The following is a 56,224-nucleotide window of genomic DNA, read 5'->3' as shown; positions in this document are numbered from 1 at the left end:
AGGAGGCCACGCGGCAGCCAGCCGCGCCCTACCTCCAAGCCCGGCCCTTCAGGGCCGGGTCAAGTTGACGGCCTCTTTACCCGACCGGACCGAGACGACGTCGTGGCCCGGCGCGGCGATGACCTCTTCCAGCGCGAGGAGGTTGGCCGGCTGGTCGTCGACGAGCAGGATCTTCGGGGGCGCTCCAGTCGCCGGCCTGGTCGGCTCCGGCCGCTCCAAGGCCGCGAGTTGGCGCTCCAGAATGTCGCACCGCGCCTCGGCGTCCAGATTGCGCCGCCGGGCGGTCTCCAGTTCGTCGGAAAGCCTGCGCACCTGCATCGCAAGGGCGTCGCGCTCCGTCTCAAGGACCGTATGCTGCGGCGGCCGAGCGGCTCCGGCCCACGTTTCCTCCAACTGGGTCAGACGCGTCTCGAGTTCGACTATGCGATGGTTGCGGTCGATCAGGGCGTCCCCGAGAACCTCCTCTTGAATCGTGGAGCGCTGAGCGTCGAGTTCCGCCTCCGCCAGTTGGAGTTCGAGGACTTTGGCCGGCCCGGCCGTGGCCGCGCTGAGCCGCAGCGCCGTTCGGTGCAGTCGCCGCAGGTGGGTGACCGCATCGGCATCCACGGGCGAACCCTGGCACTCGGCCACATCGTCCAGGAGTTCGGCGACGAACCGCCACGGCGGAACACGTGTGCCGCCGAGGAACCTCGAAATGCTGCCCGCATCGCGGAAACGCTGTGCGCCGTAGCGCCGGACGGAGACACCGAGCACACCGAACAGCTCCCTGAGCGCTTCGGCGAAGTCCCGGCTCTCCTGGGCGAGCCCTGTGTCCAGGGGACGAAGCGATCCCATCCCGCCCTCCGTCAACTGCCGGCGGAAGGCAGGCGCGTCGGCGCTCCCTCCGCGTCGCCCGCGCCCGGAAGGGCGGCCTCATGCCCGGAACCGATGATGCGGTCGAAGAAGCCCACCGCCAGACCGAACGCCCCCGCGCCGCACAGCAGTGACTGCGGGGCTCCGGGGCCGGTCATCGCGGTCAGCGCACCGGCCCCGACGCCGGTAAGTCCCGCGAGCAGGAAGACGAGGGCGGCTCGGAGCGATAACAGGGGGCGATACACAGTTCTCTCCTCGGTGTGTGGTCGTCAGTGCGCGATCGTGTCCTGGTCGGCTGCACCGCCTGACGACCGATCCTGGCCCACCACGGGGGTGTTGTGGACCCTGCAACGCGGTTCGGTCAACAGCAGCAACGAACGAGCAACACCCCCGCGGGAGTTGATGGGCCCGTTCCATGTCAGGAAGGAAGCGTGCGGGCTGCCAGGACTGCCGGGGCGGACCATGGTCCTGGGGCCGGTGGCGTTCATCCTGGACCGGCTCCTCGCCCTGCCGCACCCGGAGACCGTGGGACCGAGATGCTCCGCCCGGCTCCGACCACTCCGCGGACGGGCCGCCGGTCGCGCTGCGCCGCGTCACGGGCCCGCCGACTGCCTGGGCGTCCCGCGCCGGATGCCCACAGCGACAACCTTGCTTTCACCGTCCTGCCGATGCGGCAGCGTCGTCACCACCGCGCATCACTGCGCCCACCGCCACGGGTCTCGGGAGGCTCCTGCGACACCAGAACATCAGGCAGATCGAACCCGTGGTCACCGGGGGTATCAAGGGTTGGCGAGGAACTCTCCGGTGAACACCGCGCGGACCTTCGACCACACGCGAACAACCGGGCGAGTGACCGGAGTTCATTCCTCGGTGTAATCCGCAGTTCGTGCAAGGCGGCGTTCGATCTCCTCGCGGATCGGGCGGTAGGCGGCGTCGGCCGCGCGCATGCGGGCTTCGCAGCGTGCCCAGGCGGCGCGGGAGCGCTTGCGCCGACCGGGCACCAGGTCGTAGCGGCGCAGTCGGACGGCGCGGCTGTCGACCATGAGCCCGGCGCGGGTGCGCACCCCGTGGTCCCACCGGACCGTGCTGTGCGCGTCGCGGAGTTCCGCGTCGAACGCCTGGAAGGCGCTCTGCCATCGCGCGGCTTCGTCGGCGGTGGCCGGTATCCGCAACCTGCCCTCGTACGCGATGACTTCGTACAGCGTGAACTCCAGGCCGTCGGGCACCGCCACCCATGCGAGGTCCCTCCACGGCCACGGGGTGAGCTGAAAGACGTGCTTCTTGACGGTTGTCATGTCGGAGCGCTCCTCGCCGGCCCGTCGCACGGGCGTGCGGGTCTGCCGGGCTCAGCGTAGGACGCGCCTGACCGCGCCCGCTGTGTCCCCGGGGGACCATCCCGAGGCACGGGGCCGGCGACGACGTGGCGATGATGGGTAACTTCGGGCGGATCGCCTGCCTGCGTGACCGCGATGCCCGACCTGTTCACGCCTGACGATGACCAGCGGCTTGAGGCCGCTCGTCGCCGGCTTCGGCCTGAGGAATGACCGATCGCCCTGCGCGCAGATCCGATGGATCCTGGCGGCGCTCTGGTGTTCTGCGATTTCGCGATGCCGAAGCGGCGTGGCGTCGGCTCCTCCCGAGATCAAGGTCGACTGCGGTGTTCGTTCCGCTGCTCTGCCGATTGAGCTACGGACCCGAAGGCCCAGGAGGACTCTAACCTCCAACCCGCGGATAACAATGAAGGAACCGCTGTCTTCGCACCGGGAGGTGCCCATGAAGTTGTGCCGCCCCGGCTCGGGCAGAAGCAAGGAGCCACTTCGCGCCTGAACCGGCTTTGACTGTAACCCAATTCGGTCGCCGACCCGAACCGTTTTGCGGATCGGCGTGCAGAAACCCCGGAACGCACGGGCAGGGGCGAGGGACTTGGAGATCCACGACGTCAGGCTGCCTGCCGCGGTCGTCAGCGAGCGGGCCAGCACCTTGCCATTGCAGCCGGGCACGTTGACGCGAAGGGACTTCTGCGGGGACATGAGGCTCCGTTCCCGGCTGGGGCGGCCAGAGGCCACCAGCGTGCACGCGTTGCGTCCAGGACGGTGGCCTTCTGGCCCTCTTCGGTCTGTCTTTGCCGGCCCTGGTTGGGCCGCATCTGTCGGGAGACCCCGGCCCCGGACAGATCCCGGCAGGTGGCTCTCGCCACTGCTGGGCGGGGAAGTCCGCGCCGCGGGTCTCCCACGCGGTGGACTGCGGTCCGCAGCTCGGCCGAGAAGACGACGGAGTACTGCGGCAATGTCCCGAGTGGGTCGTCGCGCCGGCGAACGGCCTGTGGGTCAAGCCGTCGTTCTGTTGCTGCCGCCCAACCGTGCTGCCAGGTGCACATCGGCGTACTTGGGTGGGGATTTCGGCGCGGGGTGCGGTGTGGTCTGTGCGAGGTGGGAGGCGTGTGCCCGCGTGTTGGCAGGGGCGCTTTCGGGCAGGGCGGGGGCGTGCTTGCCCTGTTGGGCGAGCTGCGCAATGGCGGACAGTCCCGCTGCGGCGGCGCGAACTGCTCGCGCTGTTGCCGCGGACAGCCGGTTCACCGGCCGGGTCGCGTCGCGGGGCTTGGTGAGCAGGCCCGGGCGCAGTTCACTCGGCAGGGGGTGATCGAAGGTGCGCCAGGTGGCGCTCAGTTCCTCGGCGGCCTCCTGTTCGCCGGCGAAGTGGCCGCGGCCGGGGCGGGCCAGGTGGAGTAAGGGCTTGGTCAAGGTCGTCATGAGCTGCCATGCCAGTTCGTGCGCTGACCTGCTGTCGATGCGCGGGTCGTCAGGAGCGCCGATGACGATCGTGAGCTCGGGCATGTCCATGCCGGGGTCGAGGTAGTGCCGCGACGACATGAGGACCGAGGCCGTCGCGTCGAATTCGGCGGCAACCGCAGGCTCGGTGATCAGGACCTGCCAGGAGTCGTGGTCGGGCCTGCGGAGCGTGGCGCTGGCAAATGCCTTGGCACGCTGGGCCACCGCACGCAGCATGACCATCGGACCGGAGGACTGCGCACTCGCATGGATGTCACCAGGTGCGGCGATGCCGTTGGCGATGACATGGTCGGCCCCTGCGACGACGTCCATCACGGCGGCGAATTGGTTCTCGAGTGCCCCGTCCTTGTAGTGCTGGTAGCCGTCGCTTCCGGTGCCCCGGCCATCGTTGATCCACAAACGCCCGCCGGCGGCGAAATGCGTGCTGTGCACATGGTTGAACAATTTGCTGGTGTTGTTGCCGACGAAGTAGTTCGAGTACGAGGTGAACATCAGCGGGCCCTGACCTGGTGCGTCCGCGTGCTCGACCAGCCAACCGCGGACCAGGGTGCCGTCGGGGGCCGTGAAGGTATGGCGCGTTGTCCTGGCACCGGTCAGCAACTTGTCCGCGATGGTGGACTCGATACGGATCTCCCCGGCCGGGCAGACGCCGGTCGGCGAGAGTTGGAAGCGGAAGCTGCGCGGGGGCGACACGATCGACGAGTGCTCGATCTCCAGCATGTTCGTGCCGTCGTCGGCGGCGTTTACGGTCATGCCGGTGATCTGGCCGAACAGACCTGGCAACCGAGTGCCGTCGGGCGCGTACACCTCGGGAAGCCCGAGGCCGTGCAACGGCACCGGGGTTCCGCGCCCGGTCTCCACGTCGAAGACCTGGACCTCCGCGGCCCCGTGGCGCGTTCGACTGACCACGAACAGCGGTTCCCGGCCCGGCCCGCGGTCGGCGGCGACGACGTCGCGGATCACGGTTTCCCCGTCGTCGGGCACGAGGTCGCGCCATTCGTTGGGTGGTATCCGCTTCCGGTCGAAGTCCAGTGGCACCTCGGCGATGCGTCCGCGGGGATGTTGTTCGCTCCAGCCGACGACGATCAGCCGGTTGTCCGCGGTGACCTGGGGGCTCCCGAGAGTCTCGTCGGAGTAGCCGAGGAGTTCGACAGCGCGCGGATGCGCCAGGCTGGTGTCGTACAGGGTGAGCCGGTTCGCGCTGCCGTGAGGCCCTCGGTTCGAGCCCACGACCATCCACGGATGCTCTGCCCCCGCCGGTGTCTTCCCGCGTGCCGCCACCGAGCGGTAGAAGACCCGCCGCTCGAACGTCGATGGCGGGGGAACGTAGGGGCCGAAGTCGTTTGTTGAGACCAGGAGTTGCTTGCGTCCGGTCGCCACGTCGAACCTCCAGGCGGCCTGCATCTCGCCGGCCGCGCCGACCCAGACGAAAGTTTCGGGGGTCTCCCAGGACACGTCCGGATATTCGGCTCCCGGAATGGTGGCCAACACGTCGCCGCTGCGCGTGTCCAAGACGGTCAAACCGGCCCCGGATTCGTTCCCCGACGCTTGGGACGAATACACGAAATACCGCCCGTGCGTCGGTTCCAGCCAGAAGCCGTCCGGATAGACGCGCGGAAAGACGATGTTCGGCGCATGTGCTTGGACCAGCACCACCTCGTGGCCGTCCCCGTGACGGGCGACAATCTGCCGTTCGGGTCGGTCGGGCTGCCTGCGCACGAACACCTCGACGTCGCCGGCTCGGATGGGCGGGCGCCGCTCGGCGTACCGGCTCTGCGCCCGCGCGACGAACCGGAACTCGTCGGCGAGCGCGTCGTTGCCCACCGCCTCGTCGAACGCGCGAGCGGCAGCGGCCGCCGCTTCGAACTTGTTCGCGGGCACCGGGTCGGGCGGCTTCAGTGTCCTGACCGCCTGCGTGAGACCGCGCTCGAATCGCCGGTTCAGGAGTTCTTGGAGCAGGTCGGGCGGGATGCCGTGGTCGAGGGCGTAATCAACCATGGCCTGGTGAGCCCGGCGGTCCGCCTCGGGAGGCCCGAGCCGTTTCCGGGCGTGTCCGTATCCGGCGTACGCCCGGGTCTCCGCCTCCAGCAAGACCGGGATGGCCTCGCGGAACTTCAGGAAAGAGCGTACGGCGGACAGGTTGAGCTGGTGGTTCTGCACGTGAAGCGCGAAGGCCGATGCACGAACCGTGTCTGCGGTGTCCGGAGGCAGGCCGATCTTCCGCGTCTCCTCGAGATGCTCCTCGGCGAACCGCTCAGCGTCCCGAACGACCTCGGCCACATGGCGCTGGGTTCCCCACAAGCCCAGCCAGAGACGTTGCGCCGCGTTGTACTTGTCCGTCAACCCGCATCCGTTCCAGTTGGCGGCCCAGCATCGGGTGGGCATGGCGTCCGACAGGACCCGGGCGATGACCTTGCGCAACTGCTGCTTGGTACGGCGCAGTTGAGCGGCCTGATACTACGCGTGAGCCGGGCCGGTGCACAGCGACGGCAGCCAAGGTCTCTGCGGCGTCGGTGGCGCGGCCGACCCGCACTTCAACTGACCCCGAGGCCGAGGCCAAGGCCGCATGCGCGCTTGCCCCGTGCCGCGGCGGAGTGTGGGTGCGAGGCCGGCGCACCTCTCGACCAGGGACGCGCGACTCCGGGGAACTATGCGCGCAGCATAGGTTGGCGAGGCATCCCAAGTTTCAGATCGGTCGTGCGAGGAACCGTGCGGTTGACAGCGCCGGTGTCAGCCGGTCACGGTCAGGGCGTACTCGACACGCAGCGAAAAACCTTCGGTGGCGCCGGCGATGGTGAGGCTGTGGTCTCCGGGAGCCAGCGGCGGCACCGTGAACCACAAGCCGCACGTGACCGTCCGTGCGGTGCCCGCGCGCCCGGTCACGGTGTTGCCCGCGACCCCGGTGAAGGACACCGACTCCGCGTCGACCCGTGCCGCCTCCACCGGGCGTCCGTCGACCAGGACTCGGCCTTGTGCGTTGTTCAAGAACGCGGCGCAGTCTGCGCGGGAGGCTTCCCACAGGTTCAACACCGGCCCGGCGATGCTCCGTCCGGCGGGAACCGTGCACGACCGTCGGGCCGTTCCGCCGAACGTCCCCGCGACCAGCCACAGATCCCCCGCCTGCCCACGGGCGCAGAACTCGCCAGTCGGATCCGACACCGGGTTGCTCTCCTCAGGCTGGGACGCCACCCACGTCAGCCAGCGGGCCTGCAACCCTGTGGGCACGGCGGCCGCTGCACCTGGGGCAGCAGCTTCGGCCGTCGGCGTGCCTGTCGTGGTCACGGCAGGCTTGGGAACCGGTGCCGACGTCACCGGCGTCGAGGCCACCGGCGCTGATGTGGCAGAACCTGCCTCCTTGACCGCGACCGCTCCCGGCCCGCCGCAGGCCGCCAACGTAAGCCACCCCGTCAACACCGCTGCGCCGGTGCGCACAACCCCGCGATCAATCACCGGCGCATGTTACGGCGAACCCAACTCCGAGGTACGCCCGGGGGCTTGGCCACTACAAGAGGAGCTGCAGGAGTTGGTAGTCCACCGGGTCGTCCGGGGGCGTGATGACATCGCCCCTGAGCCCGAAGCGGAGCCGTAGATCGTCGGCACCGATGCCCGGGACGCCCAGGCCGTAGAGGAAGAGTCTCAGGTAGTCCTTCGCCGGCAGGCCCTCGCGGGAGAGCGCGACCGCGAGGGCGCCGGGGTCGGCGGCCCGTCGTGCGGCACGCGACCAGCACAGGGCCAACTGGTGTGCGGCGTCCGGGGAGTAGCCCCCCAGATCGTTGCCGGCTTCACGTGCAGCCTTCGGGCCAAGCCAGCAGTTGACCGTGAGCGCCGGGTCGTCCGGTCCGGTTCCCGGCAGGTGAAGCGCCGCCAGTACGAAATCGTCGTCTCCGGCCCCCTCGGTGAACAGCACCGGCATGCCTGTCTCGTCCGCGTACGCGGCAAGAGCGTCCGAAAGCAGGTCCGGCCAGTCGACCAACCATCCCACCCGCCATCGGTCACCCAACGGCGTGTCATCGTCCCCGAAAATCAAGCTGAACGCTTCGTCGGCCCCCAGCTCCGCAACCGGAGATGAACTACACACGATCAGGCGGGCGGACTCCTGCATGAGTCTCCCTTTCGAACCGTAATCGGACGTCCGTACAGCCTTCGCGACGCGCAGCACGGCCGCACGGTTCCGTCGGTGTGCCGTGGCCCGTCTCGCGAGGCCGCACTCCGCCTGGGACGCGTCCGCCGCCGTACGAACGGATCCCGTCAGCCGTGCAGAACCCGGCGAAGAACCGTAGTCCGCTCGGTGATCTGGCGGCGCGTGACCGCGGCGTGCCGGGCCATTCCCGAACCGTGGAAAGTCCCCGGGTACAAGTGCAGTTCGGTGCCCACGCCCGAGGCCAGGAGGGCTTGGGCGTAGGCGATGCCCTCGTCGCGCAGTGGATCGAACTCCATGACNGGAAAGTCCCCGGGTACAAGTGCAGTTCGGTGCCCACGCCCGAGGCCAGGAGGGCTTGGGCGTAGGCGATGCCCTCGTCGCGCAGTGGATCGAACTCCATGACCGATATGTATGCCGGCGGTAGCCCTGCCAGGTCCTTGGCGCGCGCGGGGGCGGCGTACGCGGGAACGTCGCCGCCGCCGCGCCTGCCCGGGCCGAGGTAGCAGTCCCAGCTGACCTCGGCCTTGCCTCGGTCCCAGACCGGAGTGTCGGTGAACGCCCGCATACTGGGCGTGTCCAGCCGGTCGTCGAGTTCCGGCATGCCCAGGTACTGGAAGCAGACCGACGGCCCACCCCGGTCACGAGCCAAGAGAGTGAGTCCCGCCGCCAGGCCCGCGCCCGCGCTCTGCCCGTGCAGGGCGACGCGTGTGGGGTCGACCCCGAGGCGGGGTGCCTCCGCGACGAACCAGGCCAGTCCCGCGTAGCAGTCCTCCAGCGCCGCCGGGAACGGGTGTTCCGGAGCGAGCCGGTATTCGACCGCTGTCACTACAGCACCGAGTGCCCGGCAGAGTTCGAGGTTGCCTTCGTGGGACATCTCGACCGAGCCGAGTACGAATCCGCCGCCGTGGATGTCGTATACCGCAGGAAGCGGTCCGTCCGGCGCGTCGAGCGGGCGATAGATGCGCAGCGTGATGTCCGGGGCGTCGGCGGGGCCGGGGACCGAGGCATCGGAGATCACGACACCGACCTCATCCGCCCGGGATCGTTGCGAGACGTAGGCGTTCTGCATTCCGCGCAATGCCGGCAGGTCGTGCCACGGCACGTCGGGCATCATCTCGATGGCGGCTGCGAGTTCGGGGTCGAACGCGTACGACATGGAAGCACCTCTGGGGACGTGACGGCCCGTGGCCCGGGGAACGGCGTGGAACTGGCGTAATGGTGGCGCACCGGCCGTCGCGAAAACACCCGACGGCCGTCGCGTATCCCGGCGTATGTGACTGACGGATGGCGGAATGGGGTGCCTCCCGGTCGCCTTGCTCGTCTGCAACCGAGCCTCGTCGGCCACCGAGGTGCGCTCCCCCGGGACCCCTTGGAGGTGAGTGGGGACCCCGGGGCAAGCGCGCGGTCGGGACATTCCGGGGCAGCCCGGAATGTCCCGACTGTTGGTGTTTCGCTATTCGTCGCGCAGTGCGTCGAGCACCGCATCGGTCAGTTCCGGCCGGCAGATCAGCAGGTCGGGCAGGTAGGGGTTGGGTTGGTTGTAGCGCAGCGGTGAGCCGTCGAGGCGGGAGGTGTGGAGTCCGGCTGCTGCGGCAACCGCGACGGGGGCGCAGGAGTCCCATTCGTACTGGCCGCCGGAGTGGGCGTAGACGTCGACGTCGCCGCGGACGACGGCCATCGCCTTCGCACCGGCCGAACCCATGGGCACGAGTGCGGCGTCGAGGCGTCGGACGAGCTGGTCGACACAGGCGGGCGGCCGGGTACGGGAGACCGCCAGCCGAATCGGGCCGGGCACGGCAGGCGCGAGGATCGGCGGTTCCCCGGTGTGCAGGACGAGTCCGGCCGCGGGCAGCGCGACCGCTCCGGCGACGGGGGTTCCTTTGACCGCCAGGGCCACATGCACGGCCCAGTCGGCGCGCGGCGGTTCGCCGTATTCGCGGGTGCCGTCGAGGGGGTCGACGATCCACACGCGGTCGTGCTGGAGACGGATGGGGTCGTCGGCGCTTTCCTCCGACAGAATCGCGTCGTCCGGACGTGCGTGTGCCAGCAGGCGCAGCAGCAGTTCGTTGGACTCTCGGTCCCCTTGTTTGCCGCCGCCTTCGGTGCGGATCTTGCGGAGCAGGGCGCCGGCTTGGGCGGCGAAATGTGCAGCCGCGGCATGGTCGTCCATGTCAGGCTCCGGTGGGTGGTGCAAGAACGCCCGCCTGCCTCAGGTGGGCGATGACCTGGTCGGCTGCGGCTTCGGCGGATTGTGTGCCGCCGGCGTCGATGTGGACGTCGGGGCTCGCCGGCGGTTCGTAGGGGGAGTCGATGCCGGTGAAGTTGGTGAGTTCGCCGCGGCGGGCTTTGGCGTACAGGCCCTTGCGGTCGCGGGCTTCCGCGACATCCAGCGGGGTGTCGACGTGGACCTCGATGAACTCGCCGTCGTCGAGCAGTCCCCGCGCGAGGGCGCGTTCGGCGCGGAAGGGGGAGATGAACGAGGCCAGGACGATCAGGCCGGTGTCGGCCATGAGGCGGGCGACCTCGGCGACGCGGCGGATGTTCTCCACGCGGTCGGCGTCGGTGAACCCGAGGTCCTTGCACAGTCCGTGGCGCACGTTGTCGCCGTCGAGGAGGTACGTGTGGAAGCCCTCGCTGTGGAGCTTCTTCTCGACCAGGTTGGCGATCGTGGACTTGCCCGCGCCGGACAGGCCGGTGAACCACACCACCGCCGGCCGCTGCCCCTTCTGCCGTGCCCTCGCCTGCTTGTCCACGTCGACAGCCTGCCAGTGCACGTTGTCCGCCCGCCGCAGCGCGAAGTGCAAAAGCCCCGCCGCGACAGTGGTGTTCGTGAGCCGGTCGATGAGAATGAACCCGCCCATGTCCCGGTTCGCGGTGTACGGGTCGAACGGCACAGGTCGGTCGAGGTTGAGGTTGCACACCCCGATCTCGTTGAGCTCCAGCGTCCGCGCGGCGGTGTGTTCGAGGGTGTTGACGTTGACGGTGTACTTGGGGCGGGCGACGGTCGCGCCGACGGTGCGGGTGCCGAGTTTGAGGAGGTACGAGCGTCCCGGCAGCATGGGTTCGTCGCTCATCCACACCAGGTGGCACTCGAACTGGTCGGCGACTCCCGGCGGTTCGGACGCGGCGGCGATGACGTCGCCGCGGCTGACGTCGATTTCGTCGGCGAGGGTCAGCGTCACCGACTGCCCTGCGCGGGCGAGGTCGAGGTCGCCGCTGCGGGTGACGATGCGTGCGACCGTGGACTCCCGTCCGGACGGCAGGACGCGTACGCGGTCACCGGGCGCGACGGTGCCGCCGGCGATCTGGCCGGAGAAGCCGCGGAAGTCCAGGTCGGGGCGGTTGACCCACTGGACGGGCAGACGGAACGGGCCGGCGGAGGCATCGTCGGCGACCTCGACGGTCTCCAGGTGCCCGATCAGCGAAGGCCCTTGGTACCAGGGGGTGTTGGTGCTGGGTTCGGTGATGTTGTCGCCGCGCAGCGCGGACATCGGGATGCAGACGATGTCGGTCAGCCCGACTTGGGCGGCGAACTCCCGGTACTCGGCTTCGATCCGCTCGAAGACCTCCTGCGAGTAGTCGACCAGGTCGAGCTTGTTGACCGCGACGACAACGTGCCGGATGCCCAGCAGCGACACCAGGTAGCTGTGCCGCCGGGTCTGGGTCAGCACGCCCTTGCGGGCGTCGATCAGGATGACGGCGAGGTCGGCGGTGGACGCGCCGGTGACCATGTTGCGGGTGTACTGCTCGTGCCCCGGGGTGTCCGCGACGATGAACTTGCGGCGCTCGGTGGAGAAGAACCGGTACGCGACGTCGATGGTGATGCCCTGTTCCCGTTCGGCGGCGAGGCCGTCGACGAGGAGGGCGAAGTCGAGTTCTCCGCCTTGGGTGCCGACCGCCTTGGAGTCCGCTTCGAGGGCTGCGAGGTGGTCGGAGAAGACCAGCTTCGAGTCGTACAGCAGCCTGCCGATCAGGGTGGACTTGCCGTCGTCGACGCTGCCGCAGGTGATGAACCGCAGCATCGACTTGCGCTCGTGCCGGCGCAGGTATTCCTCGATGTCCGAGGCCACCAGGTCGTTCGTGGTGTGCGCCATCAGAAGTACCCCTCTTGCTTCTTCTTCTCCATGGATCCGCTGGAGTCGTGGTCGATGACGCGGCCCTCGCGTTCGGAGCCGGTGGTCAGGAGCATCTCCTGCACGATCCCGGTGAGGGTGTCGGCGGTGGACTCGACCGCGCCGGTCAGCGGGTAGCAGCCCAGCGTCCGGAACCGCACGCTCCGCTGCTGCGGCACCTCCCCGGATTTGAGTGGCATCCGGTCGTCGTCGACCATGATCAGCGCGCCGTCGCGCTCCACCACCGGCCGGGGCGCGGCGAAATAGAGGGGGACGATGGGTATCTGTTCGCGGTGGATGTACTGCCACACGTCCAGCTCGGTCCAGTTGGACAGCGGGAACACCCGCAGTGACTCGCCCTGCTGTTTGCGGGCGTTGTACAGCCGCCACAGTTCCGGGCGCTGCTGCTTGGGGTCCCACCGGTGCGCGGCCGAACGGACCGAGAAGACGCGTTCCTTCGCCCGGGACTTCTCCTCGTCCCGCCGCGCGCCGCCGAAAGCCAGGTCGAACCCGTGCAGGTCGAGCGCCTGCTTCAGGCCCTCGGTCTTCCACATGTCGGTGTGGACCGCCGAGCCGTGGTCGAACGGGTTGATGCCCCGTTCCACACACTCCGGGTTCCGATGCACCAGCAGGTCGACGCCGAGTTCGGCGACGAGCTTGTCGCGGAACTCGTACATCGCCCGGAACTTCCACGTGGTGTCCACGTGGAGCAGCGGAAACGGCGGCTTTGAGGGGTGGAACGCCTTCATCGCCAGGTGCAGCATCACCGAGCTGTCCTTGCCCACCGAGTACAGCATCACCGGCCGCTCGGCCTCGGACACCGCCTCCCGGAAGATCTGGATGCTCTCCGCCTCAAGGCGCTCAAGGTGTGTCAGTGGTGGCATGTGACTGGTGGTCCTGTTCGTTTCGGCGGCTCAGGCGAGCCGCAGTGCGACGCGGACCGTGTCGCGGCCGGGCGTCTTGCGGGTCAGGAGGGAGAAGGCCTGCTCGAACTCCTCCAGGCGGAAGGTGTCGCCGAGGAGTGCGGCGGTGGGGACCTTGCCCTCGTTGATCAGGGCGACCGCGCCTTGGGTGTCGAGGCCGGCGCCGGGGTGCAGGGTGATCCGGCGCGTGGGAATCCAGTCGCTGTGGAAGCCCTCCAGCGGACGGTCCTTCATCCCGGCGACGACGACGTGGCCTCCCTTGTGGACGAGGTCCATCGCGAGGTTCAGTGTGATCGGGTGCCCGGCCGCCGCGTCGACGACCACGTCGGCCATCGCATTGCCGGTGATTTCGCGTACGCGCTCGACGGGGTCTTCGACGTCCACGTCGATGACGTGGTCCGCGCCGACCTTGAGCGCGGCGTCCAGCCGGAACCGGTCCTGTGACTTGCCGGTCACAATGACCGCGGAGGCTCCGGCGGCGCGGGCCGCGACGATGGTGGCCATGCCCATGTGGCCGGGGCCCTCGATGACCACGACGTCGTCCTTGCGGACCGGGGCCACCCAGGTCACCGCACAGCTCAGCGGCTCGAAGACGGTCAGCTCCTCGGCGGGCAGGTCGTCACGGATGCGGAACACCTCGGAGCCGGGGAGGAGTTCGAGGTGTTCGGCGAATCCGCCGTACAGGCCCGAGCCTTCGTCGACGGAGAAGTCGTGGCCGTAGATGCGGTTGCCGTTCGGGGTGATGAGGAGTTCGCGTACGGCGACGCGCTCGCCCTCCCCGACACCCCAGGCCCTGGCTGTCTCCGCGTCGATCTTCTCGATGCGGCCCACGATTTCGTGCCCGGCGATGGACGGGAACGCGCCGCCGAACGACGTGTGCACGTGGCCCTTGAAGTGGTCGATGTCGCTGTGGCAGAGGCCGGTCGCCTCGACGCGCAGGATCGCGCCGCCGGGTTGCGGGTCGGGCACCGGGAGATCGCGCAATTCCCAGGTTTCGTCGCCGTTGAAGACGATGGCGCGGCTCATGGCAGGACCCTTTCGAGGATGGCGTTGGCCCGCTCGACGCTGCGGCGGGTCGCGGAGTCGTGTCCTTCCGCGTCGATGCGGGGGCCGACGATTTCGATCTCGACGGCGCCGGTGTAGCCGGTCTCCAGCGCGGTCGTCACGAAGGCGGCGATGTCCAGGCCGCCGTCGCCCGGAACGGCCCGGCCGGGCGTTCCGGGCAGGGCGTCGGCGATCTGCACGACTGCGATGTCCGGCCCCGCGCTCCGCACGACGTCGTGGAGGCCGGGTTCCATCCAGCAGTTGCCGAGGTCGGTGATCACTCCGATGCCTGCGCGGCGGGCGACGTCGATGCCGCCGGCGAGAGTGTTGACGAACGACCGGTCCGCCCGCAGCGTCGGCTCGATGGCGATGCGTACGCCGCGCGACTCGGCGTATTCGACGCATGGTTCGACGGCCCGGGCAAGCACCGCGGCGAGCTCGTCGACGGAACGCCCGTCGCCCGCGCCTGGGGTGAAGTACGGCGTGCCGCCGATGTCCGCGGCGACGTCGATCGCCCGTTTGACGAAAACCCGCGTGGAGTCCCATGTTTCGGGAGCGGCGAGGTCGAAGTTCCCGGTGATGACAGTCGTGCCGCTGATGCCGCGCTTCTTCAGCGCGGCCAGCGCATCGGCGAGACCGTGGGCCTCCAGTTTGGCGAGGATCAACCCGGCCTGGCTGATGCCGAGTTCGTCCCACAGCGCGAGGTCCTCGGCGAACGTCCACGGATGCGTGCACATCGCGCTCACCGAAAGCCGGGCGTGGGTCACGACAGTTGCTCCTTGGTGTCGCGGATCTCGGCTTCCAGCCACCGGACTTCGCTGAAGTTCTCACGCCCGCTGAGTTCCAGCAGCAGTTCGTGGGCGCCGAGCTTGACGGACAGCGCGGCACGGTTGTCGGGCTCCTGCGCGAGCACCAGGTCGACGAAGTGCAGGGCCTCCACGGGCCGTCCGGCGGCGAGATGGGCCTCGGCACGTTCGACGAACACCGCGGTGCCGCCTGAGAGTTCGACGAGTTCCGCGCCGATGCCGGACAGGGGGAGGTTGTAGAGCTCGGTGGTCGACTCGTACCGGAACCAGCCGGCGTGCTCCTCCCAGATCGACCGGACGATCCACGGCAGCTTGCCGTGCCCCTGCGGGATGTCGAGTTCGGGCGGGAGCGAGGCCTCGGCCATGAGGGTCCACAGGTCGGTGCCCGCGTTCATGCCCTCGATCGTCTTCTCACGCAAGTACTCGGTCGCGTCTCGGACTTGCGTGAGCCTCCGCCGGATCTCCTCCGCGCCTCGTACCGGTTCGCCGTGGCCGGTGACCAGCGTCTCCGGCTCCAGGCCTATGACCCGGTCCACCGACTGGATGAACGAGATGGCGCTGCGGTACTTGTCGCCGCGGATGGTGTACAGGTTCGGCACGTGCCCGAACAGCGGACCGGTCATGTTGCCGGTGAACACCGTGCGCTCGTCAGGGAGCCACACCACCAGCGAGTCGGTGGTCTCCCCGCCCGGCGTCGCGTACAGCTCGAAGCGGCGCCCGCCCAGGGTGAAGGTGTGGCTGTCGAGGAACGGGATGGTGACCACCGGCTCGGGCGGCTGGTACGTCGGATCCACGTTCGTGACGTCGCGGCTCCACAGCCGCCTGCTGCGGCGGGCGTAGAACGGCTGGAGGCGCCGGAAGTACTCGCGTACGTTCGTGTGGTCGGCCTGCGCGATCGTGTCGACACCCGGCGCGGTGATCTGCGACCAGCCGCCGACGTGGTCCGGGTGGCCCTGCGTGAAGACGATCACCCGCAGCGGTCCGTCGCTGACCCGCGCGAAGCGCTCCTTGATCTGTTCGGCCTCGAAGTACATGCCGGTGTTGATCAGCACGTCGCCGTCGGAGGTCGTGACCAGGTAGCTGTTGGAGATCCCCTTCGACGCGAAGATGCCGTTGCCGAGCGGAACCGCGTCTTGCGGGCCTTCGCCCTCTTTCACGATGAGGGCGTTGAGCGGCTGCTTCATTTCCCGCCCCCCTTTCCGGTCTCGGGTCGGATGCCGACCGCGTCGGTGTAGAACGCGAACCGCTCGCGCAACCGGTCGGTGTCCAGCCCGAAGTCGCCCTCCAGGTCGTAGACGACCCGGCCGCGCTTGCCGCGCGGGTGCGCGGCGATGTACGCGTCGATGTCGGCGGTGGTCTCGTCGGTCACCGGCAGACCGGCCTGGTCGAGGACCTGTGTGGCCGTCCTGATGTCGTCGGCGACCATGTCGGCGAACATGACCTCGACCAGTTGCCCGGACGGAACCAGGTGCCGGTCGCGCAGATAGCTGCGCAGCATGCGTTCGATGCGGTCGACCCAGTAGTCGACGTGCGCGTCGATGTCGGGTACGCGCTGGCCGGCCTTGAGGGCCAGGCCGCGCATCGTGAGCAGCGAGGTGAGGGTGGCGACGGGGTCGCGGTGGATCATCACGACCGTGGCGTCCGGGTACGTGGCCATGAGCGGGCCGAGTTGTTCCGCGTGCTGGTTGGACTTGAGCATCCAGCGCCGGTCGTCGGGGAACTGATGGGCGATCAGTTTGAGGACGTCGCGCATGTAGCGGTAGTGCGGTGTCTGGTCGGTGGCCAGGTAGTGGTCGCGGAAGCCGGGTACGCGGGCCATCCATTCCCACTGGTAGCTCGCGAAGTCCGGTATTTGGAGCTCGTTTTCGCCGCACGCGTGGTCGGGCGAGTGCTCGTGCATCGCGGCCATGATCTCGTTCGAGCTCAGGCGGGCCCACCGCTCCTCCGCCCTGGCGTAGCGCGGGTCGGCGCCGTCCGGGGCGATCTGCTCGTGCGGGTTCGGTGCGGGCTGCGTCGCGAGCCAGACCGGGAGGTGACGCAGGCGGCGGTCGGAGGCGACCAGATTCTCCAAGTGGGTGCTGCCGGAGCGGGGCAGCGCGATCACGTTGACCGGCCGGTCGATCGGCACGGCCTGCGACTCGGGGTGCGTCGTCCAGAAGTATTGGATGAACAGGCGGTTCGCGGCTGCCTTGACGCATTGCTCGACGAACGCGGCCTTGTGTGTCTTCCACACGTTGTCGTCGGCCTCGACCTCGCCCAGCAGAGCGCCGAGCCGTTCGACGAAGTCGAGCGGACCGAAGTCGTCCAGGCCCGCCCGCTGCCGGGCGGCTTCGAGGACGGCGCCCACGCTCATGTCGAGCGGCTGCGACTCGGCGGCTTCCAGCGCCGCGCGCTCCTCGGGGCTGCGCGTGTCCTCGCGCATGCCCTCGACGCGGAGAACTTTCACGGCCACAGCGGAACCTCCGTGATGTCGGTCTTGCCGGCGTTGGCCATCCAGCCCCCGTCGATGACGACGAGGTCCCCGGTGTGGAAGCGCGACCAGTCGCTCATGAAGTAGACGCCGATGCCCTCGAAGTCCTCGGCGGTGCCCATCCGGCCCGAGGGGTTGTACCGGCGTATGTGCTGGGCGCGAGGGCTGTCCTCGGGGATCCGCACCGTCTCGCTCACCGTGTGGCCGGGACACACGACATTGCTGCGGATGCCGTACCGGCCGGCCTCGACGGCGATGCCGCGCGACATCGCGGCCATCGCGCCCTTCGACGCGTTGTAGTGCTGCATCCCGGGGCTCCCGGTGAGGGCGGACAGGCTCGCGCAGAACAGCAGCGACCCGCCGGGGTCGCCCGCGTCGTACCGCGCCTTCATGTGCCGCGCACCCTCACGCACCGTCAGGTACGCGCCGTGCAGATTCACCGCGAGCAGGCTGTGCCACGCGGTGCTGTCCATGTGCAGGAAGCTGCCCTCGTTGCGCATCATCCCGGCGTTCGCGATGACCCCGTCGACGCGGCCCATCTCCTCGACCGCCTCGGCCATCGCCGCCACGACGCGGTCCTCGTCACAGACGTCGACCTCCTGGGTGAACACCCGGCCCCCGAACTCGGCCAGCGACTTCGCCGCCTCCGCGTTCTTCTCCGCCCGTCGCCCCCAGATGACGACGTCGCCGCCCGCCCGAGCCACGCCGCGGGCGAAAGCCAGACCGATACCGGCGTTGCCGCCGCTGATGAGGACCACGCGGCCCGCTAGATTGAACATAGGTACTTTGCTATAGCAAAACAAGATTTGCAGTCAAGTGGTTAGGTTCAAGCCGCATCACAGCCGAGGGCCGAGCCGCACAGGGGATCTCCGACTCGTCATCGCCGCCCGCCAACGTGCAGTCGACCGTGCCGGAGAACAATCCGCCCGACGCCCTGTACGAGAAGGTGAACCGGCATCCCTTCGGAAACCGCCGCGGAACCGAGACGCACGCCGGACACGGGCGTCGGCCCGGCGCACCCGTTGGCTTGATCAGCGCCGGCGGCTCACTCGCGAATCGACCCGGAACGGGCGCGGCACCTGTCCGTCGCACCAAATGCGATCCGCAGGGCGAACGCTCCGTGGATTGAAGGCCGTGGAAACCCGGTCAGGCAAGCAAGGTCGCGGTCCGTCCGTGACCGCGGACCGGGTGTGCGAAGCGTGGTGCTTACGCTGGACCGTCCCGCGCTCACCCATGGAACGGCCGTGTGCTTCGGGTCCGTCACGCAGCCGTCCGCGGTGGCCGTCGTGCGTGTAGACCGGGCACGTGCCCGGAACTCATCGCCGCGCCGGGGGTGTTTCGGACGGACTGCGGCGGTCAGCGGTCGACCTTGCGGATCGCCCGCAGCCACTCCTTGTTCATCGCGCTGATGGACGGCAGAGGTATGCCTTTTGGGCAGGCGGTCGCGCATTCGCCGGTGAGGGTGCAGCCGCCGAAGCCCTCGGCGTCCATCTGCGCGACCATGTCGAGGACGCGGGTCTCGCGTTCCGGTGCGCCTTGGGGGAGGGCGCCCAGGTGGTTCACCTTCGCCGAGGTGAACAGCATCGCGGAGCCGTTCGGGCAGGCCGCGACGCAGGCGCCGCAGCCGATGCATTCGGCGTGTTCGAAAGCGCGTTCGGCGGCGGCTTTGGGGACCGGGGTGGCGTGCGCCTCTGGGGCCGAGCCGGTGGGGGCGGTGACGTAACCGCCGGCCTGGATGATGCGGTCGAGGGCGGTGCGGTCGACGACGAGGTCCCTGACCACGGGGAACGCGGCGGCGCGCCACGGTTCGACGTCGATCGTGTCGCCGTCGCGGAAGGCCCGCATGTGGAGCTGGCACGCGGTGGTCCGCTCGGGGCCGTGCGCGTCGCCGTTGATGACGAGACTACAGGCGCCGCAGATGCCCTCGCGGCAGTCGTGGTCGAAGGCGACGGGTTCCTCGCCGCGCAGGGTCAGGTCCTCGTTGAGCGTGTCGAGCATCTCCAGGAACGACATGTCGGGGGAGACACCGTCGACTTCGTAGGTGGCCATGGTGCCGGGGGCGTCGGCGTTCTTCTGCCGCCAGACGCGGAGGGTGAGCTTCACGTGTAGCTCCGCTGGGTGGGGTGGACGTATTCGAAGGCCAGGTCTTCCCGGTGCAGGACGGGTGCCCGGCCGGTGCCGGTGAACTCCCAGGCGGCGACGTACGAGAAGTCGTCGTCGTTGCGGGCGGCTTCGCCGTCGGGTGTCTGGGACTCCTCGCGGAAGTGGCCCCCGCAGGACTCGGTGCGGTGCAGGGCGTCGAGGCACATGAGCTCGGCGAGTTCGAGGTAGTCCACGACGCGGTTGGCCCGCTCCAGCGACTGGTTGAACTCGTCGCCCGTTCCGGGGACTTTGACGCGGCGCCAGAACTCGTCGCGGATTTGCGGGATGCGATCGAGTGCCTTGCGCAGTCCCTCGTCCGTGCGGGCCATGCCGCAGTACTCCCAGAGGAGTTCGCCTACTTCGCGGTGGAACGAGTCGGCTGTGCGGTCGCCGTCGACACCGAGGAGCCGTTCCAACCGGCCGGTGGTCTCGCGCAGTGCGGCCACGGCGGCCGGGTGTGTGTCGTCGACGATGCCGGCGTGCGGCGTGCGCGCGAGGTAGTCGTTGACGCTTGCCGGGACGACGAAGTAGCCGTCGGCGAGCCCTTGCATCAGCGCGGACGCACCGAGCCGGTTCGCGCCGTGGTCGGAGAAGTTGGCCTCGCCGATCGCGAAGAGCCCGGGGACGGTGGTCCGGAGGTCGTAGTCGACCCACAGGCCGCCCATCGTGTAGTGCACGGCGGGGTAGATGCGCATGGGGACGCGGTACGGGTCCTCGGCGGTGATCCGCTCGTACATCTCGAAGAGGTTGCCGTACTTCTCGGCGACCTTGGCGCGGCCCAGGCGCGCGATGGCGTCGGCGAAGTCGAGGTACACGCCCTGGCCGCCGGGCCCTACGCCGCGGCCCTCGTCGCAGACGTTCTTCGCGGCGCGCGAGGCGATGTCGCGCGGCACGAGGTTGCCGAACGACGGGTACGCGCGTTCGAGGTAGTAGTCGCGCTCGTCCTCGGGGATGTCGCCGGGCGCGCGCCGGTCCCCGGCCGTTCTGGGCACCCAGATGCGTCCGTCGTTGCGCAGCGACTCGCTCATCAGCGTCAGCTTGGACTGATGGTCGCCGGTGCGCGGGATGCAGGTGGGATGGATCTGGGTGAAGCAGGGGTTGGCGAAGTACGCGCCGCGCCGGTGGGCGCGCCACACGGCGGTCGCGTTGGAGTTCACGGCGTTCGTCGACAGGTGGAACACGTTGCCGTAGCCGCCCGACGCGAGGACGACGGCGTCGGCAAAGTGTGTGGATATTTCACCGGTGACCAGGTCGCGGGCGACGATGCCGCGCGCCCGGCCGTCGGCCACGACCAGGTCGAGCATCTCCGTGCGGGCGTGCATCTCGACGGTCCCGGCCGCGATCTGCCGGGACAGGGCCTGGTAGGCGCCCAGGAGAAGTTGCTGTCCTGTCTGGCCGCGGGCGTAGAAGGTGCGGGAGACCTGGACGCCGCCGAACGACCGGGTGTCGAGGAGGCCGCCGTACTCGCGGGCGAAGGGGACGCCCTGCGCGACGCACTGGTCGATGATCTCGACCGAGATCTCGGCGAGGCGGTGGACGTTGGACTCGCGGGAGCGGAAGTCGCCGCCCTTGACGGTGTCGTAGAACAGCCGCTGGATCGAGTCGCCGTCGTTGCGGTAGTTCTTGGCGGCGTTGATGCCGCCCTGCGCGGCGATGGAGTGCGCCCGGCGAGGTGAGTCCTGGTAGCAGAACTGCACGACGCGGTAGCCCTGTTCGCCGAGCGTCGCGCCCGCGGAGGCACCCGCGAGGCCGGTCCCGACGACGATGACGGTGCGCCCCCGCCGATTGGCCGGATTGACCAGTTTGGCCTCGAAGCGGCGGCGGCCCCAGCGTTCGGCGATCGGCCCTGCCGGGGCACGGGTGTCGGCGATCGGCTCGCCGGCGGTGTACTCGGGGTAACCCATGTCAGCTCACCACTCCGGTCATGACGGCGACGGGGACGGAGACGAAGCCCACGAACAGCACGGCCGCGAGGATGTCGGCGACGCCGGCGAGGACGCGGTCGCGCGCGGCGCTGCCCGCGCCGAGCGTGTGCGCGGCGCTGCGGAAGCCGTGCCGGACGTGCAGCGCGACGGCGAGCATCGCGACGATGTAGATGAGGTTGCCGTACCAGGTGGAGAAGGTCGCGACGACGTTTTCGTACGGGTGTCCGGCCTGCGCGTTCTCGTTCACCGTGAGCGTGGTCAGGTCGAGGATGTGCCACACGACGAACAGGCCGATGATGACGCCGCCCCAGCGCATGGTCCGGGTGGCATAGCTCGCGCGGCGGCGCGGGTGGGCGTACCGCATCGGACGCGCGTCGATGTCGCGGCGGCTCAACTGGTACGCGGCGACGCCGTGCAGCACGACGGACGCGACCAGCACGACGCGAACGGCCCACAGGCCCCAGTGGCTGTGCAGGACCGGCTCGCCCATGTGGCGCAGCCAGTGGCCGTAGCCGTTGAACTCCCCGGGGCCGAAGAAGATCTTGAGGTTGCCCATCATGTGCGCGACCAGGTAGCCGAGCATGATCAGGCCGGTCACGGCCATGACCGCCTTCTTGCCGACGGAGGAGTGCCACAGCGAACGCGTCATGGACGGCCGTCGGTCCGTCCTGGTAGCGAGAGCCATGCTGCCGACGGTAGGTGCGCCGTCATCAGAGGTCCAAGACATGATCCGGCTCATGTCAATAGGCAATATCTATTGTCGGTTAGAGTGCGGGCATGCAGTTCCAGCAGCTTGTGTACTTCGTCGCCGTCGCCGAGACCCGGCACTTCACCCGGGCCGCCGAGCGAGTGCACGTCTCCCAACCCTCGCTGTCACAGCAAATCCGGGCGCTGGAAAACGAGTTGGGCGCGCAGTTGGTGAGCAGGGCGCGCGGCAACATCGCGCTCACCGAGGCGGGCGAGGCACTCCTGCCCCTGGCACGCCGGATCCTCGCGGACGCCGACACCGCACGCCTGGAAGTGCAGGAGCTCGCGCAATTGCGGCGCGGCCGGGTACGCCTCGGCGCCACGCCGAGCCTGTGCACGGGCCTGCTGCCGGAAATCCTGCGGACCTTTCACGACATGCATCCGGGGATCCGCCTGCTCATCGAGGAAAGCGGTTCGCACGACCTCGTCCGCGAACTCGCACGAGGGGCACTGGACCTCGCCCTGGTGGTCCTGCCGCTGCCCAGCCCGTCGCCCGCGCTGACGACGGTGGAACTTCTGCGGGAGGACCTCGTCGTCGTGACGTCGGCTGCGGCTCCGGTGCCCGGAAACGGACGTGCGGTGCGCATCGCGGACCTGCGCGACGAGCCGATGGTGATGTTCCGGCACGGCTACGACCTGCGGGAGCTTACCGTCGCGGCATGCCGCGCGGACGGTTTCGAACCGACGTTCACCGTCGAGGGCGGTGAGATGGACGCCGTGCTGGGGTTCGTGCGGGCGGGCCTGGGTACGGCGGTCGTGCCGCGCATGGTGGCCGCACGGTCCGGCCCGGATCTGCGCGTCACCCCGCTCGCCGCGCCGGGCCTGCGGCGCACCATCGCCCTGGCTCACCGCAGCGACGTGGCCCCGCCCCGCGCGGCCCGCGAACTCCAGAAGGTCCTGCTGGCATCACACCGCGACAAGCGGGATCCGCTCGACAGGCACGACGGAAACGACGGAGACGACGGGCGCGGCAAGCGTCCGGACCAGGACGACGCGTGACGCGGGCGGGCGAGCGCGTCACGTGGGAGGGAGCGCGACTCGCGGGAGGCCGAGCGCGGACGAGTGCCTCGGCTTCCGCGCCCGCCGGGGGTTGCGGTCTGGCAGTGCTGCCCTCGGGCCGCTGCCGGGCGCTGCGGTGTGGCACTGCTCCTTCGGGACCACTGCCGGACCTTGCGGGTCTGCCGGTGGTCCCGAAGGCGGTGACGGCAACCGAACCGGTTCGGACCGAGTCGCGCGTTCGCGGGGGATACCGCGCAGCCGCCGGCTTGTCTGTCGGGTCGACAAGCGGCGGTGGGCGTCAGTTCGCCTCGGTCTCCGTTGCCGGTATGCGCGGGATGACGGTCATGGACGGGATCGAGCTGGTGCGTCCGAAGCGGAGCACCGACGAGACGGCGTCGACGATGTGGGCGACGTCGACGAAGTTCCCGGTGACGTACCCGAGTCGTGCCCACTCCGTGATGGCTCGGCCGAACACCTCCGGATCGGCGTTGTCGGCGATGCCGGTGGCGGAGTCGCCCTCGCCGCCGAGGCAGTCGCCGATCGTCAGGCGGGTGAAGCCGACTTCGGGGTGCTCGATGCGCCATACCTCGACGAGCTTGTCGAGTGCCGCCTTGCTCGTCACGTACGCCCCGAGGTAGGCCCACGGCGGTCCGAGGGACGCACTGATCGACGACAGGTAGACCGCGGCGCCGCCCGAAGCGGCCAGGTGCGGCAGCGCGGCGGCCGTCACCAGGGACGCGCCGGTCACGTTGGTCGCGAACATCCGTCCCCACACGTCCGCGTCGGTGCCCTCGACCGGTGCCACCGCCCACGCGGCCGTGGCGAACACCAGGCCGTCGACACCGCCGAGGGCATTTGCGGCGTCGGCGACCGCGGTACGGCAGGAATCCGGGTCGGTGACGTCGCACGCGGCCGGGAAGGCGTGTTCACCGGCTTCCTCCGCCGCGGCCTTGAGCCGGTCGAGCCGTCGGGCGAGCAGGGCCACGTGCGCGCCCTGGGCGGCCAGGCCCAGGGCGATGCTGCGGCCGATGCCGCTGGAGGCGCCCACCACGATGACGCGCATCGGGCGGACTTCCCGGCCGCCGTCCCGCACGCCGTCGTCCGAAACACTGTCGCTGGTCACACCGCCGCCTTCGTGTCGTTGACTGTGCGGCCGAACACGGCGACCGCGTGGGGAACTTCGCGCCGGATGCCGCCGGCGTCACCCGAGGTGGATCGGGACGGAGGCGAACCCCCGGACCGTGCTGGTCTGGACCGGGACGAGCTCGGACTCGTCGATCTCCCACTCCGGGAACCTCGCGAGCGTGCCGGCCAGCGCCGCGCAGCCCTCCAGCCGGGCGAGTGCCGCGCCCAGGCAGTAGTGGGCGCCGAAGCCGAACGTGATGTGCCGCTGGATGTTGCGCCGCACGTCGAAGATGTCCGGATCGGTGAATTCGCGCTGGTCCCGGTTGGCGCTGCCGTTGAGCAGCAGCACTTTGGAGCCGGCCGGGATGTCGACGCCGTGCGCGGAGAAGTCGCGCAGCGTCCAGCGTCCGTTGACCGGGGACGGCGCCTCATAGCGCAGGATCTCCTCGATCGCGCCGGGCACGAGCGACGGGTCGTCAACCAAGAGCCGCCGCTGGTCCGGGTGTTGGGCCAGCGTCACTGCCGTCCAGCTCAGCAGCCTGGCGACCGTCTCCACCCCGGCACCCGCCAACAGCACGACGAACAGCGCCACTTCGTCATCCGTCAGCCGGCGCCTGACATTGTCCTCTTCGATCTCGGCGTCCACGAGAGTGCTGATCATGTCCTCGCCGGGGTGCCGCCTGCGCTCCTCGATGAGTTTCGTGGCGTAGGCGTGGACCTGGAGCGAGGCGTTCAGCGAGGTGGGGTTCATCTGCTCGGTCTGCCCCTCCTCCCGGTGCAGCATCTCGTCGAACCAGCGGCGGAGCATGTCCCGCTCGTCCTCGGGGATGCCGAGCATGTATCCGATGACCATCGGCGGCACCAGGGCCCCGAACTGCTGGACATAGTCGAAGCCCGACGAGCCGACCAGGGGGTCGAGGCAGCGGTCGACGAGCGTTTCGATGTAGGAGTTGAGCGCGGCTATCCGGCGTGGCGTGAACGCCCGGCTGACCAGCTTGCGCATGACCCCGTGCTCGGGCGGGTCCATGAAGATCACGGACGGGAAGGCCGTCGGCTCGTCCAGGGTTTCGAGCTGGACGCCGTGCGTCGAGCTGAACGTCGCCGTGTCGTGGTAGCCGTTCCAGACATCCTCGAAGCGGCTCAGCGCGTAGAACCGGTACCTGTCGTTCCAGTAGACCGGCTCTTCCTCGCGCATTCGCCGCCACGTGGCGTGCACTGTCCGGTCGATCTGCACGTCGAACGGGTCGTAGTAGATCGGTGACACCGTCTCGACACTCATCGACACCTCCACTCCCCTGGGCAGTCGATGCAGAAGGTGTACTAGAAAGATCTAAATATTCCAAGGGGTTGTGCGGCGGTTCTTGCGCGCTGCGTGTGGTCGTCCCCGTGCTCCCGGGCAGACCCTCCAACCTCGTGATCATCGCGCTGCGGGAAGGTGGCGACGGTGGCTTCGCGGGCGCTTCCGCGTCTTGTATAGATCTAGAGGTTTTGTCTAGCATGCGCGCCACGACCAGGTGCCCGAGGAGTCCGCATGGCAGCGAACGAGTGGTCCCTGCCCGCCGTACTTGACGTCGTCACCGACGCCGTACCCGAGCGCGAGATGCTGGTGTGGACCACGGTCCGCCGCACATACGCGGAGGTGCGGGAGCGGACCCGCCGCCTCGCCGCCTGCTTCCAGGGCCGCGGGCTCGGCGTCCGCCGCGAGCGCGCCGAGTTGCAGCGCTGGGAGTGCGGCCAGAGCACGGTGGCGCTCGTATTGAGCAACTGTCCCGAGTACGTCGAGACCATGATCGGCGCCTACCGGGCGCGCGCGGTGCCGTTCAACGTCAACCACCACTACGCGCCCGCCGAGATCGGCGCGTTGCTCGACCAACTCGGCGCCGAGGCCGTTGTCTACCACCGCCGTCTCGGCCCGAAGCTCGCCGCGGCGGGTGCCGCGCGAGGCCGCGTGCTGGTCGATGTGGACGACGGCTCCGGCGTCGCGCCGCTGCCGGGCAGCACCGCGTACGAGGAGGCTCTGGACGCCGCGACCAGGACGGACGACCTGCCCGTGCCGTCACCGGACGACCTCTACCTCGTCTGCACCGGCGGCACCACCGGCACACCCAAAGGCGTCCTGTGGCGGCAGGCCGACGTCTACGTATCCGGCGCGGGCGGCGTCGAGGGCGCCACCCGCGAGCTGATCACCTCGATCGCGCGGGGCGGCGGCCTGGGGACGTGGTTCGCGGCGCCCCCGCTGATGCACGGTGCCGCGCAGTGGACCGCGTTCGCGGGGCTGCACAACGGCGCGACCGTGGTCCTGCACGACGATTCCAAGGCGTTCGACGCGCGCGGCATCCTGGAGACGATCCAGCGCGAACGCGTGACGATGATGTCGATCGTCGGCGATGCCTACGCTCGGCCGCTGGTCGACGAGATGCGCGCACGCACCTACGACCTGTCGTCGCTGACCCGTCTGGCCACCGGCGGCGCGGCGACGAATCCCGTGCTCAAGCGGGCCTTGCTCGACATGGTTCCCCACCTCACGATCGTCGACGGGTACGGCGCGTCGGAGACCGGGGGCATGGCCTTCGGCTCCTCCACCAAGGACAAGGAGACCCGCGAGTTCACGCTCTCGCAGGGCGCCGCGGTGCTGTCCGTGGACCGGTCGCGGTTCATCGAGCCCGGGAACGACGAGATCGGCTGGACCGCGCGTACGGGCCGCATCCCGCTCGGTTACCTCAACGACCGCGCGGGGACCGAGGAGACCTTCCCGGTCATCGGAGGGCAACGCGTCTCCGTCCCCGGCGACCGGGCCCGGTACGCGGCGGACGGGACGATGGAGATGCTCGGGCGCGACGCGATGGTCGTCAACACCGGCGGAGAGAAGGTGTTCGCCGAAGAGGTCGAGGAAGTGCTGCGCCGGCACCCCGGCATCGCGGACGCGCTCGTGGTCGGCAGACCGAGCGACCGCTTCGGCCAGGAGATCGTCGCACTGGTCCAGCCACGCCCGGGGGCGTCGCCGTCGCCCCGCGAGGTCCGCGCGTACGTCGCCGACCGGATCGCCCGCTTCAAGGCGCCGCGCGCGGTGCTGCTGTGCGACCGGATCGGGCGGCACGCCACCGGAAAGGCCGACTACACGTGGGCGCGGCAGGCTGCGCTCGACGCGTTGCCCGCCACCGCGTCGTAGCCGCTGCGGGCGGCCGGCCCGCACACGCCGAGGATCCGGGTGGATCCGGGAGTGAGAAGCAGAGAGGACGTTCATGGCGACTGTGACCAGGGCGATCGACTGCCTGGTGAACGTGAGCATGGTCAAAGGCGACAAGCCGCCCGACTGGATGGTGCGGGTCAAAGAGGACTACTTCAAAGGCGGCGAGTCGTTCCTCAAGGACGCGGACTTCGACCAACTCGTCGACGAGATGGACCGGTTGGGGGTTCGCCGGGCGATTCTGACGAGCAGCGTGCGGGACGGAGCCGCGTCCAAGGCCCGCGAGTTCGTGGAGAAGGCACCCGAGCGGTTCTCGCTCGGCATCGGCGGGTTCGACCTGCTGCGTCCCATGAAGACCGTACGCGTGCTGTCCGAGACCGCGGCCAACGCTCCCGTCTCGTACGCGTCGGTCGGCCCGAGTTTCTGGGGCGACGGCAACTACCCGGCGAGCGACGCCGTTTACTACCCGCTCTACACCAAGGCGTGCGAACTCGACCTGCCCGTCACCGTGAACACCGGCCTGCCGGGGCCGCCGCTGCCGGGGGAGGCGCAGAATCCGATCCACCTCGACCGCGTGTGCCAGCGGTTCCCCGAGCTGAAGCTGTGCATGATGCACGGCGCCGACCCGTGGTGGGACCTGGCGATCCGGCTGATGGGCAAGTACGCGAACTTGCACCTGATGACCTCGGCGTGGTCGCCGAAGCGGCTGCCCGAGTCGCTGCTGCACTACATGCGGACCCGCGGCAGGAACAAGATCATCTTCGCGTCGGATTCCCCGGTGCTGTCGATCACCCGCACGGTCACCGAAGCGTCCCGGCTCGACTTGGAGCCCGAAGTGCTCGACGCCTACCTGTACGGCAACGCCGACCGATTCTTCTTCGACGGAGGGGGAGACCGGTGACCACCGCCGCAACGAGGCAGCAGGCCGCCCGGGGGACGTACACGCTGCCCTTCGACAGCGACAACCACTACTACGAGACCACCGACAGCTTCACCCGACACCTGGACCCGGCCATGGGGAGTCGCGGCATCATGGTCGTCAAGCACGGCACGCACACCCAACTCCTCGCCGGGGGAAGGCTGTTCGAGTTCATCCCCAATCCGACCTTCGACCCGGTCATCGTCCCGGGCTGCCAAGACCTGTTCTTCCGGGGCAAGGTCCCGAAGGGCGTCGACCCCCGCAGTCTGATGAAGGTCGAACCGCTCGACCCCGCGTACCGGAACCCCGCGCTGCGGCTGGAGGTGATGGATCGTCAGGGGCTATCCGGTGCCCTGCTGTTCCCCACACTCGCGTGCGGTGTCGAGGAGGCGTTGCGCGACGACGTCGGCGCGACGATGGCGAGCGTCACCGCTTTCAACACCTGGTTGGACGAAGACTGGGGCTACTCCCACCAGGACCGCATCATGACCGCCCCGATGCTGTCGTTCGCCGATCCCGACGAGGCGGTCGCGGAGATCGACAGGCTCGTCGGGCGCAACGTGCGGATCGTGTCGGTCCGTCCGGCGCCGGTGCCGATCGGCCACGGCCGATCCCGCTCGTTCGGACACCCCGACTACGACAAAGTGTGGGCCAAGCTCGTCGCGCACGACATCCCGGTCGGCTTCCACCTCAGCGACAGCGGCTACCACAAGTTCGCCGCCTTCTGGGGAGGCCCCGAGCGGTTCGCCCCGTTCCGCGTCTCCAACCCGCTCGGCCAGGTCCTCGTCGCCGACCGCGCGATCCACGACACGATGGCGAGCCTCATCATGGACGGCGTCTTCGCACGCCACCCCCGGCTGCGGGTCGCCAGTGTCGAGAACGGCTCCGACTGGGTGCACCTGCTGATCAAGCGCCTGCGCAAGCAGGCGAACCAGACGCCGAGGGTGTTCGCCGAGGACCCGGCGGAGACGATCCGCAGGCACGTGTGGGTCACCCCCTACTACGAAGAGGACATTCGCGCGCTCGCCGACACCATCGGCGTCGACCGTGTCCTGTTCGGCTCCGACTGGCCGCACGGTGAGGGGTTGGCGAACCCGACGGACTTCGTGCACGAACTGGAGGGCTTCACCGAATCCGAGACCGACCGGATCATGCGTACGAATGCCCTGGACCTGCTCGGTATCGATCACTGACGGTCGGATCTCGCACAGGCCGGCCGTCGCGGGGCAGCACAGCGCACCGGGGCAAATGGCGGGCGAGGAAAGGAAACGCGATGGGCGACACCCTGATCGAGCGGTTCGACGGCGTGGTGCGGGTCACGTTCAACCGCCCCGACAAGAAGAACGCGCTGAACGCGGACAACTGGCTCGACCTCGCGCGCGTCCTGGACGAGGTGGCCAAGGACCCGGCCGACCGCGCGCTGATCCTGACCGGCGCCGGCGGGTCCTTCTCGGCGGGTGCCGACCTGTCCGGCGGCGGTGACGGCGCGCGGAACGGCGAGCGGCGCGGTCTCACCGGCGGCAGGCTCCAGCCGATCCTGCACGAAATGCGCGCCGTGAACGACATCATCGCCCGGCTCCAGGGACTGCCCAAGCCGACGCTCGCCGTCGTGGACGGAGTCGCCGTCGGGGTGGCCCTGGGGCTGGTGCTGGCGTGCGACCTCGTTCTGGCGAGCGACCGGGCCCGCTTCTCGGAGGTCTTCGTCAAACGCGGGCTCGCCCTGGACGGCGGCAGCTCATGGACGCTGCCGCGCGCCGTGGGGATCCGCAGGGCCAAGCAGATGGCGTTCTTCGGCGACATGGTGCCCGCGGACCAGGCGCTGGCATGGGGACTGGTCAACGAGGTGGTGCCCGCCGACGTCCTCCAGGACGAAGGCGCGCGATGGGGCCGCCGCCTCGCCGCCGCGCCCACGACGGCGGTGAGCCTGATCAAGCGGCTCCTCGACGACAGTTCGCAGACGAGCTTCCAGCAGGCGCTGGAGAACGAGGCCCGCTCCCAGCACATCGCGTACACCACGGACGACATGCGCGAGGGCGTGGCCGCGTTCCTCGAACGCCGCGAGCCCCGCTTCACCGGCATCTAGGCATTCAAGGGCGGGCCCTCGCACGCGCCCCCTGCACCGGCTGGGAGATCAGGAGCCCCATGAGCACCGATCTGATTCTGCAACCGACCGATGAGCAACGGATGATGGTCGACACGACCATCCGGATCCTCGAATCCGAAAGCCCTCTCGAAGCCGTGCGGGCGGCGGCCGAGGGATCCGAGCCGAGTAGCGCGAAACTCCGTCACAAGCTCGGCGATGTCGGCTGCTTCGGCGTCCTGGTCGACGAACTCCGGGGCGGCGGCAGCGCGTCGGGCAACGGTGTCGTGGATGCCGCCCTCGTCGCGGCCGAGCGCGGCGCGAGACTGCAACCGGGACCGTACGTGGGCACGAGCGTGACGGCACACACCCTGTCTCGGATCGGCAGCCAGGCCTGGCACGGCGTGTTGGGTACCCTTGTGTCCGGGCACGCGGCGGCGACCTGGGCGGTCGGAGGGCTGAACGGCCATGCGCTGAAGGTCTGTTCCGAGGGCGACCACCTGGTCCTGGACGGCGTGGCCGAGGCCGTCCAGGACGCCGATGAATGCGACCACCTGCTGGTCGGTGTGGCCTCCGCTACAGGCGTGGTGCACGTCATGCTGGGCCTGCCCGATCCGCGCGTCACGCTGACCAGACTCGGCGGGATCGACATCACGCGACGCTTCTTCGACGTCCGAGTCGACCGCGTCGCCATCCGGTTCGGCCACACCCTGGCCCAAGGCGAAGCGGGACGCACACTCCTCGACCGGCAGATCGCCGTCGCCGCCGTTCTCGGCGCGGCCGAAGCGGTCGGCGCGATGGACAGCGACTTCCGGCTGGCCGTCGAGTACGCCAAGACACGCATCGCCTTCGGACGCCCCATCGGGTCCTTCCAGGCGGTCAAGCACCTGCTCGCCGACACCGGACTGAAGCTGGAGATGGCCAAGGCCCTGGTCGCCGACGCCGCGTTCGCGGTCGGCCGTGAGAGCGAAGACTCCGCGGTTCTGGCGAGCATGGCGAAAGCGTTCGTCGGAGAAAAATCGATCGAACTCGCACACAACTGTTTCCAGGTCTTCGGCGGAATCGGCTACACGTGGGAACACGACCACCACCTCTACATGCGCCGCCTGGCCTCGGAGGCCCAGCTCTTCGGATCGCCGGCGTGGCACCGGCGTCGCGTGTGGGATCAGGCGTCCAACACCCCTACCCATCCCTAAAATTTCCGCCGCTGTCCCGGCTTCGACGGATCGGAGCACTTATGTCTGAGCGTCTTCCGCAGATCGTCGAGTACCGGCGCGAGGCCCGCAACTGGCTGGAGTCGAACCTCGACAAAAAGGAACACCACGCGCCACGCCCCACGATCACCGGCAACGGCGACATCTCCGAAACCAAACTCGCCGCACAGCGTGCGCTCCAACGCAAACTGTTCGACGCCGGCTACGCCGGGATCTCCTGGCCCGCCGAATTCGGCGGCCAGGGACTGCCGAAAACCTACGAGCGGGCCTTCGCGGCGGAAGCCCGCGGCTTCGTGCTGCCGAATTTCGGCGTCGCCGGGCGCACCACGTTCGGCGTGTGCGCGATGACGATGCTCGCGCACGCCTCACCCGGATTCCTGAAGCGTCACATTCCGCGAATTCTCGCCGGGGAAAGACTGTTCGCGCAGTTCTTCTCCGACCCCGAGGCCGGATCCGACCTCGCGGGCGTGCGTACGCAGGCGGTCCGCGACGGCGACCGGTGGATCCTCAACGGCTCCAAGATCTGGAGCAGCGGTGCCTACTACGCCGACTACGGGATGTGCCTCGCGCGGACCGACTGGGACGCCCCGAAACACCGCGGGCTCACCTGGTTCGCGGTCCCGATCGCCGCCGACGGCGTGACCGTGCGGCGGATCAGGCAGATCAACGGCGACGCCGAGTTCTGCCAGGAGTTCTTCGACGACGTCGTGCTCGGCGACGAGGACGTCATCGGCGAGGTCGACGAGGGCTGGGCGGTCGCCCGCACGATGCTCCTCTTCGAACGCGGCGGGGGCGCCACCGAGACGGTCGCCCGCGGCACAGGCGACGCCCGCGTGCTCGCCCCCGATCTCGTCGACCTCGCGGCGACGGCCGACCGCCTCGGCGACCCGGCGGTCCAACAGGCGATCGTCCGCAGGCACATCGACGACATCGCGCGCCGCGGGCTCGACCGCCGTATCGCTTCGGTGGTGAGCGCCGATCCGGTGCGAGGGAGCGCCTTCGCGTCGTACGGCAAGCTGGCGTCGGGGACGTTCGACCCGATCCGCGCGAACACCGCCTTGGAGATCGCCGAGGGCGCGGCCACGACATGGCCCGTCGACTCCGATACCGGCAGGCCGCCCCGCGTCGCCCTCGACTGTCCTCGACAGCCGGTTCATGGCCATCGCCGGCGGCACCAACGAAATGCAGCGCAACAGCATCGGCGAACGTGTTCTCGGGCTGCCGCGCGAGCCGTCGTTCGACACGGAGCGGCCGTTCCGGGAAGTGATCAGGTCGGCGCGGAACTGGTCCGGCAAGGTCGGCTGAGGCCGGCACGGAGAGTTGCGCGAATGCCGGGCCCGAACACGCCTGACACGCCGACGCCGACGCCGAGGCCGTGGGACGAACCGTCCGTCCCACGGCCTCGGCGTCACCGTCAGGGCTTCGCCGGTCGATCGCGCTACTTGAGGTCGGCGATGGTCTTCCCGACGTCGGCGAGCGTCACGGGCTTCGGGTAGTTGCCGGTGAGCCGGACCGCCGGCGCGTCACAGCGGTACGCGCCGCTGTTGGGTTTGAAGTCCGCCGGTTTCCAGCCGTCCGTCGTCGCGATCATGACGTTGTAGCAGGTCACCGGTGCGTCCTGCCGTGACATGTCGAGCGGTGCCTGCAAGCCGCCACCCGTCCACGCCGTCTCCTTCGTCGCGGCTTCGTACACGCATTTGCGGGTGAGGGCGTCGCCGCAGCTCGCCGCCGACTTGGCGAACAGCAGCCAGGACGAGAACGCGCGGAAGGACATGCTCGACACCTCCGCACCGGGCGCGTACTTGGCGTACAGGTCGATGACCTTCTGCGTCGCGGGGTTCCGGTCGGCCAGTTCCAGCGGGTGGAACCCCTGGAGATCGGTGACATTGTTCTGCGCCGCCAGTGCCTGGCCGCCGGTGAGGTCGATGAAGGCGTCGAGGTAGGCGCTGCTGTTGGCGTCGATCCAGTCGAGCTTGTAGTCGATCGTCGTCAGGGCCTGTTCCAGCTTGGCGAGCTGGGTGTACTGCCCCATGAAGACCAGGCCCTTGACGTTCTTGCTCTTGATCGACTGGGCGTACGGCATCCAGTCGGACACACCTGCCGCCGGATACAGGTCGTTGTAGGTCACGGTGCCGCCCGCGGCCTTGACGCCCTCCTCCGCCATGGAGACGAGGATCTTCACCGGCCCGGAGTCGCCGCCGATCATGCCGACGGCACCGGCCGAGGCGGGGTACGCCTCCTTCAGCAGCCACTGGTACAGCCCCGCGAAGGACATGTACGAGCCGCTCCCCGGCTGTATGGACACCTGGAGCCCGGCATCGCTGTTCTCCAACGACACCGTCTGGGCGGGGAAGTCCGGCAGCAGGCACGACAGGCGGTCCTTGACACCCATGTTGTCCAGTGCGGCGCCCCCGCCGACGAGAGCGAAGTCGTCGCGGCACGCTTCGGCCATCCGCTGGCGAACTTCCATCATCTTGGTGTCGTGGACGTTGGCGACGAGCCTGCGCCCGTCGATTCCCCCGGCGTCGTTGCACCACGACGTGAACACCTTTGCGGCGTCGAGGAATTCCTGCTTCTTCGTGAAGCCGACGTCGCTGAATACGCCGACCTTGATCTCGTCGGTCGTGACGCCCTGGGCCGGCGCGCCGGTCGTCTCGCCGGCCTGGCAGACGTTCTTCAGGTCACCGAAGTCCGCGTCGACGGCGGCCTGCTGGGTCCCGGCGGTGGCGGGTGTCTGTTCGTCGGACCCGCCTCGGTCCGAACAACCTGCCGCCGCGAGCAGTGCGGCGGTCGCCAACGCGGCGACGAGGGGTCTTCTTGCTCTCACGGGGCTGCCTCCTCAGGGCTGGTCCCACAAACCCACGAATCCCACAAATGCGATGTACGTGATTGCGGTACGCCCGCCGGGCGGAACAGCCTGCACGCTGCGCCGGCGGGTCGGAGCTGTCTGAGCCTTGGTGCTGTGGAGCTTTTGGTGCCATTCGTTTCGAGTGCGTTTTCTCCTTGCCTGACGTCCCTCCGAGCCGCGCGGCAACCGGACGACGACCCGCCCCGTACACGGGATCGGCCGTGCCGGGCCCGACTCTGTTGCCTGAGGGTCGGGCCGGGACCGGTGGTCAGGCGTCGCGCAGTGCGTTCAGCACGGCGCCGGCCAACTCCGGGCGGCAGATGAGCAGGTCGGGCAGGTATGGGTCGGGCTCGTTGTAGCGCAGTGGCGACCCGTCGATGCGGGAGACGTGCAGCCCGGCCGCCGCGGCGACGGCCACCGGGGCACACGAGTCCCACTCGTACTGGCCGCCGGAGTGCGCGTACACGTCCACCTCGCCCCGCACCACCGCCATGGCCTTGGCGCCGGCCGAGCCCATGGGCACCAACTCGGCGTCGAGTCGGTCGAGAAGGTGGTCGACGCACGCGGGCGGACGCGTCCGCGACACCGCGAGGCGAATGGGGCCGGGGACCGGGTCCGCGAGAGTCGGCGGCTCGCCCGTGTGCAGCACCAGGTCGGCTGCGGGCAGGGCCACGGCGCCCGCCGCGGGGATGCCGTCGACGGCGAGCGCGACGTGCACCGCCCAGTCGTCGCGCGGCGGTTCGCCGTATTCGCGGGTGCCGTCGAGGGGGTCGACGATCCACACGCGGTCGAACGTCAGGCGCATCCGGTCGTCGGCGCTCTCCTCCGACAGGATCGCGTCCTCGGGACGTGCGTGTGTCAGCAGGCGCAGCAGCAACTCGTTGGACTGCCGGTCGCCTTCCTTGCCGCCGCCTTCGGTGCGGATCTTGCGCAGCAGGGCCCCGGCCTGGGCGGCGACGGCGGCTGCGAGAGTATGGTCGTCCATGGTCACGCTTCCGCTCCGGGAGCCGGTGGTTCGAGGATGCCCGCGCGGCGCAGGTGTTCGACGACGAGGCCGGCGTTCTCCTCGGCGGAGACCGAGCCGCTCGCGTCGAGCCGCAGTTCCGGTGTCTCGGGCGGTTCGTACGGAGAGTCGATGCCGGTGAAGTGGGCGAGTTCCCCGCGCCTGGCCTTGGCGTACAGGCCCTTGCGGTCGCGGGCTTCGGCCACCGACAGCGGGGCGTCGACGTGGACCTCGACGAATTCGCCGTCGCCGAGGAGGCTCCGGGCCATGTCGCGTTCGGCGCGGAACGGCGAGATGAACGACGCGAGCACGATGATCCCGGAGTCGACCATCAGCTTCGCGACCTCCGCGGTGCGGCGGATGTTCTCCACGCGGTCGGCGTCGGTGAACCCGAGGTCCCTGCCCAGACCGTGCCGGACGTTGTCGCCGTCCAACAGGTAGGTGTGGAAGCCCTGGTCGTGCAGCCGCTTCTCGACCAGGTTCGCGATCGTGGACTTGCCCGCGCCGGACAGGCCGGTGAACCACACCACCGCCGGCCGCTGCCCCTTCAGCCGCGCGCGGGCGGTCTTGTCGACCTCGACGGCTTGCCAGTGCACGTTGTCCGCCCGCCGCAGCGCGAAGTGCAGCAGCCCGGCGGCGACCGTCGCCCGGGTGAACCGGTCGATGAGGATGAATCCGCCCATGTCCCGGTTCGCGGTGTACGGGTCGAACGGGACGCGGCGGTCGAGGTGGATGTTGCACACGCCGATCTCGTTGAGTTCGAGCGTACGCGCGGCAGCGTGCTCCAACGTGTTGACGTTGACCTTGTACTTCGGCTGGGCGACCGTCACGCCGGTGGTACGGCTGCCGAGCTTGAGCAGGTACGGCCGGCCAGGCAGCATCGGCTCATCGCTCATCCACACCAGATGGCACTCGAACTGGTCGGCCACTGCGGCCGGTTCGGATGCCGCGGCGATGACGTCCCCGCGGCTGACGTCGATCTCGTCCATGAGCGTCACGGTGACGGACTGGCCCGCGACCGCCTCGTCGAGGTCGCCGTCCGCGGTCACGATCCGGGCTATCGAGCTCTCCTGGCCGGACGGCAGCGCCCGCACCCGGTCGCCGGGGCGCACGACGCCGCCCGCGATCTGCCCGGAGAAGCCTCGGAAGTCGAGGTTGGGTCGGTTGACCCACTGCACCGGCAGACGGAACGGCCCGGTGTGCAGGTCGTCGGCGATCTCGACGGTCTCCAGATGGCCGACGAGGGTCGGTCCGTCGTACCAGGGGGTGTTGGGACTGGGCTCGGTGATGTTGTCGCCGGCGAGTGCCGACATCGGGATGCACACGATGTCGCTCAGGCCGATCTCCGCGGCAAAGCTGCGGTAGTCCGTTTCGATGCGGTCGAAGACCTCCTGCGAATAGTCCACGAGGTCCAGCTTGTTGACGGCGACGACGATGTTGCGGATGCCCAGCAGCGACACCAGGTAGCTGTGCCGCCGCGTCTGGGTCAGCACGCCCTTGCGGGCGTCGATCAGGATGACGGCGAGGTCGGCGGTGGACGCGCCGGTGACCATGTTGCGGGTGTACTGCTCGTGCCCGGGGGTGTCCGCGACGATGAACTTGCGCCGCTCGGTGGAGAAGAAGCGGTACGCCACGTCGATGGTGATGCCCTGTTCGCGCTCCGCGGCGAGGCCGTCGACCAGCAGCGCGAAGTCCAGCTCGCCGCCCTGCGTGCCCACCTTCTTCGAGTCGCTTTCCAGCGCGGCGAGATGGTCGGAGAAGACGAGTTTGGAGTCGTACAGCAGCCGGCCGATCAGGGTGCTCTTGCCGTCGTCGACGCTGCCGCACGTGATGAAGCGCAGGAGCGACTTGTGCTCGTGCAGCCGCAGGTAGGCCTCGATGTCGGTGGCGACGAGGTCGTTGGTCGTGTGCGCCATCAGAAGTAGCCCTCCTGCTTCTTCTTCTCCATCGATCCGCTGGAGTCGTGGTCGATGACCCGGCCCTGGCGTTCCGAACTGGTGGTCAGAAGCATTTCCCGGATGATCTCGGTGAGCGTCGACGCCGAACTCTCCACCGCCCCGGTGAGCGGATAGCAGCCGAGCGTGCGGAAGCGGACGCTGCGCTGCTCGGGCACTTCGCCGGGACGCAGCGGCATGCGGTCGTCATCGACCATGATCAGCGCGCCGTCCCGCTCGACGACAGGGCGTTGCGCGGCCAGGTAGAGGGGGACGATCGGGATCTGCTCGCGGTGGATGTACTGCCACACGTCCAGCTCGGTCCAGTTCGACAGCGGGAACACGCGGATGCTCTGGCCGGGTTGCCTGCCGGCGTTGTACAGCCGCCACAGTTCCGGCCGCTGCGCCTTCGGGTCCCAGCGGTGCTGCGCGGAACGTATCGAGAACACGCGTTCTTTCGCCCGCGACTTCTCCTCGTCGCGCCGGGCGCCGCCGAACGCGAGGTCGAAGCCGTGCATGTCGAGTGCCTGCTTGAGCCCTTGGGTCTTCCACATGTCGGTGTGCGTCGCCGAGCCGTGGTCGAAGGGGTTGATCCCGCGTTCGACGCACTCCGGGTTCTGATGCACGATCAGGTCGATGCCGAGGTCGGCGGCGACCTTGTCGCGGAAGTCGTACATGGCCCGGAACTTCCAGGTCGTGTCGACGTGCAGCAGCGGGAACGGCGGCAGCGAGGGATGGAAGGCCTTCATGGCCAGGTGCAGGAGGACGGAGCTGTCCTTGCCCACCGAATACAGCATCACCGGCCGCTCGCTCTCGGCCGCGGCCTCGCGGAATATCTGGATGCTCTCGGCCTCCAGGCGCTGGAGGTGTGTCAGTCGCCCCATGGCTGGGTTGCCCTTCTCCGCTCGTGACCCGTCAAGGGCGGGGCGGTGGTTCCGGAGTTTCCGGCCGCGCCGGGCGGCAGTGGGCGCGGCGCGGCCGGAAACGTTGTGCGGCTTCGCGTGTCGGCGGTCGTGACCGGTTATGTCACCGGCACACCTTCGGGCCACTCGATCTGATCGCGCGGCGTCGAGCGTTCGAGCATGCCGATGGTCTCCTCGCCGTCCCACCGGTAGCGGACCGCGCCCTGGAACAGCACCGGGAAGTTCGGCATTTCGGGGCGAACCACGGTGTCGTGCGTGGCCAGAAGGGTTTCGCCCTCGATGCGGGTGATGCCGAGTTCCTTCGACTCGAAGACGACCGACGCGTCCTCGCCCTTCGGCTCCAGTCGGCGCAGCCACGGCGCTTCGACGACCCGGGCGGGGATCAGCGGGCCGTCGCCGGTGTACAGGAAGCCTTCGTTGAACGTCGGCTTCCCGTCCGGGCGCGGCGGGTAGGTGATGTAGCCGAATCCCCGGCCGCTGGGGAACAGTCCGGATTGCCAGCAGTGCCCCCAGAACCCGTCCAGGTCCCGTACGCCCTGTCGGCGGATGCGCAACGCGCTTCCCGTGAAAGTGTGTTCCTCGCCGTCGACACGCACCGTCCCGGTGACCCGGACCAGTTGCTCGTAGCGGGGGCCGCCCATGAGCCCCTTCTCGATGTCCGACGCCAGCTTGTCTCCGGCATCGGGGAACAGCGAACCCTGGATCCACGGCGGCACCGCGCAGGTGGCCTCCACATGGAACTCCAAGGGGACGCGCGGGCCGTCCTGCCTGCCCGCGATCAGGTCCTGTTGCGTCGTCCGCACCACGTCGCCCTTGAACGTGGCCGTCCACGTCGTGAAGGGTTCGACGCACTGGAACGCCAGGGGGCCGGTGCCGAGGATGCGGGGCCGCCCGTTCGCGTCCAGGGCCGGCAGCGTCGTGCCGCGGTCGCGGCTCCGGTAGACGCGGCCGTCCGGGAAGACCAGGTTGAGCTGGTAGATGTGCGCGTCCCACTCGGCCGCGTATCCCTCGACGCCGACGCGGGGCAGGGCGATCTCGCCGCGGTCGTCGAAGATCCACATGCTGACCGAGTCGCGCATCTCCGGGTTGTCCGGTGCCTCGGCGAAGACGCTCTCCCGCTCGGCGGGCAGGCCGCCGGTGAGGTCGATGGTCATGCGGGCGTTTCCCTTCAGCGCGACGTCCACTCCGGGATGCGCGCGGTGTAGGCGGCGAACTGCGGTCGTACCGCGTCGAGATCGACGCCGAACGTGGCGGCGTCGGGGTGCACGTTGGGTTCCCGGTTCGCGGCGAACTCCTGCCACCAGTCCTGCATCCCGGTCTCGAACTCCTCGGTGACCGGCTCGCCCAGCCATGCGTACAAATTCCGGATCTGGGTGATCGGGTCGGTCTGCATGGCCCGGAAGTCGATGTCGTGGAACCGGTTTTCACCGCGCTTGTCGGACTGCTCGCGGAACGCCAGCGCCCGCGTCACGCCGACCGTCCAGTGCTCGACGTTCAGTTCGCCGATGTAGTGCTTGTCGACGTCGTCGCTGAACCGGCCCGCGACCTCGGCGTACAGGTCCGCCACCGACAGGATGACCGCGGTGGGGTCGCGGTGGGTCCATACGAACCGCGCGTCGGGGAAAGCCCGATCGAGCGCGTCGAGGAAGAGCAGGTGCGCCGGGGTCTTGAGCCGCCACGGCTTGGCGGGGAAGCCCCACTGGAGGAGCTTGAGGACGCGCCGCTCGTAGGTGTACGCGGAGGTGCAGTCGGTGTCGAGCAGCCATTTCGAGTAGCGCGGCACGTACGCGAACGCCTGGAAGAAGTGCGATTTGAAGTCCAGGCCCAGCAGCGACAGGCACTCCATCGGCCCGGTGGGGCTGCCGGGCAGCATCGCGAGGGTGCGCGGCGACAGCTTGGCGATCTGTGCGATCTCGGCCTTGGCCAGCTCGACCCTCGGGTCGGGGCCTTGGACCGTCGACGGCGGCGGGCAGGGCTGCGACGCCTCCCAGCGCAGCAGGGAGCGGGCGTTCGGGTCCTCCGCCAGCAGGAACGACAGGGCGGTCGACCCGGTGCGGGGCAGGCCGATGCCGAACAGCGGCCTGTCGATCGGCTCGTCGCCGATCTCGGGGTGGCGCCGGTACCAGTCCTCGACCTGAAGCCGCTGGGCGAGCAGGTCGACGACGACCTTGCGCAGGGCTGCCTGTCCGACGGCGTTCAGCCTGCCGTGTTCGCGCAGGTCGCGGACGAGCAGTTCCAGGCCCTCCCGGAACGCGTCGTCGCCGAAGTCGTCCAGGCCTGTCTCCGCCCGTGCGGCATCGAGCAGTTCGTCATGTGGTCCCATGGTGAAGCCCTTCAGTGACCGCCCGGTCCCTGCACGGAGACGAGGCGGCGCCCGTTGTGGATTGACGTGGTCGGTCGCGGGGCGCCGGCGTCCGGCGCGCGGCAGGTCCGGGTCAGGCGCGCATATTGGCGCCGCCGTCGATGGCCCAGGCCTGGCCGTTGATCCACTCGGCGTCGTCGGACAGCAGGAATGCCACGACGGCCCCCAGGTCGCTCGGGCGGCCCAGACGGGTCGTGGGGACCTGGTCCATGAACCGCTTTTGGAGCTCGAAGTCCTTTTGCTTTTCCTGGAGTTCGCCCATGACCAGTCCGGGCATGACGGTGTTGCAGCGCACGCCCTTCGGTCCCCAGTTGCCCGCGATGTGCCGGGTGAGGGCGTTGACGGCCGACTTCGAGGCCGCGTACGCCGGACGCAGCCGGTCACCGCCGCTGACCGCGGCCCCCGAGGAGCAGTTGACGATGCTGCCGCCGCCCTCGTTGGCCAGCAGGTGCGGAAGCACGGCCCGCGAGGTGCGCACGTAGCCGACCACGTTCACGTCCAACGTCCGGTGCCACACGTCGAGGTCGTTCTCCAGCACCGACTTGTCGCGCCCGAGGTTGTCCGGCGACAGGTCCGCACCGACGTTGAACAGACCGTGGACGGCGCCGAAAGTCTCGACCGTCGTGGCGACCAGGCGGTCGACGGTCGCCTCGTCGGCCAGGTCGAAGTGCAGCGCGAGCGCCGTGCCGCCGTTCTTGGTGATCTTCTCGGCGGTGGCCTCGGCGCCCGGGAGGTTGATGTCGCCAACCACGACGTTGGCGCCCTCCTCGCCGAGCCGGTGCGCGGCGCCCGCGCCGACTCCGGTGGCACCGCCCGCCACGATGAATGTCTTGCCCGCGAGTCCGCGCATTTTGTGCTCCCACGCTCCGATGTCAGGGGTGTCAACAAATCCAGGCCGTCGATGCGGCGCGAAGTCTTGTACGGGACAAGCGTGTTGGATCGACACAGGCCCACTGCGCCGCTGTCGGGCGCACGTCCGCGACAGCGTGCGCGAATGTCGGCCGCCGTGCCGTGACTTCAGGGCTTCGTCGTCGTCCCGCCCGTGTGCCGTATGTTCGGGTCAGCCCATCCACTGGCCGCCGGCGACGTCGATGGTCTGCCCGCACATGTAGTTGGCGGCATCGGAGGCGAGGTACGCGACCATGTTGGCGACCTCTTCGGGCAGACAGACCCGGCCGAGTTGGACCTGCGTCTGGATCGAGTTCAAGATCGCATCGCGGCCCGCGCGCTGCCGGTCGTCCTTCGGGTTGAGGATGTACTCCTTCATGTCCGGCTTGATCATGATGCCGGGCGCCACACCGAGGACATTGACGCCGCGCGAGGCGAACTCGTGGGCGAGGTTGCGGGTGAAGCCGATCACCCCCGCCTTGCACGAGCAGTAGACCGTCAGGCCCTTCTGCTGGACGCGTCCGCCCACGGCTCCGATGTTGATGATCCGGCCGGAGCCCTGCGGAAGGAAGTGCTCCAGCGCGGCGTGGGCGCCGTACATCATCATCGTCAGACTGCCGAGAACGGTCTGGTCGATGTCTTCCTTGGTGTGGTTCTCGAACGCACCGCCCACGGACATGACGGGGTTGTTGACCATGATGTCCAGCCCGCCGAGCGCTTCCTTGCTTTCGCGCACAGCCCGGTGGACCTGGTCCCAGTCCGAGAGATCCGCGAGAATCGGGACGGCCTTCACGCCCCAGCGCTTCTCGATCTCGTTCGCCCGCTTCTCCACCTTCGAGAAAGTCCGGCCTATCAACGCGACATCGGCGCCGGAACCGGCCAGGCGATTGGCCGTCGCCTGCCCCAGCCCGTCGCCGCCCGCACCCGTGACGATCGCCTTTTTGCCACTCAGGTCGAGAAGGTCGCTGACGCGCTTGTCGATGATGTCCGTGGGCAGCCGGTCAAGACCCAGGAGCTGGGTCCATTTCTGCTCGTCCGACTCCATGAAAATTCCTTTCGCTGCGACCGTGGCCGGGTGCGGCGGGCCGAAACGGCCGGGATACACCCTCGCGGTTGTTTCCAGCGATGCTAGGGCGGCGCCCGCAGCGCATGCCAATACAACTTTCGTTCCTCAGATATACCGTCGTTGTATAGCTGAGGTAGGGTGTCCGCCGTGGACACGCACCGTCTCAGGTACTTCCTGTGCATCGCCGAAGAGGGTTCGATCAACCGCGCCGCGTCCGTCCTGCAGATCGCGCAGCCGGCCCTGAGCCGCCAGGTCCGCCTGCTGGAGGAAGACCTCGGCGTCACCCTCTTCCGGCGAACCTCGCGCGGCGTGGAGCTCACCGAGGAAGGCGCACGCCTGCGCGAGACCACCGCCGCGCCGCTGCGGCAACTCGAACTCGCCATGCGCTACGTGGGCTCGCCCCTGGCACGCGTCGAGCGCGGCCTCCACGTGGGCCTCCCGACGACGGCCGCACCGCTCCTGGCTCCACCACTTCTGGATAGCCTGAACGCCGCGTTCCCCCGGGTGGACTTCCACGTGAGCGTCGCCAATACCGACGTCCTCGTCACGGGCATGCTCAAGGGAGCCATCGATATCGCGATGATCAATCCGGTGCCCGACGACCGGCTCTTCCACGGAGACCTGTTGGAGGAGGATCTTGTCATCGTCGGCGGGACGACCTCGGATCTCCGGCCCGATCGCCCGGTGGGATTCGCCGAACTCGCCGATTTCCCGCTCATTCTCCCGGCCTCTGCGACCGGAATCAGAAATGCACTGGAAAACACCGCACTACGTATCAAGATCAAGCTGGTTTCGCGATTTGCGACCGATTCCCTCCAGGTGACGAAAGACCTCATCGAAGCAGGCCACGGATATGCCGTCCTCCCGATCTCGGCATGCGCGGAGGAGATCTCCGAGAAAAAACTCAACCACGCCCCGCTCGGCGACCCGAAACTCACCCAGCAACTTGGCATCGCCGTCACCTCGCAACTCGAATTGCCACGCGGCTTCGCCACCCGGGTCAGCGAGATCATGCGCGAGGAATCGATCCGCCTGATCAAATCCGGCATGTGGCCCGCACGACCGCTGCCGCTGCGGCGGGGGAACTGACCGCAAGGGCCTGACGGGGCGGGCAGGCGGCCTTACCGCACGCAGCGCGGACGCCCCACCCACCTGCCTCCACAAGGTGTCGGCCGCAGCGTTGTCGCTGTGCTCGATCATCACACCGGCCTCGGCGCGCTCGGCCGCCGTCAGAGCCCGGTTCGCGTCCTGCGCCTGAAGCAGCAGTGTCGCGAGGATGTCGACCTTCGCGATATTGGCCGACACGTACGCCCGCTCCCCGTCCGCGGCGCCGACGCGACCGGAGGCCGTATCCAGTACCGCGACGGACAAATGACCCGACGGATCGGGAAGCGCAGCCTCCAAGGCGGCGTCCAGACTCAGGCCCGCCGTGACCGCCGGACTCGGGACTCCGGGATGCGACCGTCGGCTGACGGACCGATGTCACCCACGTCGGAGGCAGGAGTTACGACACCCTGACCGTGCGGCTGTTCCTCGGCGGGGCAAGACACTCCATGTCCGGACGGCTACGTAGTGTAGCGCTCGCGGAGTTCCGTCTTGAGGACCTTTCCGGTGGCGTTGCGCGGGAGTGTGTCGACTGTTTCCAGGCGTTCGGGCCACTGCCGGGGCGGGAGGCCCTGGTCGGCCAGAAACGCCGTGAGATCGGCGAGGGTCGGTGCGTTGCCGCGCGGCACGACCACCGCGCAGGCGAGTTCGCCGCGTCCGGCGTCGGGGAGGCCGACGACGGCGACGTCCGCGACGGCCTGGTGGGAGGCCAAGGCGTCTTCGAGGGCACGGGCGCTGATGTTCTCGCCCTTGCGGATGATGATGTCCTTCAGGCGTCCGGTGACTGTGAGGTAGCCGCGTTCGTCGAGCATGCCCAGGTCGCCGGTGCGGAGGTACCCGTCCTCGTCGAAGACGTCGCGGGTCAGGGACGCATCCAGGTAACCGCGCATGACCTGCGGGCCCTTGGCCCGGATTTCGCCTTCCTCGCCCGCACCGAGGACCCGGCCGTCCGGGGCGACGATCCGCAGGTGTACGTCCGGCTTGGGTCGGCCCTCGGTCGCGTGGAGGGTGTCGTCCGGGTCGTGCGGACCGGCCATGGCCAGTACCGGTGCCTCCGTCATGCCGTATCCCGACAGCACCGGCACACCGAACGCGCGCTTCGTGTCGGCGTGCAGGGTGATCGGCCGCGCGGACCCGCCCGCGGTCATCGCCCGCAGCTTCGGGAAGAGCGGGGTGTCGGGCTGTCGCCGCTGGAGTTCCAGATACGCCTGAATGAAGACGGCCCCCGACCCCGCCAAGGTGACTTCCTCCGCGTGGAAAAAGCGACTCGTCCGCTCGGGTTCGAACGCGGCGTCGAGTACCAGCGTGCAGCCGCAGATCAGTGCCGCGCCGAGCCAGATGCCGCAGCCGCCGATGTGGGCGATGGGGAACGCCAGGCCGACACGGTCCGCCTTGGTGCAGTCGAGGCGTACCGCCATGCTTTGGGCCGCGGCCAGGACCGACGCGTCGGTGTGCCGGGCACCCTTGGGGTCCGCGGTGGTGCCGGATGTGAAGAAGATCCAGCGCACGTCGTCGTCCGGACCTGCCGAGTTCGGCGCGGTGCGGCGCCTGGGTTGGCCTTCGGCGGCGACGACCAGGGCGTCGAGGCCGGGACGGTCCGTGATGAGCCTGTCGGTCCGCCACGCCTCGTCGAGGCCGAGCTGCCCTTCCGCTGTGATGAACAGCTCGGCCCCCGTCCGGGCGAGGATGAAACGCAGTTCCCTCTCGCCGCATATGGGCATCACCGGGTTCTGTACGGCACCGAGCCGGGCCAGCGCGCACGTGACGACGAGGGCTTCCACGACGGTCGGCAGGCGCCAGGTCACCGGTGTCCCCGGCCCGACGCCCCGGGCGGAGAGCGTCTCGGCCATCCGCTCGGAGTGGTCGCGGAACTCGGCGAACGTCAGCCGCCGTCCTCGTTCGTCGACCAGCATCTCGGCGCTGCCGTCGCGCGCGGCCCGCTGCTCGGCCAGGTCCCACAGTCGCGTGGACGTGTCGATCTCCAGCACAGGTGCTCCTCGGTTCGGCGCTCGCGTGCCACGGTCGTCAGGCGACGTCGAACCGGGCCCGTACGGACGGCGTCGCGGCTTAGGTGCGGAGGTGCGGAGGTGCGGAGGTGCGGAGGTGCGGAGGTGCGGAGGTGCGGAGGTGCGGAGGTGAGCGTTGTCGGAGAGGACCCTTGGAGCCGGGACGGCATCCTGCGCCATGGCGTCGCCGGTGTCGGCTTCTAACGCGCAAGTGCCTCGCGCAGTGCCGTGGTGCGGGCGTTCAGGAAGGCGCGGGAGACCGCGGCCCCGGCCTCCAGGCGGTCGAACGCGTGGTATGCGCCGGGGACCACGTGCAGCGTGGTGGGGACGCCGGCCTCGCGAAGGCGTTGGGCGTACGTCACGTTCTCGTCGTGGAACAGGTCGTTCGTCCCGACGCCGATCCAGGTGGGCGGAAGTCCCGCAAGGTCCTTGTACCGGGCGGGCGCGGCCAGCGGGGAGACGTTGGGGCCGGACATTTCGCCCAGGTAGGCGCGCCATCCGATGCGGTTGCTGTTCTGGTTCCACATGCGCAGCGTCCGCTGGTCGATGTCGGTGCGCGCCGTCGTCCGGTCGTCCAGCATCGGGTACGACAGCAACTGCATCACGGGCGACACCGCGTCGCGTTCCCTCGCCAGAAGCGTCAGCGCCGCCGCCAGCCCGCCGCCCGCGCTCGCGCCGCCGATCGCAATGCGTTCCGGGTTGACGTCCGGCTGCACGGCCAGCCACAGCAGCGCCGCGTAGCAGTCCTCCAGCGGCGTGGGGAAAGGGTGTTCGGGGGCGAGCCGGTATTCGACGGACGCCACGACGATGCCCAGCCGCTGCGCGAGACTCCGGCAGTCTGCGTCGTCCTGCATGGCGCTGCCGAGCACGTAGCCGCCGCCGTGGATCCACAGCATCGCCGGTGTCGGGTACTCGGCCGACTCCGGCCGGAAGACCCGCACGGTCACGTCCGCGTTGACCCGGGCGATCATCCCGTTCGAGGGCGGCCGATTCCTGGTCCGCGCCTCCATCTTCCGGATCAGGCCGAGGGACCTGGGGCCGACGGGCGTGGTCCGGGGCATGAACCGGGCCCGGCGCAGGTCGTGGTGGAAGGAGGGCTTCGTCATCGTCCCCTCTCACGGGCTCTGTGGTGCGAAGGTCATTCGGCCGGGCCCAAAGAGACCCCGTGGACATCGGCGACGCCCGGCTGCCACGGGGCTGTGGTGGCGAAGGTCATCCGGCCGGGGCCAGTGCGCGGACGGCGGCGACCGCTCCTCCGTCGACGAGCAGGTCGGTGCCGGTGACGAAGGCCGAGTCGGGGCCCAGCAGGAAGGCCGCCGCGCCGGCGATGTCGTCGGGGGTGCCGAGGCGCCGGGTGGCGGACATGTCGACCAGCATCCGCATGCTCTGCCCGCTTTCACCGTCCAGCTCCTGATGGCCCATGGGTGTGGCGATGACGCCGGGGCTGATCGAGTTCACGCGCGCGCCGCGTTCGCCCCACGCACCGGCTGCGGCCTGCACGCGGAGCGCATTGGCGCGCTTGGCCAGCGCGTACGCGGCCCCCGGGTCGCTCAGCACGGCCGGTGCCAGGAAGGGCAGTTTGAGCAGTTCGTCGGTCGCGGTCCGTGCGAGCGCGGCCTCGTGTTCGGCCGGAAGCCCCGCTGCCATGTGCCCGGCCATGCTCGCGATGACGACACCGGCGCCGCCGCGCGCGACCACCCGCGCGAACTCCTCAAGTACGAGGGCAACACCGAGCAGGTCCACACGCAGGATCCGGTCCGCGGACGCCTGTGTGGGGGACAGGCCCGCGGTGTGCGCGACGCGCGTGACGGGCCCCAGCTCGGCGGCGGCGTCCGCCAGGCCGCGAACCGAGTCGTGGTCGGCGACGTCGACGGTCCGGGCGGCGACGTCGTGGCCCTCGTCGCGCAGCCGGCCGGCCACCTCGTGCAGTGCGTCCTCGTTGAAGTCGGCGAGAAGCAGCTTGCGACCGCTGCCGGTTCGGCGAGCGATCGCCTGGCCCATACCGCCGATGCCGATGATGACTGTGACGTCCCTGTCCATGGCCGCACCATATTTCGAGACGATTCGTTTTGTAAATGGCGGCGGACGTCTACGCTCATGCGCATGTCAGGCAAACAGCGCGGACGGCCGCGCAGCGACCAAGCGCACCAGGCCATCCTGGAGTCCGCCCGCGACCTGCTGACGTCCGGCGGCTACGAGCGGATGACGATGGACGCGATCGCCGCGCGGGCCGGAGTGGGCAAGCAGACCGTCTACCGGTGGTGGCCCTCCAAGGCGGCCGTCGTCGCCGAAGCCGTCCTGGCCGGATACCTGGTCGCCGAGGGCGGCGCCCCCGGCGACACCGGAGACGTCGAGGCCGATCTGCGCGCATGGGTGCGCGCGATTTTCGGGCAACTCGACGACCCGGCCAACACCGCGCTGATCCGCGGCCTCGCGGCTGCTGCTGCGGACCGCGAGAGCGACGCGCTGCGGCTCTACCGTCGGCTCACCGGCCCCGCCCGGGAGCACCTGGTCGCACGTTTGGCGGCCGGCGTGCGCGAGGGCCAACTGCGCCCGGACGCCGACCTCGAAGCCGCCGCCGACGCTGTCGTGGGCACCCTGCTCTACCGGGCGCTCGCGCACAGCCCGGAGGCCGTGCGGCCGGAGGAGGCGGACGGCCTGTGCGACCTGCTGTTCCTCGGCCTGAGGCGCCCGGCGGGCACCAAGACCTGAGACCCCGTCGCGGGTCAACTCCCGCTCGACGCACCGCGCACAAGTTGCCGGGCGATCACCAACTGCTGGATCTGGCTGGTGCCTTCGTAGATGCGGAACAGCCTCGCGTCCCGGTAGAAGCGCTCGACGGGCACCCCGCGCATGTAACCCGCGCCGCCGTGGATCTGCACGGCCCGGTCCGCGATGCGGCCGACCGCCTCGGAAGCGAAGTACTTGGCGCACGAAGGACCGATGCGCGTGTCGCTGCCGTCGTCGAACGCGGCCGCGGTCTCCTTGACCAGCGCCCGCGCCGCGTACAGGTCGGTCGCGGAGTCCGCCAACAGCCCCTGCACCAACTGGTGTTCGCCGATCGGGCCGCCACCCTGGACCCGAGTGGCCGCGTACGCGACCGATTCGTCCACCAGGCGTTCCGACAAGCCGACGCACAGTGCCGCGATGTGGATGCGCCCGTGTGCCAGGCAGCGCATGGCGGTCGCATAACCGCGGCCCAGCCCCGCTTCCCCGCCGATCAGCGCTCCCGGACCCACGCGTACGTCGTCGAGATAGACGTCGGCGGTCCACGCCCCGGCCTGGCCCATCTTGGCGTCCTTCGGCCCGACCCGCAGCCCGGCGGCGTCGCGCTCGACCATGAACGCACTGATGCCCGCGCCGCCTTGCGCCGACGCGTCGGTCCGCGCGAACACCATGAACACATCGGCGACGGGCGCGTTGGTGATGAAGCGCTTGGCCCCGTTGATCACCCAGTGGTCGCCGTCCCGGCGCGCCGACGTCGCCAGCCCCGCCGGGTCGGAGCCGGCCCCCTCCTCGGTGAGGGCGAAGGACGCGGTCCACTCCCCGGAAGCCAACTTCGGGAGGTACGCCTTCTTCTGCGCGTCGTCGGCGCCCTCCAGCAGAACGTGACCGGCGATGCCGTTGTTGGTACCGAACATCGAGCGGAACGCCGGTGTCGTATAGCCGAGTTCGAAAACAAGACGGACTTCCTGACTCATCGTCAGGCCCAGGCCGCCGTACATCTCGGGTATCGCGAAGCCGAAGAGCCCCATGTCGGCGGCCTGGGCCCGGAGCCCGTCCGGGATGGCGTCCGTCTCCTCGATCTCCGTCTCGGCCGGCACCACCCGGTCCCGGACGAAGCGGCGGACACTCGCCAGCACCTCGGAGAGGTCGCTTGCCTCCATCGTCACCAGCCTTCTTCGTCGATCCGCGAGCCTGCGCCCCGGTCGTGGTCGGTTCCGGTCCGCCGTGTTCGGGCGCGGTCAGTCCACACGCTCGAACACGGCCGCGATGCCCTGCCCGCCGCCGATGCACAGCGTCTCCAGCCCGTAACGGGCGTCGCGCCGGTGCATTTCGCGCAGCATCGTGGCGAGGATGCGGCCGCCTGTCGCCGCGACCGGGTGGCCGAGCGAGATCCCGGACCCGTTGACGTTGAACCGCTCCATGTCGGCCTCGCCGAGTCCCCACTCCCGCGTACACGCGATGACCTGCGCGGCGAAAGCCTCGTTGAGTTCGATCAGGTCCATGTCCGACAGCTTCAGGCCGGCCCGTGACAGCGCCTTCGCCGATGCCGGGACCGGGCCTATGCCCATCCGGTCCGGACCGACGCCGGCCACCGCCCAGCTGACCAGCCGGGCCAGGGGTCGCAGCCCCAGACGTTGCGCCGCCTCGGGGTGCGTCACCACGCACGCGGAAGCGCCGTCGTTCTGGCCGCTCGCGTTCCCCGCCGTCACGGTCGCGTCCGGGTCGGACGCCGCCATCAGCGGCCGCAGTCTCGCAAGTCTCGCCAAGTCCGTGTCCGCGCGCGGGTGTTCGTCGGTATCCACGACGACCTCCCCGCCACGCGCCGGGACCGTGACCGGCACGATCTCGTCGGCGAAGAGTCCCGCCTGCTGAGCCGCGACGGCCCGCCGGTGCGAGCGCAGCGCGAGTTCGTCCTGCTCGGTCCGGGAGATCGCGTAGTCCCTGCGCAGGTTCTCGGCCGTCTCGATCATGCCGCCCGGCACCGGGAAGTCACGGCCGCCTGCCGTGGTGCGCCCCCGCGCGAGGGCGTCGTGCAAGGTGACCGCGCCGCCCCCCGCGCCCCACCGCATTTCGGTGGAGTAGAAGGCCGCGTTGCTCATGCTCTCCGCGCCGCCGGCGACCACCACGTCCGCGGCACCCGTCTGTACCTGCATCGCGGCCATCGCGACGGTCTGCACGCCCGAGCCGCAGCGCCGGTCCACCTGGAGGCCCGGGACCTCGACACCGAGGCCCGCGTCCAGAGCCACCACCCGGCCCAGCGCCGGGGCCTCCATCGTGGGGTAGCACGAGCCGAAGAGCACGTCGTCGATGTCGCCGCCCCGGAGGCCGGTCCGGTCCAGCAGCCCCCGCAGCACCGCCGCTCCCAGTTGGTGCGCGGTCAGCGCCTTCAAGGTGCCGCCGAAACCGCCGACGGGAGTGCGTACGGGCTCACAGATGACAGCAGTTCGCATTCCCGCCTCGCTCTTGGCCGACCTCACACGCCTGCGTCCGGACGGGCGGGACGCTATCCGACACCGACATACGTGTCGAGCGTGCGCGCGCGTTCCCGGCCATGCCTTGTGCCGCCCCACAATTCGGCTGCGACCTGGGCTTGGAATGGGCATGGGAGCAGCGTCTTTCCGCGACGTGCGCCGCCAATTGTTCGACGCCGCCGAGCGGGTGCTGTACGGGACGGCCGAACGGGCTGACCGGCAGGCACCGCGGGAGTCGCCGCCGAGTAGTCGCGCCGACCTGCAAATGCCCGTCTGAAAAACCGAGTTGGTGACGGTCGGGTGCGCATCGCCGTTTTCGGGACGCAGTGGCTGCCCCCTTGAACGGGCCACCGCCATGTGTTAATCATGTGATTAATCATCATTGGTCGACCGATGAACACCAGCGGGCCGCTCCGGATGCGCGCTGCCCGAAAGTGAGAACAGCGTTCCCGTAACGGGTTGTTGGCATCGGACACCTGGGAACGGATTACCCCGTGCGCCTGTCGGTCCCGGCCGGAAGTGCGCATGCAGTCGCTCAATGTGCGTGCCGGAAAACGCGCAAACGTACAAAACGGAACAAGTGATTCCGTCGTGTGATCCCGAGCCCGCGTCGGACCCGGGTTGCGATGCCGGGTCCGGAGCGGGGAGGCGGCCGCGCGCAAACGGCCGTCCGTGCCTGACTCAGGAGGACGAACGACTGTGAGAAGCACCAGATTCCGCAGACGCGGCAGAACCCGCGCCATAGCCGCCGCGACGATTGTCGCCGGGTTGCTCGCGGCCGGTTGCGGTCGCAGTGGCGACGGCGGCGGTGAGGCGGAAGCCGGACAACCCGCGTCCGGCCCCCCGATGTCCGCCGACTTCGGCGACCTCACACAGGTCTGCCGTCCCGGCACCCCGACGGGGAGCCCCGCCCAAGGCGTGACCGAAGACGATATCCAGGTCGGTGTCATGTCCGACATCGGATTCAGCAAGAACCCGGAATTCCCCGACGCAGCCGAGGTCTTCACCTCGTGGTGCAACGACGCCGGCGGCATCAACGGCCGCAAGCTCAAGCCCGTCACACGCGACGTGAAGATGAACGAGGTCCGCCAGCGGGTGATCGACGCGTGCCGCGAGGACTTCGCCCTCGTGGGAGGGGGAGCCGGCTACGACGGCTTGGGGACCAAGGACCGGCTGTCGTGCCTGCTGCCGGACTTCCCTGGTCAGACCACACAGACGGAGAACCAGGGCTCGGACCTCCAGGTCTCGGTCCAATCCGTCGCCGCGGGCTACTGGCCCAAGGAAGGCCTCTACAACTGGCTGCTCAAAGAGGCCAACCCGGACTCCAAGAGCGCGATCGGCATCATCCTCGGCGACTCCGCGCCCACCAGGGTCATGCGCGACAAGACCATCGAAACCCTGCGAGCCGTCGGCGCGGACGCCCCGATCTACATCGACTTCTACCCCGCGGCCGGGGTCAGCGACTGGACGCCGTACGCCCAGGCCGTGAAGGACAAGAAGGTCAAAGGCCTCATCTGGCTAGGTGACTTCCGCAATCTCGCCAAGCTGGAACAGGTCATGACGACCATGCAGTACAAGCCCGACTGGATCGACACCCACTCCAACTCCTACAGCCCCGACTTCATCGACGTGGCAGGCAGGGAAACCCTCGCGTTCCAGAACAACCTGTCCGACATCGGCGGCTTCCATCCCCTGGAGATCCCCGGCCCCGCAGTGCAGGACCTCAAGGACCTGTACGCCAAATACGCCCCCGGCGCCCGCATCACCTATCCCGCACTGAAGGCGTTCTCCGCCTGGCTGCTGTTCGCCAAGTCCGCTGTCGCCTGCGGCAACGACCTCACCCGCAGGTGCGTGTACGAGACCGCGGGCAAGGAGACCTCCTGGACCGGCGGGGGACTCCAGGCGCCCACCGACCTGTCGCAGAAGCTTCCGGTCAAGTGCCACAACGTGCTTCATGCCACCCCCGACGGGTGGCGTGCCGCGGACTTCCGCCCCACCGACGGCGTCTACCGCTGCGACGCACCGGCCACCAGGCTCACCGGAGACTACGGACGGCCGTTCACCCTCGCCGACGTCGGAAAGAGCATGGACGAGTTCCGCTGACATGCGCGCACCCGCGCGCACCCGCCACTGAGGACAACTGACAACTGACAAATGACAGCTGACGCCTGACACCGACCGACCGGACAAGTCCCGGCCGCGGGTCGGCTGCCCGACACAAGACTGTGTGCCCGGCCGTGCCAAGGCTCCTGCCTCGGTGCGGCCGGGTGGGCCCACGCGGTGTCGTGTCCCCGAAGCGGAACCAAGACGGTCACACCCTGTGCGGTTCGGCCGTCGCGTCGTCGCGGACCCGCTCTCCTTCGCAGTCCCTGATGAACCGCTCGATGACGGCGATGGTTTCGGCATGGCCGATGTCGAGGTCGAACGCCTCTTCCATGAGCAGGAACCGCGACAGGCCGGACAGCATGAGGATCACGGAAATCGGAGGCAGGTGTTTGTCGGCCAGGCCGTAGCCCTCCAGGACCGCCGTCAGGCGTTCAAGCTGAAGCATCCGGAACCTCCGCGCGGACGCGGCGATTTCGGAGCGGATCGCCTTGCGGTGGTTGGCGAGCGCGGCGAACTCCATGGTCAGCGCGGTGCCCGCCGGATCGTGGATCAGCTCCCACAGCGCCCACAGCGGTTGCGGTGAGGCAAGCGCCTCCTCCTGGCGGGCGTAGGTGCGGTCCGCGCTGCGCCGGAAAAGCTCGATGAACAAGCCGTCCATCGTGTCGAAGTAGTAGTAGACGAGCGCGCTGTTCACACCGACCTTGGCGGTCAGCCGACGGGTCGTGACGGCGGCGTAGCCCTCTTCGAGCATGAGTTCCTGAGCGGCGTCGAGGAGTGCGGTGCGCCGCTCCGAATCCTCCGCGATGCTTCGCCGGGTCCTGGACATACGGTCAGTCTCGCACAGGCCTTCCACGGGGTTGGCGCTTGTGATTTCGCCGGGTTGATCGAGCGATGGTTGCCTCGTCGGTGCGCCGGGTCGCAGGGTTCGTCCGCCGAACACCGGACGGAGTCGGGGACCGGATCCGGGGAGTGCCGTGCGAGACCGCCCCCCGGATGCCGATCCGTGTCCCTGTCGGGTCGGGTGCGAACTGCCTTACCGCGACCCGCGCTTGATCTGGTTGAACGGCACGCCCCGGTCGGGGGCGAGTTCGCGGGGCATACCGAGCATGCGCTCGCTGATGATGTTGCGGGACATCTCCGTGCTGCCGCCGCCGAGCCCGGCGCCCTGGCGGCCGAGGAAGGAGACGCCGGCCAGCCCGGTGTAGCCCGGCTCCGGCCCGGTCCCGAAGCCCCCGGTGGCGCCGGCGATGCGCAGCGCGTGGTCGTCCTCGGTCATCGAGTGTTCGGCGTGGAAGAGGCGCAGCATCGAGGCGGCGGGCGGCCCGAGGTGGCCCTTCGCGATGCCGGCGGACACGCGCGCGCGCAGCTGCGAACGCACCGCGGACAGCGTCAGCATCTCGCCGAGCATGGTCCGGACCTCGGGATCCGCTGTCCGCCCGGTCGCCAGAGCGACGGCGAAGGGGTCGGATTTCGGCCGGGTCGGGGTCGCGCCGCGTCCGCTGACGTACGGTGAGCCCCCGCCGACCGCGTTGCGCTCGTGGAACAACTGTTGGGACGCGACGGCCCAGCCGCCGTCGACCTCGCCCACGACCGCGGACGCGTCGACGCGGACGTTGTCGAAGAACTCCTCGCAGAATTCGGTGGAGCCGTCGACCATGCGGATGCGGTTGATCGTCAGGCCCGGGGCGTTGGTCGGCACAAGGAACATGGTCAGGCCCTCGTGCTTGGGCTTGTCGCTGTCGGTGCGGGCGAGGCACAGCCCGTAGTCGGCCGCGTACGCCGAAGTGCTCCACGTCTTGGAGCCGTTGATGACCCAGCCGTCGCCGTCGCGGTCGGCGCGCGTGATCAGCCCCGCGAGGTCGGAACCGCCGCTGGGTTCGGACAGGAACTGCACCAGGATCTCTTCGCCGCGGATCGCCGCGCCGATGTGTTGGCGCTTCTGCTCCTCGGTGCCGACGTCCAGCAGCGTCGCGCAGCAGATGCTGAATGTCGGGATGTTGAGGATGATCGGCATTTCGTAGCCCATCGACTCCTCGGTGAACGCGTCCTGGTAGGCGCGGGGGAGACCGAGGCCGCCGTATTCCCTCGGGAAGCAGATGCCGGCGAACCCGCCCGCGTGGAGCTTCTGTTGGAGTTCGCGGGCGCGCAGCCACAGGTGGTCGTCGTCGCCGGGCAGCGGCGGTACGGCGTCGGGATCCAGGCGCGGCAGGTTGGCGGCGAGCCAGGATCGCGCCCGGGCGCGGAACTCTTCGACGGACTCGGCGGTTTCGGGGGCGTTTGCGGTCATCGGTGTGGAGCCTCTCGGAACAGCGGTCAGAGCCCGGCGAGGTCGGCGAGGCGCCGCCGGTGGTCGTCGGGGGTGCCGTACAGGGACTGGTCCAACGTGGCGCGGCGCAGGAACAGGTGCAGGTCGTGTTCCCAGGTCACCCCGATGCCGCCGTGGATCTGGACGCAGTCCTGGAGGATCCACAGCGACCGCTCGCCGACGAAGCTCTTGGCGACGCTGACCAGTTGCGCGGCGTTCTCCGCGTTCTCCTGGACCGCGGCCGCGGCGGCACCGGTGGTGGCGTGGCAGGCCTCCAGCCAGGTGCGCATGTCGGCGAAGCGGTGTTTCAGCGCCTGGTACGAGGCGATCGGCCGACCGAAGGAGTAGCGGTCGAACGCCCATTGGACCGTCATGTCGAAGACCTTCGTCAGGCCGCCGCAGACCTCCGCGCACTGGATGAGCAGCGCTATCTGGAACTGCCGTTCCATGGCCGCCTCGTCGCCCGCCGCGCCGACGACTGCATCGGCGGCCACGTGCACGCCGTCGAACTGCACGGTGCCGAACCACCGGGCGATGTCGAGGCCCCACTGCGGGGTCACCGAGACACCCTCGGCTCCGGCCGGGACGAGGAACTGCGCGGTGCCGTCCGGTGTCGCCGCCGTCACCAGCAGCACGTCGGCCTGCGGGGCCGCCTCGACGCGGTCCTTGGTGCCGTCCAGGCGGAAGCCGCCGTCGCCGGTGGGTGTCGCGGTCAGCCCCGGCCGCAGGGGAGCCCACTGGCCGCCGGGTTCGTAGACCGCCCAGGTCGCGACTTTCTCGCCGGAAGCCAACTCACCGATGATGTCGGAGTGGTCCGGGCCGGTTCCGTGTGCCGCCACCAGGCCGGCGAGTACCGTGTTGGTCGGCAGCAGCGCGCCGGGGGCGATGCCCGCGCCCAACTGCTCGGCCAGCAGCGCGAGGTCGCGTACGCCGTGACCGGAGATGCTGCCGCCGCCGAGCTCTTCGGGGACCAGCAGCGACGTCCACCCCAGCTCGGCGGCGCGCC

46 protein-coding genes and 2 pseudogenes are annotated in these 56,224 nt (G+C 69.4%); 11 read left to right on the top strand and 37 right to left on the bottom strand.

Features of this window, described 5'->3' with window-relative positions:
- Nucleotides 1-48: 48 nt before the first annotated feature.
- The 19 genes and pseudogenes from ACRX5W_RS23290 to ACRX5W_RS23200 all read right to left on the bottom strand — a co-directional run bounded on the left by ACRX5W_RS23290 (nucleotide 49) and on the right by ACRX5W_RS23200 (nucleotide 21,853).
- On the bottom strand, nucleotides 49-834 hold the full coding sequence (locus tag ACRX5W_RS23290; protein ID WP_436790206.1) for a response regulator: 786 nt from the start codon (nucleotides 832-834) through the stop codon (nucleotides 49-51).
- A gap of 11 nt (nucleotides 835-845) precedes the next feature.
- A complete protein-coding gene (locus ACRX5W_RS23285) occupies nucleotides 846-1,097 on the bottom strand; it encodes a hypothetical protein (protein WP_436790205.1) in 252 nt (83 codons plus the stop codon).
- Nucleotides 1,098-1,712: 615 nt separating this feature from the next.
- On the bottom strand, nucleotides 1,713-2,147 hold the full coding sequence (locus tag ACRX5W_RS23280; RefSeq protein ID WP_436790204.1) for a hypothetical protein: 435 nt from the start codon (nucleotides 2,145-2,147) through the stop codon (nucleotides 1,713-1,715).
- A gap of 1,032 nt (nucleotides 2,148-3,179) precedes the next feature.
- Nucleotides 3,180-6,062: a prolyl oligopeptidase family serine peptidase gene (locus ACRX5W_RS23275; protein WP_436790203.1), complete on the bottom strand. Its 2,883-nt coding sequence runs from the start codon at nucleotides 6,060-6,062 to the stop codon at nucleotides 3,180-3,182.
- A 309-nt stretch (nucleotides 6,063-6,371) separates the two neighbouring features.
- Nucleotides 6,372-6,866 (bottom strand): signal protein, encoded by a 495-nt coding sequence (locus tag ACRX5W_RS23270; protein WP_436790202.1) that lies wholly within the window; start codon nucleotides 6,864-6,866, stop codon nucleotides 6,372-6,374.
- 277 nt (nucleotides 6,867-7,143) lie between these two features.
- A complete protein-coding gene (locus ACRX5W_RS23265; RefSeq protein WP_436790201.1) occupies nucleotides 7,144-7,623 on the bottom strand; it encodes a hypothetical protein in 480 nt (159 codons plus the stop codon).
- A gap of 266 nt (nucleotides 7,624-7,889) precedes the next feature.
- Nucleotides 7,890-8,078 (bottom strand): alpha/beta hydrolase, encoded by a 189-nt coding sequence (locus ACRX5W_RS23260; protein ID WP_436790212.1) that lies wholly within the window; start codon nucleotides 8,076-8,078, stop codon nucleotides 7,890-7,892.
- A 119-nt stretch (nucleotides 8,079-8,197) separates the two neighbouring features.
- Nucleotides 8,198-8,851 (bottom strand): annotated as a pseudogene (locus ACRX5W_RS23255) (alpha/beta hydrolase); the annotation flags it as partial.
- A gap of 384 nt (nucleotides 8,852-9,235) precedes the next feature.
- The gene (locus ACRX5W_RS23250) at nucleotides 9,236-9,952 is read right to left on the bottom strand and encodes a 3'(2'),5'-bisphosphate nucleotidase CysQ (protein ID WP_436790200.1); all 717 of its coding nucleotides are present in this window, start codon (nucleotides 9,950-9,952) and stop codon (nucleotides 9,236-9,238) included.
- 1 nt (nucleotide 9,953) lies between these two features.
- Entirely contained in the window at nucleotides 9,954-11,876 is a 1,923-nt protein-coding gene (gene cysN, locus ACRX5W_RS23245; protein WP_436790199.1) for a sulfate adenylyltransferase subunit CysN, read from the bottom strand.
- Nucleotides 11,876-12,781 (bottom strand): annotated as a pseudogene (gene cysD, locus ACRX5W_RS23240) (sulfate adenylyltransferase subunit CysD); the annotation flags it as partial. The pseudogene cysD (ACRX5W_RS23240) and the gene cysN (ACRX5W_RS23245), both read right to left, overlap by 1 nt.
- A 27-nt stretch (nucleotides 12,782-12,808) precedes the next feature.
- A complete protein-coding gene (locus ACRX5W_RS23235; protein WP_436790198.1) occupies nucleotides 12,809-13,843 on the bottom strand; it encodes a zinc-dependent alcohol dehydrogenase in 1,035 nt (344 codons plus the stop codon).
- Entirely contained in the window at nucleotides 13,840-14,628 is a 789-nt protein-coding gene (locus tag ACRX5W_RS23230) for a sugar phosphate isomerase/epimerase family protein (RefSeq protein WP_436790197.1), read from the bottom strand. Before ACRX5W_RS23230 ends, ACRX5W_RS23235 begins: the two co-directional genes overlap by 4 nt.
- Nucleotides 14,625-15,851 carry an MBL fold metallo-hydrolase gene (locus ACRX5W_RS23225; RefSeq protein ID WP_436790196.1) on the bottom strand — a complete coding sequence of 409 codons (1,227 nt, stop codon included), beginning with the start codon at nucleotides 15,849-15,851 and terminating at the stop codon, nucleotides 14,625-14,627. Before ACRX5W_RS23225 ends, ACRX5W_RS23230 begins: the two co-directional genes overlap by 4 nt.
- Nucleotides 15,848-17,113 carry a sulfotransferase family protein gene (locus tag ACRX5W_RS23220; RefSeq protein WP_436790195.1) on the bottom strand — a complete coding sequence of 422 codons (1,266 nt, stop codon included), beginning with the start codon at nucleotides 17,111-17,113 and terminating at the stop codon, nucleotides 15,848-15,850. Before ACRX5W_RS23220 ends, ACRX5W_RS23225 begins: the two co-directional genes overlap by 4 nt.
- Nucleotides 17,110-17,916 carry an SDR family NAD(P)-dependent oxidoreductase gene (locus ACRX5W_RS23215; protein ID WP_436790194.1) on the bottom strand — a complete coding sequence of 269 codons (807 nt, stop codon included), beginning with the start codon at nucleotides 17,914-17,916 and terminating at the stop codon, nucleotides 17,110-17,112. The genes ACRX5W_RS23220 and ACRX5W_RS23215 overlap by 4 nt, the downstream gene beginning before the upstream one ends.
- Before the next feature lie 577 nt (nucleotides 17,917-18,493).
- Complete coding sequence (locus tag ACRX5W_RS23210) at nucleotides 18,494-19,240, bottom strand: succinate dehydrogenase/fumarate reductase iron-sulfur subunit (RefSeq protein WP_436790193.1); 747 nt, start codon at nucleotides 19,238-19,240, stop codon at nucleotides 18,494-18,496.
- On the bottom strand, nucleotides 19,237-21,183 hold the full coding sequence (locus ACRX5W_RS23205; RefSeq protein ID WP_436790192.1) for a fumarate reductase/succinate dehydrogenase flavoprotein subunit: 1,947 nt from the start codon (nucleotides 21,181-21,183) through the stop codon (nucleotides 19,237-19,239). Before ACRX5W_RS23205 ends, ACRX5W_RS23210 begins: the two co-directional genes overlap by 4 nt.
- A 1-nt stretch (nucleotide 21,184) precedes the next feature.
- Nucleotides 21,185-21,853: a succinate dehydrogenase cytochrome b subunit gene (locus tag ACRX5W_RS23200; protein ID WP_436790211.1), complete on the bottom strand. Its 669-nt coding sequence runs from the start codon at nucleotides 21,851-21,853 to the stop codon at nucleotides 21,185-21,187.
- A 128-nt stretch (nucleotides 21,854-21,981) separates the two neighbouring features.
- On the opposite strand from ACRX5W_RS23200, the gene ACRX5W_RS23195 reads away from it, so the two are divergent.
- Nucleotides 21,982-22,950, top strand: coding sequence for a LysR family transcriptional regulator (locus ACRX5W_RS23195; protein WP_436790191.1), 969 nt, complete (start codon nucleotides 21,982-21,984; stop codon nucleotides 22,948-22,950).
- 298 nt (nucleotides 22,951-23,248) lie between these two features.
- Here ACRX5W_RS23195 and ACRX5W_RS23190 read toward each other — a convergent pair whose 3' ends face one another.
- Together ACRX5W_RS23190 and ACRX5W_RS23185 are read right to left on the bottom strand one after the other, a co-directional pair.
- Nucleotides 23,249-24,073: an SDR family oxidoreductase gene (locus tag ACRX5W_RS23190; RefSeq protein ID WP_436790190.1), complete on the bottom strand. Its 825-nt coding sequence runs from the start codon at nucleotides 24,071-24,073 to the stop codon at nucleotides 23,249-23,251.
- 78 nt (nucleotides 24,074-24,151) lie between these two features.
- Complete coding sequence (locus ACRX5W_RS23185; RefSeq protein WP_436790189.1) at nucleotides 24,152-25,354, bottom strand: cytochrome P450; 1,203 nt, start codon at nucleotides 25,352-25,354, stop codon at nucleotides 24,152-24,154.
- Nucleotides 25,355-25,606: 252 nt separating this feature from the next.
- Between ACRX5W_RS23185 and ACRX5W_RS23180 the strand changes: the two genes are divergently transcribed.
- From ACRX5W_RS23180 to ACRX5W_RS23155, 6 genes are all read left to right on the top strand, one after another.
- Nucleotides 25,607-27,244 (top strand): AMP-binding protein, encoded by a 1,638-nt coding sequence (locus ACRX5W_RS23180; RefSeq protein ID WP_436790188.1) that lies wholly within the window; start codon nucleotides 25,607-25,609, stop codon nucleotides 27,242-27,244.
- Between the two features lie 73 nt (nucleotides 27,245-27,317).
- Nucleotides 27,318-28,163: an amidohydrolase family protein gene (locus tag ACRX5W_RS23175; RefSeq protein WP_436790187.1), complete on the top strand. Its 846-nt coding sequence runs from the start codon at nucleotides 27,318-27,320 to the stop codon at nucleotides 28,161-28,163.
- Entirely contained in the window at nucleotides 28,160-29,374 is a 1,215-nt protein-coding gene (locus ACRX5W_RS23170) for an amidohydrolase family protein (RefSeq protein WP_436790186.1), read from the top strand. The genes ACRX5W_RS23175 and ACRX5W_RS23170 overlap by 4 nt, the downstream gene beginning before the upstream one ends.
- Nucleotides 29,375-29,454: 80 nt before the next feature.
- Nucleotides 29,455-30,264, top strand: coding sequence for an enoyl-CoA hydratase/isomerase family protein (locus ACRX5W_RS23165; RefSeq protein WP_436790185.1), 810 nt, complete (start codon nucleotides 29,455-29,457; stop codon nucleotides 30,262-30,264).
- 59 nt (nucleotides 30,265-30,323) lie between these two features.
- Complete coding sequence (locus ACRX5W_RS23160) at nucleotides 30,324-31,457, top strand: acyl-CoA dehydrogenase family protein (RefSeq protein WP_436790184.1); 1,134 nt, start codon at nucleotides 30,324-30,326, stop codon at nucleotides 31,455-31,457.
- Nucleotides 31,421-32,971, top strand: coding sequence for an acyl-CoA dehydrogenase family protein (locus ACRX5W_RS23155; protein WP_436790183.1), 1,551 nt, complete (start codon nucleotides 31,421-31,423; stop codon nucleotides 32,969-32,971). Before ACRX5W_RS23160 ends, ACRX5W_RS23155 begins: the two co-directional genes overlap by 37 nt.
- On the opposite strand, the gene ACRX5W_RS23150 is transcribed toward ACRX5W_RS23155, so the two are convergent.
- The 8 genes from ACRX5W_RS23150 to ACRX5W_RS23115 all read right to left on the bottom strand — a co-directional run bounded on the left by ACRX5W_RS23150 (nucleotide 32,914) and on the right by ACRX5W_RS23115 (nucleotide 42,478).
- Nucleotides 32,914-34,302, bottom strand: coding sequence for an ABC transporter substrate-binding protein (locus ACRX5W_RS23150; RefSeq protein ID WP_436790182.1), 1,389 nt, complete (start codon nucleotides 34,300-34,302; stop codon nucleotides 32,914-32,916). The two genes, ACRX5W_RS23155 and ACRX5W_RS23150, sit on opposite strands and share 58 nt — an antisense overlap.
- 289 nt (nucleotides 34,303-34,591) lie before the next feature.
- The gene (locus ACRX5W_RS23145) at nucleotides 34,592-35,308 is read right to left on the bottom strand and encodes a 3'(2'),5'-bisphosphate nucleotidase CysQ (protein WP_436790181.1); all 717 of its coding nucleotides are present in this window, start codon (nucleotides 35,306-35,308) and stop codon (nucleotides 34,592-34,594) included.
- Nucleotides 35,309-35,310: 2 nt separating this feature from the next.
- The gene (gene cysN, locus ACRX5W_RS23140) at nucleotides 35,311-37,242 is read right to left on the bottom strand and encodes a sulfate adenylyltransferase subunit CysN (protein ID WP_436790180.1); all 1,932 of its coding nucleotides are present in this window, start codon (nucleotides 37,240-37,242) and stop codon (nucleotides 35,311-35,313) included.
- Complete coding sequence (gene cysD / locus ACRX5W_RS23135; protein ID WP_436790179.1) at nucleotides 37,242-38,144, bottom strand: sulfate adenylyltransferase subunit CysD; 903 nt, start codon at nucleotides 38,142-38,144, stop codon at nucleotides 37,242-37,244. The genes cysN (ACRX5W_RS23140) and cysD (ACRX5W_RS23135) overlap by 1 nt, the downstream gene beginning before the upstream one ends.
- Nucleotides 38,145-38,281: 137 nt before the next feature.
- Nucleotides 38,282-39,337, bottom strand: a complete 1,056-nt coding sequence (locus ACRX5W_RS23130) for a hypothetical protein (RefSeq protein ID WP_436790178.1) — start codon at nucleotides 39,335-39,337, stop codon at nucleotides 38,282-38,284.
- Nucleotides 39,338-39,351: 14 nt separating this feature from the next.
- Entirely contained in the window at nucleotides 39,352-40,506 is a 1,155-nt protein-coding gene (locus ACRX5W_RS23125; RefSeq protein ID WP_436790177.1) for a sulfotransferase family protein, read from the bottom strand.
- 112 nt (nucleotides 40,507-40,618) lie between these two features.
- A complete protein-coding gene (locus ACRX5W_RS23120) occupies nucleotides 40,619-41,395 on the bottom strand; it encodes an SDR family NAD(P)-dependent oxidoreductase (protein WP_436790176.1) in 777 nt (258 codons plus the stop codon).
- A 210-nt stretch (nucleotides 41,396-41,605) separates the two neighbouring features.
- Nucleotides 41,606-42,478, bottom strand: coding sequence for an SDR family NAD(P)-dependent oxidoreductase (locus ACRX5W_RS23115; protein ID WP_436790175.1), 873 nt, complete (start codon nucleotides 42,476-42,478; stop codon nucleotides 41,606-41,608).
- 159 nt (nucleotides 42,479-42,637) lie between these two features.
- Here ACRX5W_RS23115 and ACRX5W_RS23110 point away from each other — a divergent pair, with 159 nt between their 5' ends.
- A complete protein-coding gene (locus ACRX5W_RS23110) occupies nucleotides 42,638-43,588 on the top strand; it encodes a LysR family transcriptional regulator (RefSeq protein WP_436790174.1) in 951 nt (316 codons plus the stop codon).
- Nucleotides 43,589-44,064: 476 nt separating this feature from the next.
- On the opposite strand, the gene ACRX5W_RS23105 is transcribed toward ACRX5W_RS23110, so the two are convergent.
- The 3 genes from ACRX5W_RS23105 to ACRX5W_RS23095 form a co-directional block, all read right to left on the bottom strand.
- On the bottom strand, nucleotides 44,065-45,591 hold the full coding sequence (locus ACRX5W_RS23105) for a class I adenylate-forming enzyme family protein (protein ID WP_436790173.1): 1,527 nt from the start codon (nucleotides 45,589-45,591) through the stop codon (nucleotides 44,065-44,067).
- 218 nt (nucleotides 45,592-45,809) lie between these two features.
- Nucleotides 45,810-46,715 carry an alpha/beta hydrolase gene (locus ACRX5W_RS23100; protein ID WP_436790172.1) on the bottom strand — a complete coding sequence of 302 codons (906 nt, stop codon included), beginning with the start codon at nucleotides 46,713-46,715 and terminating at the stop codon, nucleotides 45,810-45,812.
- Between the two features lie 106 nt (nucleotides 46,716-46,821).
- Entirely contained in the window at nucleotides 46,822-47,649 is an 828-nt protein-coding gene (locus tag ACRX5W_RS23095; protein ID WP_436790171.1) for an SDR family oxidoreductase, read from the bottom strand.
- 63 nt (nucleotides 47,650-47,712) lie between these two features.
- Here ACRX5W_RS23095 and ACRX5W_RS23090 point away from each other — a divergent pair, with 63 nt between their 5' ends.
- Nucleotides 47,713-48,321 (top strand): TetR/AcrR family transcriptional regulator, encoded by a 609-nt coding sequence (locus ACRX5W_RS23090; protein ID WP_436790170.1) that lies wholly within the window; start codon nucleotides 47,713-47,715, stop codon nucleotides 48,319-48,321.
- A gap of 14 nt (nucleotides 48,322-48,335) precedes the next feature.
- On the opposite strand, the gene ACRX5W_RS23085 is transcribed toward ACRX5W_RS23090, so the two are convergent.
- Nucleotides 48,336-49,496, bottom strand: coding sequence for an acyl-CoA dehydrogenase family protein (locus tag ACRX5W_RS23085; RefSeq protein ID WP_436790210.1), 1,161 nt, complete (start codon nucleotides 49,494-49,496; stop codon nucleotides 48,336-48,338).
- A 78-nt stretch (nucleotides 49,497-49,574) separates the two neighbouring features.
- Nucleotides 49,575-50,786: an acetyl-CoA C-acetyltransferase gene (locus ACRX5W_RS23080; protein WP_436790169.1), complete on the bottom strand. Its 1,212-nt coding sequence runs from the start codon at nucleotides 50,784-50,786 to the stop codon at nucleotides 49,575-49,577.
- A 151-nt stretch (nucleotides 50,787-50,937) separates the two neighbouring features.
- Between ACRX5W_RS23080 and ACRX5W_RS23075 the strand changes: the two genes are divergently transcribed.
- Entirely contained in the window at nucleotides 50,938-51,084 is a 147-nt protein-coding gene (locus ACRX5W_RS23075) for a hypothetical protein (protein WP_436790168.1), read from the top strand.
- Between the two features lie 422 nt (nucleotides 51,085-51,506).
- Nucleotides 51,507-52,910 carry an ABC transporter substrate-binding protein gene (locus tag ACRX5W_RS23070; protein WP_436790167.1) on the top strand — a complete coding sequence of 468 codons (1,404 nt, stop codon included), beginning with the start codon at nucleotides 51,507-51,509 and terminating at the stop codon, nucleotides 52,908-52,910.
- A 208-nt stretch (nucleotides 52,911-53,118) separates the two neighbouring features.
- On the opposite strand, the gene ACRX5W_RS23065 is transcribed toward ACRX5W_RS23070, so the two are convergent.
- From ACRX5W_RS23065 to ACRX5W_RS23055, 3 genes are all read right to left on the bottom strand, one after another.
- Complete coding sequence (locus tag ACRX5W_RS23065; RefSeq protein ID WP_436790166.1) at nucleotides 53,119-53,739, bottom strand: TetR/AcrR family transcriptional regulator; 621 nt, start codon at nucleotides 53,737-53,739, stop codon at nucleotides 53,119-53,121.
- A gap of 207 nt (nucleotides 53,740-53,946) precedes the next feature.
- Nucleotides 53,947-55,200: an acyl-CoA dehydrogenase family protein gene (locus ACRX5W_RS23060; protein ID WP_436790165.1), complete on the bottom strand. Its 1,254-nt coding sequence runs from the start codon at nucleotides 55,198-55,200 to the stop codon at nucleotides 53,947-53,949.
- A gap of 26 nt (nucleotides 55,201-55,226) precedes the next feature.
- Nucleotides 55,227-56,224 (bottom strand): acyl-CoA dehydrogenase family protein (locus ACRX5W_RS23055; protein ID WP_436790164.1); only part of this gene is annotated, 998 nt, incomplete at its 5' end.

It is taken from the genome of Yinghuangia sp. YIM S10712 (assembly GCF_051388935.1).
Taxonomy (GTDB): domain Bacteria; phylum Actinomycetota; class Actinomycetes; order Streptomycetales; family Streptomycetaceae; genus Yinghuangia.
Note: the sequence above shows the minus strand (reverse complement) of the source record. Positions and strands in the feature narration are given on the sequence as shown.

Bases quoted from the DNA above. Each gene is read 5' to 3' on its own strand.
- ACRX5W_RS23290 (WP_436790206.1), bottom strand. From the start codon at position 834: ATGGGATCGCTTCGTCCCCTGGACACAGGGCTCGCCCAGGAGAGCCGG.
- ACRX5W_RS23280 (WP_436790204.1), bottom strand. From the start codon at position 2,147: ATGACAACCGTCAAGAAGCACGTCTTTCAGCTCACCCCGTGGCCGTGG.
- ACRX5W_RS23260 (WP_436790212.1), bottom strand. From the start codon at position 8,078: ATGGAGTTCGATCCACTGCGCGACGAGGGCATCGCCTACGCCCAAGCC.
- ACRX5W_RS23250 (WP_436790200.1), bottom strand. From the start codon at position 9,952: ATGGACGACCATGCCGCGGCTGCACATTTCGCCGCCCAAGCCGGCGCC.
- cysN (WP_436790199.1), bottom strand. From the start codon at position 11,876: ATGGCGCACACCACGAACGACCTGGTGGCCTCGGACATCGAGGAATAC.
- ACRX5W_RS23235 (WP_436790198.1), bottom strand. From the start codon at position 13,843: ATGAGCCGCGCCATCGTCTTCAACGGCGACGAAACCTGGGAATTGCGC.
- ACRX5W_RS23225 (WP_436790196.1), bottom strand. From the start codon at position 15,851: ATGAAGCAGCCGCTCAACGCCCTCATCGTGAAAGAGGGCGAAGGCCCG.
- ACRX5W_RS23215 (WP_436790194.1), bottom strand. From the start codon at position 17,916: ATGTTCAATCTAGCGGGCCGCGTGGTCCTCATCAGCGGCGGCAACGCC.
- ACRX5W_RS23205 (WP_436790192.1), bottom strand. From the start codon at position 21,183: ATGGGTTACCCCGAGTACACCGCCGGCGAGCCGATCGCCGACACCCGT.
- ACRX5W_RS23200 (WP_436790211.1), bottom strand. From the start codon at position 21,853: ATGACGCGTTCGCTGTGGCACTCCTCCGTCGGCAAGAAGGCGGTCATG.
- ACRX5W_RS23195 (WP_436790191.1), top strand. From the start codon at position 21,982: ATGCAGTTCCAGCAGCTTGTGTACTTCGTCGCCGTCGCCGAGACCCGG.
- ACRX5W_RS23185 (WP_436790189.1), bottom strand. From the start codon at position 25,354: ATGAGTGTCGAGACGGTGTCACCGATCTACTACGACCCGTTCGACGTG.
- ACRX5W_RS23180 (WP_436790188.1), top strand. From the start codon at position 25,607: ATGGCAGCGAACGAGTGGTCCCTGCCCGCCGTACTTGACGTCGTCACC.
- ACRX5W_RS23175 (WP_436790187.1), top strand. From the start codon at position 27,318: ATGGCGACTGTGACCAGGGCGATCGACTGCCTGGTGAACGTGAGCATG.
- ACRX5W_RS23165 (WP_436790185.1), top strand. From the start codon at position 29,455: ATGGGCGACACCCTGATCGAGCGGTTCGACGGCGTGGTGCGGGTCACG.
- ACRX5W_RS23160 (WP_436790184.1), top strand. From the start codon at position 30,324: ATGAGCACCGATCTGATTCTGCAACCGACCGATGAGCAACGGATGATG.
- ACRX5W_RS23145 (WP_436790181.1), bottom strand. From the start codon at position 35,308: ATGGACGACCATACTCTCGCAGCCGCCGTCGCCGCCCAGGCCGGGGCC.
- cysN (WP_436790180.1), bottom strand. From the start codon at position 37,242: ATGGCGCACACGACCAACGACCTCGTCGCCACCGACATCGAGGCCTAC.
- cysD (WP_436790179.1), bottom strand. From the start codon at position 38,144: ATGGGGCGACTGACACACCTCCAGCGCCTGGAGGCCGAGAGCATCCAG.
- ACRX5W_RS23130 (WP_436790178.1), bottom strand. From the start codon at position 39,337: ATGACCATCGACCTCACCGGCGGCCTGCCCGCCGAGCGGGAGAGCGTC.
- ACRX5W_RS23125 (WP_436790177.1), bottom strand. From the start codon at position 40,506: ATGGGACCACATGACGAACTGCTCGATGCCGCACGGGCGGAGACAGGC.
- ACRX5W_RS23120 (WP_436790176.1), bottom strand. From the start codon at position 41,395: ATGCGCGGACTCGCGGGCAAGACATTCATCGTGGCGGGCGGTGCCACC.
- ACRX5W_RS23115 (WP_436790175.1), bottom strand. From the start codon at position 42,478: ATGGAGTCGGACGAGCAGAAATGGACCCAGCTCCTGGGTCTTGACCGG.
- ACRX5W_RS23100 (WP_436790172.1), bottom strand. From the start codon at position 46,715: ATGACGAAGCCCTCCTTCCACCACGACCTGCGCCGGGCCCGGTTCATG.
- ACRX5W_RS23095 (WP_436790171.1), bottom strand. From the start codon at position 47,649: ATGGACAGGGACGTCACAGTCATCATCGGCATCGGCGGTATGGGCCAG.
- ACRX5W_RS23090 (WP_436790170.1), top strand. From the start codon at position 47,713: ATGTCAGGCAAACAGCGCGGACGGCCGCGCAGCGACCAAGCGCACCAG.
- ACRX5W_RS23085 (WP_436790210.1), bottom strand. From the start codon at position 49,496: ATGGAGGCAAGCGACCTCTCCGAGGTGCTGGCGAGTGTCCGCCGCTTC.
- ACRX5W_RS23080 (WP_436790169.1), bottom strand. From the start codon at position 50,786: ATGCGAACTGCTGTCATCTGTGAGCCCGTACGCACTCCCGTCGGCGGT.
- ACRX5W_RS23075 (WP_436790168.1), top strand. From the start codon at position 50,938: ATGGGAGCAGCGTCTTTCCGCGACGTGCGCCGCCAATTGTTCGACGCC.
- ACRX5W_RS23065 (WP_436790166.1), bottom strand. From the start codon at position 53,739: ATGTCCAGGACCCGGCGAAGCATCGCGGAGGATTCGGAGCGGCGCACC.
- ACRX5W_RS23060 (WP_436790165.1), bottom strand. From the start codon at position 55,200: ATGACCGCAAACGCCCCCGAAACCGCCGAGTCCGTCGAAGAGTTCCGC.